Genomic DNA, 48,513 nt, shown 5'->3' with positions numbered 1-48,513 from the left:
GTATTAGGCACGCCGCCAGCGTTCATCCTGAGCCAGGATCAAACTCTCCAATAAAGTTAGTTTGTCTAGCATCTAAAATAAAAATTGACGTTTCACGTTGTTTGTTTCGTTCAGTTTTCAAAGAACTTCTTCATCGCTCAGAAGCGACTTTATTAATATAACATTTTGTTATATTTTCGTCAACAACTTTTTTCAATAAGTTGTTTTTCGTTTGTTTTGTTTGTTACCTTTCGTGGCAACGAATATAAATATACCAGTTTGATTATTAAAATGCAATAGTTTTTCTAATAAAATTTTTAACTTAGTAAAAAAGTATAAAAACAGCACTTTTCTTCTATATAAATATAATTTTTCGCACTATCAAGACTTACTATCTCCAAGCAGTTCATACCCAAATAAAAAAGCTTTGGAGAAATCTCCAAAGCTTAGTCTTGTTTATGGCGCATAGCAGGGAATAATAATACATCACGAATAGATGGTGCATTCGTTAATAACATAACAAGGCGATCAATACCGATTCCTAGTCCACCTGTAGGAGGCATACCATACTCAAGAGCTTCGATATAATCATCATCCATCATGTGAGCTTCGTCATTACCTTGTTCGCGTTCTTTTAATTGCGCTTCAAAACGTTCTTTCTGATCGATTGGATCATTTAATTCAGTGAATGCATTTGCATGTTCACGTGCAACAATAAATAATTCGAAACGATCTGTGAATCGTGGATCTTCGTCGTTCTTTTTCGCAAGTGGCGAAATTTCTACCGGATGACCGTAAATAAATGTTGGTTGGATTAATTTATCTTCTACTTTTTGCTCGAAGAATTCATTAATAATATGACCAACTTCCATTGTATCCTTAATTTCTACATTATGTTCTTTTGCAAGTTCACGCGCTTCTTCTACACTCATCGGATTCCAGAAATCTGCTCCAGAATGTTCTTTAATTGCATCTACCATATGAAGACGTGTCCATTCTGGTTCTAGATTAATTTCATAATCACCATACTGGATTGTTGTTGTACCTAGTACTTGCTTCGCGATATGAGCAACCATATTTTCTGTTAGTTTCATAATATCTTTATAATCAGCATACGCTTCATATAATTCAATCATCGTAAACTCGGGATTATGACGAGTTGATACACCCTCGTTACGGAATACACGGCCGATTTCATAAACTTTTTCTAATCCACCCACAATAAGGCGTTTTAAATGAAGTTCAATTGCGATACGCATATATAATTCCATATCTAACGCATTATGGTGCGTGATAAAAGGACGCGCAGAAGCTCCACCTGCAATTGCGTGCATCATAGGTGTTTCCACTTCAAGATAACCATTGTCATCTAAGTATCTTCTCATTTCACGAATGATTTTACTGCGAGTAACGAATGTTTCACGGCTTTCCATACTTGTAATTAAGTCTAAGTAGCGTTGACGGTAGCGTTGTTCAACATCTTTTAATCCATGATATTTATCCGGTAACGGACGAAGAGATTTCGTTAATAGCGTAAAGCCCGTTGCTTTCACCGAAAGTTCTCCAACGTTCGTTTTGAAAACTTTACCTTCAATACCTACTAAGTCACCTAAATCTGCTGTTTTAAATAATTCGTACTCTTCATCTCCAACAGCATCTTTACGAACGTAAATTTGAACTTGTCCATGTAAATCTTGAATATGTGCAAATCCAGCTTTTCCTTTACCGCGTTTTGTCATAATACGACCAGCGATAGAAACAGAGATTTCTTTCTCCTCTAATTCTTCTTTAGAGAACTCTCCATATAGGCTTAATAATTCATTTGTTGCATTTGTACGTTCAAAACGTTTACCGAACGGATCGATCCCTTGCTCACGTAAGTTATGTAGCTTTTCACGACGAACAAGCAATTGGTCGTTTAATTCTTCGTGGTTCATGTTATCCATGGTATTGATATCACTCCAGCTCTATTAATTTTTACAATATATACAGTATAGCATTTTCTACTCAACTAGAAAAACTGCCAGCAACTAACTGGCAGTTCTTCTTTCTTTCACGTAATTATAGGAAGTGTATAGAAGAATGTCAATCTTCCCTTCCTATTATTAACCAACGTGAATTGTTTGTTGTTTCGCTTCTACTTCTTCTACAAATGTACCTAATACATTTGCAAGGTCTTCACGCGTATTACAAGCATTGATACCATTACGTACAGTTGCATTACCACGAATACCTTTTAAATACCAAGCTGCATGCTTTCTCATCTCTCTTACAGCGACATTTTCGTTCTTTAAATCAATAAGACGATCTAGATGCAACATACATACGTCAATTTTCTCACGCACTGTCGGTTCCGGCATTAACTCACCCGTCTCTAAATACTTTACCGTACGATAAATCATCCATGGATCTCCAAGGGCAGCGCGGCCAATCATAACACCATCTACACCAATTTCATCAAGCATACGCTTTGCATCTTGCGGCGTTGCGACATCACCATTTCCGATAACCGGGATATTTACAGCTTGCTTTACTTGTTTAATAATATCCCAATCCGCTTTTCCTTCATACATTTGTACTCGTGTGCGCCCATGAACTGCTACCGCTTGTCCACCAGCACGCTCAACAGCTTTCGCATTCTCGATTGCGAAAATATGATCCTCATCCCAACCAATACGCATTTTTACTGTAACTGGTTTTTCTACAGCATCTACAACTGCCGCTACCATTTCATATATTTTATTTGGGTCTAAAAGCCACTTTGCTCCTGCATCACACTTAACGATTTTCGGTACTGGGCACCCCATATTAATATCAATGATGTCTGCTGTCGTATATTGATCTACGTATTTCGCAGCATCTACAAGAGTTTCTTTCTCGCCACCAAAAATTTGTAAACTTAATGGCTTTTCTCTCTCATCAATATATAACATATCTAATGTTCTTTTATTGTTCAGTAGTATCGCCTTATCACTTACCATTTCAGCACAAACTAGGCCTGCACCGAATTCTTTTACTGTCAAACGGAATGCAGAGTTACACACTCCCGCCATCGGTGCTAATACAACCGGATTTTTCATCTCAATATTTGCGATTTTTAACACTCGATTTACTCCTTCCTTCATGGTCACTTTGGCATTAGCTCATCTATCGAGACCTTTAATGCTTTAGCAACTTCCACTACAAAGTCTTGGGAAGGCGATCGATTCCCTCGCTCAACTTCACCTAAAACAGATACAGATACCCCTAATTCTTTTGCAAAACCTTCTTGCGTATAACCTTTTAGTTTTCGAAAAGCACGAATGCGTCTTCCCCATTTTTCTGCTTCCATACCGTTACTCCCTCTCGCCTTTTCATTTCTTCTACTTGTGAACGTGAAATGTTTTGTTTTATATCTTGATTAATCTCTAACAACGGAACGATAACAAAAGCTCTTTCGAACATCCGCGGATGCGGAACAATAAGATTCTCTGCTTCAATATTTTCTTGATTATATAGTAAAATGTCAAGGTCGATAGTCCTAGGTCCCCACCTAATTTCCCTTTTTCTTCCTAGATCATTTTCTACTTTTTGCGTTACTTTCAATAATTCTTGCGGTGATAAATTGGTAGAAATTTTTATAACTAAATTTAAAAAGCAACTTTGGTCAGTATAGCCAACCGGTTCCGTCTCATATACAGACGAAACATCCTCAACTTTGATATAAGGATTTTTATTCAGAAACTGAATCGCTTCAGTTAAATACGTATAACGTTCTCCAATATTTGAACCTAATGCAATGTAAGCTATATTATTCATGGACGTTCTCTCGTAATTTCTACCGCTACAGCACGATAATGTCCTGGTATCGGCGGATCTGGTTTAATTACCTTTATCGTACATCTTGAAATACTCTCATATTGTTTCAATATATCTGTAGCAATATTTTCAGCAATACTCTCTACAAGCTTATATGTTCTATCTTCTACAACTTTCCTACATAATTCGAAAAGCTCTCCATAATTAACAGAATGCTCTAAGTCATCACTTTCTCCTGCTTGTTTCAAATCTAATTCCACCGTTAAGTCCACTTTAAATCTCTGGCCCAATTTATTTTCCTCTGGGAATACACCATGATAACCGTAAAACTCCATATCATGAATATAAATTTTATCCAATCACTTTACCCCCTTACCAATCATCGCATCCATCATCTTAGCCATACGTGCCATTTCCTTCACATCATGAACACGAACAAACTCACAACCCTTTTCAATACCAAGACAAACGGTAGCTCCCGTCCCCTCAAGACGTTCTTCTACCGGTAAATCTAGCACATGCCCAATAAAGGACTTTCTTGAAGTACCTAAGAGAACTGGATAACCTAGTACGTTTAACTGTTCTAAATTACGCATCGCTTCTAAATTTTGTTCAGGTGTTTTAGCAAAACCGATGCCTGGGTCTAAAATGATATTCTCATCTCGTACACCAGCATCTTTAGCAATTTTAATACTGTCATATAAATCAGCAACCATATCAGCCATTAAATTACGATAATTCATGTTATCGCGATTATGCATTAAGATAATAGGTACATCGTAATGAGCCGCAACTTCAGCGATTTTCGGTTCCGCCTTCGCTCCCCAAACATCATTAATAATATGAGCACCAGCTTCGATCGCTTGTTTTGCAACTTCCGCTTTATATGTGTCGATAGAAATAGGCAATTTCACCTCTTTTGAGACAGCCTGAATCATTGGAACAACTCGTTTTATTTCTTCTTCCACTGACACTTTAGCAAAGCCCGGACGAGTAGATTCGCCACCAATATCAATAATATGAGCACCTTCATCTTGCATTTCTTTCGCATGGCGCACTGCAGCATCTACCTCGTTGTAACTCCCACCATCAGAAAACGAATCTGGTGTTACATTTAAAATCCCCATAATTAACGTTTTTTCATTTAAGTTCAATGTATATTCGCCGCAGCGCAAATCATAATCCCACTTCAAACTACACATCTCCTCTTCGTAATTCATTTCTGCTCCACAATTTCTCTCTCTGCATTTCATAAAGGTTCATAAATCTTTTTGTAACCATACCTACTTTACCCGGGAAATCTCGTCCCTCTATACGATTAAGCGGAACAATTTCTTGAATCGAGTTTGTTACGAAGACTTCATCGGCTGAAAGTAATTCATCTTTTGTAAAGAAACCTTCTTTTACTTCTATACCAATCTCTTCAGCAACCTTTATAATAAACGCACGAGTGATACCATTTAAAATCCCTGTTTCAAGCGAAGGTGTATATAAAATATCACCTTTCACAAAAAAGAGATTCGAAACAATACCCTCTGCAACATAACCTGCTTCAGTCAGGAAAATCCCTTCCTTATTCACACCATTTCCAATTTCACGTTTCCCCAAAATGTTATTTAAATAATGGTGAGACTTCAAGCGAGATGCACCCTCTGGTGTATTTCTCACTTGATTTAAGACAACCCCTTCTTTTTCCACTACATCTCCCGGGGCCGCTAAAGGTTTTATAAAAACAATAATAGACGGCTCTTCATACATTTCTGTTTGCAATCCAATTTCATCTATACCCGCCGATACATTAAAACGGACATACGCATGCTCTAATTTATTCTTAACGAGTAAATTCTTCAAAATAAGCATTACTTCATCTTTCGTCATCGACCATTTAATTTGCAACGTATCCAGCGCATCTATTAAACGGTCATAATGATCATCCAATAAGAAAGGATGACCATTATAAATACGAAAAGTCTCAAAAACTCCAAGACCATATAAATAACCGTGATCATAAGGAGAAATTCTCGCTTCACTCGATTCTACGTACTGACCATTTACGTAAATTAACATGATGTCACACTCGGACTATATTTACGAATGAAATTCTGCAACAACTCTTTCCCGTGAGAAGTCATAATAGATTCCGGGTGGAACTGCACACCTTCAATCGGTAATGTTGTATGGCGGAGCGCCATAATTTCCCCTTCTTCTGTCCAAGATGTTACCTCTAGGCAATCAGGTAACGTCTCTTTCTTAACAATAAGGGAATGATAGCGCGTCGCGGTAAACGGATTTGGGATATCCGAAAAAATCGTCTTTTCATCATGATGCATAAGCGATGTTTTCCCATGCATTAATCGCTCTGCGCGGACAACCTCTCCACCAAACACTTGCGCAATGGATTGATGCCCAAGACAAACCCCAAAAATCGGAATCTTTCCGGCAAAGTATCGAATAACCTCCATACTAATTCCCGCTTCATTCGGACTGCATGGACCTGGTGAAATCATTAAAAAGTCTGGTTTCATATTCTCAATATCTGAAATAGTCACTTCATCGTTACGTTTAACAACAAGATCTTGTCCAAGTTCTCCAAGAAACTGCACTAAATTAAATGTAAAAGAATCATAATTATCAATCATTAATATCATTTCTCTCACCTAACCGTTTCTTCGCTACGTTCTTTTGCACGCCATAAAGCAATCGCCTTTTTTAACGACTCTTTATATTCATTTTCCGGATTTGAATCAATTACAATTCCCGCCCCCGCTTGTACATGCGCTTTTCCATCTTTAGCAAGAAGTGTCCTAATCACAATATTCAATTCTGTATCTCCAGAATAACCAATCCAACCAATTGAACCTGTATAAATCCCTCGGCGAACAGGTTCTAATTCTTCAATAATTTCCATCGTACGTATTTTCGGGGCACCAGTAATTGTCCCCCCAGGGAATACAGCCTTCACTAACTCAAAAGCGTCTTTATCTTCTTCCACCTCACCACGCACATTAGAAACAATATGCATAACGTGTGAGTATTTCTCAATTACCATAAATTCATCTACTTCTACAGTGCCATATTTACAAACACGCCCTAAATCATTTCGCTCTAAATCTACAAGCATGACATGCTCTGCTCGTTCCTTTTCATTCTCAATTAATTCTCTTGCCAACTCTTCATCCTCTTGCTCATTCGCCCCTCTAGATCTCGTTCCAGCAATTGGCCTTGTACTTACCTCAATTCCTTGTTTCTTAATTAGCAACTCCGGCGATCCACTAACAATTTGAAAATCCCCAAGCTCCAAATAACCCATATATGGAGATGGATTAATTTCGCGAAGACTTGTATAAATTTCTAATGGATGTGTTTGTAACGTTCTTTCTTGTCTTGTTGACAAGTTAACTTGGAACACATCACCAGCACCAATATATTCTTGAATACATTCAACTGCCTTCATAAAACCTTCTTCAGTAAAAGCAACTGCTTCACTTTTCTTTTCAGGGCACGCAAACGGCATAGTCACTTCTGGCGCTTCTGTCGTCCAAAGAACCTTCCATTCATTTAATCGTTCTTTTGCCTCTTCGTGCTTATCTGCATAATGTGTAATAATCCATAATACTTTTTCCTCTTGATCATACACAAACACATCATCAAATAATAAAAAGAATATGTCAGGTATATTAATATCATCCTCGGCAAGAGAAGGAAGTTTTTCAATATAACGGATGCAATCATAACTAAAGTAGCCAATTGCACCACCTTGAAAAGGCGGGTATTCCGGATTATAATCCGTTTTCCATCGCTCCATATATTCCTGCATTAAATCTAATGGGTTTCCTTGCTTTATTGTTTCCTTACCACTTTCACTTATATGTAACGTTTCACCCTTCCCTCGGATTACCGCTACCGGGTTTAACCCCACAATGTTATAACGACCGCCACGCCCACTCTCTAACAAAATATGTTGCGGTTTATCCTTAGAAAGAAATTTATATTGCTTAAAGAAATCTAACTGATATGGAATAGAAAGCGCTAAAGATTTTCTTCGTTGCATATCAACACCCCGTCTTCTTTTATCCCACCCTCTTATATTAACCACTTCAAACTACATTCGTTATGTATATAGAAGAGTTATACTCGAAGGCTAGTGAAAATAAATTAATTATACTACCTCTTATTTTACATGAAGTTTTCTAGTCATTCACTCTTTTCCTATTTCCAATCCAAAAAGAAAAAGCATCCTTTTTCAAGGATGCTTTTTCAATCACATATAATTAAGACTCAAATTGATAAAGTGGTGTACTTAAATAACGTTCACCGTTACTTGGGATAATAACAAGTACCTTTTTCCCTTTACCTAACTTTTTCGCAATTTCTGTTGCTGCATAAATAACTGCTCCAGAAGAGATACCAACTAGAATACCTTCCTCTTTAGCCACTCTTCTTGCATATTCAAACGCTTGCTCCGTTTTCACTTGAACAATTTCATCATATACTTCTACATCCAATGTCTCTGGGATAAATCCAGCCCCAATTCCTTGGATTTTATGCGGGCCTGGTTTCCCACCAGATAATACTGGTGAATCCGCAGGTTCTACTGCATAAATTTTAATATCTTTATACGCTTCCTTCAGCACTTCACCAGCACCAGTAATCGTTCCACCCGTACCAATACCTGCAATAAACGCATCTAATTGGTCGCCCATTTGTTCAACAATTTCTGGACCTGTTGTTAAACGATGAATTTCTGGATTCGATTGGTTTTTGAACTGTTGTGGTATAAAGTAACCATTCTCTTTTGCTAATTCAGTCGCTTTACGAATTGCTCCACCCATTCCTTCAGGCCCTGGAGTCAATACTAATTCCGCACCGTAAGCACGTAATAAATTACGACGTTCAATACTCATTGTTTCTGGCATTACTAAAATTGCCTTATATCCTTTAGCAGCCGCTACCATCGCTAAACCAATTCCCGTGTTACCACTTGTCGGTTCAATGATTGTATCGCCTTCTTTTAATAATCCTTTTTTCTCAGCATCTTCAATCATAGCTAATGCGATACGATCTTTAACGCTGCTCCCCGGATTCATAAATTCTAATTTTAAGTATATATCTGCGCTGTCTGATTCTACGATGCGGTTCAACTTAACGATCGGCGTTTTCCCGATTAATTCTGAAACTGATTGTGCCACTCGCATTCCTGTCACTCCTAACACCGAGTATTTTTATTGGTTTTGTCTATATTTAGATTTTGTCAGAAAATTCCCTGTTTGTCAATGTATTTAGAGGGTAAATTCCCTTATTACAAATTCTCAATTAGATTTGTAATATCTTCTTTAGTGAACTTGTATCGCTCATTACAGAAATGACAATGAACTTCTGTTTCTTCTTCTTCTTCACGAACTTGCTCTAACTCCGTTTTACCTAAACTAATTAACACACTCTCGATACGTTCGCGTGAGCATGTGCAATTAAATTGAACATCCATCGTTTCTAATACTTTTACCTTATCTTCTCCAAGGACTGCATACAGTAACTCTTCTGGAGAAAGCCCTTGTTCGATCAATGTTGATACAGGAGGAATCTTCTGTAAACGCTCTTCAATGAATGAAATTGTCTCTTCCTGTGCACCCGGCATAATTTGAAGGATAAATCCACCTGCCGCTAATATGCTATCGTCTCCATTTACAAGGACACCAACACCTACAGAAGAAGGCGTCTGCTCAGAAACTGCAAAATAATACGTGAAGTCTTCTCCTAATTCTCCTGAAACAATTGGAGATTGACCAATAAACGGCTCACGCATACCAATATCTTTAATTACCGTTACAAATCCTTCAGTACCTACCGCTTGATATACACGTAATTTCCCTTGTTCTGTTCCTTCAAAGTCAACATGTGGATTCGTTACATAACCACGTACATCCCCATTTGCATGAGCATCTACTAAGATAGGACCAATCGGACCATTACCTTCTACTTTAATCGTTAGCTTTTGGTCACCTTTTAACATTGCACCCATCATTGTACCTGCAGTTAAAGAACGACCAAGTGCCGCTGAAGCTGTTCTCCATGTATCATGACGTCTTTGCGCCTCACTTACCGTGTTTGTAGTACGTACACTATACGCACGCACTTCCCCATCAAATGCTAACGCTTTTACTAAATAATCTTTCATACTTATTTATTCACCTTTCTCATGCTGTAAATTTGCATTACGCTCGTATAACATATACAAACCTTTTAATGTTAAGAATGGATCTACAACATCAATTACATTCGATTCTTCTGAAATTAATTTCGCCAATCCACCTGTTGCAATAACTTTCGGTTCTTGTTTAGCTTCCTCTTTCATGCGCTTAACAATACCTTCCACTTGTCCTACATAACCATAAAGAATACCAGATTGCATCGCACTTACCGTATTCTTCCCAACTACACTGCTTGGTTTTGTAATTTCAATACGAGGGAGTTTTGCTGCTCTACTATATAAAGCCTCTGCTGAAATCATAATTCCCGGTGTAATAACTCCACCCATATAATGCTTTTCTTCGTTAATATAACAATATGTAGTAGCCGTACCAAAATCGACAATAATAAGCGGACTTCCATATAAGTGGATTCCTGCTACTGCATTTACGATTCGATCCGCACCTACTTCACGTGGATTTTCATATTTAATATTTAGCCCCGTTTTTATTCCAGGACCTACTACAAGCGGCTTAATTTTAAAATACTTTTCACACATGCGCTCTAAAGCAAACATAATTGGTGGTACGACTGAAGACACGATAATACCTTTCACATCTTCAAACGAAAGACCCTCATGCTCAAGCAACTGCTTCACAAGCATCCCATATTCATCTTCTGTCTTATGACGATCTGTTTCCATGCGCCAATGTTGACGAAGTTCCCCCTCTTCAAACACGCCCAGTACAGCATTTGTGTTCCCTACATCCAATACAAAAATCATATTCTCACCACTTATCTTATTTAATCTATATTTGTGCAGTATGTATAAAACTTATAAAAACATCATATCACACATACTTATATAATCAGCTTTTCTATCCTCATCATTTTACAAAAAGATTACTCCCCATTTCAATTTTTAATACCAGATTTATTTAAATTCTTTTTCTACTTAGTTCCCTTCTACAAATAAAAAAGGAGTGACTATCGTCACTCCTTCATCTCTTACTTATCTTCTGATTCTTCATCGTCCTTCTTCATGTTGATGTTTACTTTCACATCAGTTGAAGATGTTGGACGTTCTGGCAATCTGCCATAATCACATAAATGATTGATTTGCTCTGCATCTAACGTTTCTACTTCAAGTAACGTTTTCGCAATAAGATCTAGTTTATCACGATTGTCAGTAAGAATTTGTTTTGCACGAGCATAACATTCTTTCATAATCGTTTGCATTTCCATATCGATTTCGTGTGCAATCGCATCACTATAGTTTTGTTCTGAATGGAAGTCTCTTCCTAAGAACACTTGACCACCTTGTGAGCTACCAAATTGCATTGGTCCAAGCTTATCACTCATACCAAATTCCGTAACCATACGTCTTGCAATACCAGTCGCACGTTGGAAGTCATTATGAGCACCTGTACTTACTTCACCAAATACAATTTCTTCAGCTACTCGACCACCAAGTAAACCAGTGATTTTATCAAGTAACTCTGGTTTTGTCATGAAGTAACGATCTTCTTTCGGAAGCATTACTGCATATCCACCAGCTTGACCACGAGGGACAATTGTTACTTTATGAACGACATCAGCTTCATCAAGAACAACACCAATTACAGTATGGCCCGCTTCATGGAAAGCAACGATATTACGTTCTTTTTCAGAGATAACACGACTTTTCTTAGCCGGACCTGCAATAACACGATCCGTTGCTTCATCAATGTCACTCATATCAATTTTCTTCTTATCTTGACGCGCAGCTACTAAAGCAGCTTCGTTTAATAAGTTTTCAAGATCGGCACCAGAGAATCCCGGTGTACGAGTTGCAATTGCTCTTAAGTTGATATTCTCATCAAGCGGTTTATTACGAGCATGTACTTTCAGTACAGCTTCACGGCCATTTACATCTGGACGATCTACTGTAATTTGACGGTCAAAACGACCTGGACGTAATAATGCTGGGTCAAGAATATCAGGACGGTTTGTCGCAGCGATGATAATAATACCTTCGTTTGCACCGAATCCATCCATTTCAACAAGCAATTGGTTTAACGTTTGCTCACGCTCATCATGGCCACCACCAAGACCTGCGCCACGTTGACGTCCTACCGCATCAATTTCATCAATGAAAATGATACAAGGAGCATTTTTCTTTGCGTTTTCGAATAAATCACGTACACGTGATGCACCGACACCGACGAACATCTCTACGAAATCAGAACCACTGATAGAGAAGAACGGAACGCCTGCCTCACCTGCAACAGCACGTGCTAGTAAAGTTTTACCTGTACCTGGAGGTCCCACTAATAGAACACCCTTCGGAATACGGGCACCAACTTCAGCAAACTTACGAGGATCTTTCAAGAATTCAACTACCTCAACAAGCTCTTGTTTCTCTTCATCCGCTCCAGCAACATCTCTGAAACGAACTTTTTTCTTTTCGTCATTATATAACTTCGCCTTACTTTTCCCGAAGTTCATAACACGGCTACCGCCGCCTTGAGCTTGGTTTAATAAGAAGAAGAATAAAATGAAGATAATGACAAACGGAATGATAGAAGTAAAGAAGGTTACCCAAGCACTTGTTTCTTCTGCTGGTTGATACTTAACTTCAGCACCTTGCGCTTTATCATTAATTTTCTTTTGTAATTCCTCAGTATTTGGTGCATAAGTAACAAATTGTTCTCCCTGGCTAGAGTTATTAAATTGTCCTTTTACTTCAAACACACCATTTTTCGGTTGAAGTTGCACATTACGAACTTCACCTTTTTCTAGTTTAGTAATGAATTTATCGTAGCTAACTGATGTCGTTTTTTGTGTCGAACCATTAAAATAGCTCACGATTCCAATTACTACTAGGAATATCAGTAAATAAAAGATGGTATTACGGAAGATACGATTCATTCCTAACCTCCTCTCACGGCATAAACACTATAGTAAATCGTAACATAGAAAAACTTTCCTATACAATTGTGACGCCTGTATTTAATTAATTTGAGTAAACGCTTGGTTTTAATACTCCTACATAAGGAAGATTACGGTACTGCTCTTTATAATCTAATCCATATCCTACAACAAATTCATGCGGTACAGTAAATCCAACATAATCCGCTTTCAAATCTACCTTACGGCCTGTTGGTTTATCTAATAACGTAACAATTTTTACAGACTTCGCTTTACGATATTTAAATAGGTCTACTAAGTAACTTAGCGTAAGACCGCTATCAATAATATCTTCAACGATTAAAATATCGCGACCTTCTACAGAAGTATCAAGGTCTTTTAAAATTTTTACTTCGCCTGTTGAAACAGTTGAGTGACCGTAACTAGATACAGCCATAAAGTCCATTTCAAGATATGTATCTGTTCTCTTTAATAAATCTGCCATGAATGGCATTGCACCCTTTAGTACACCAATCGCAAGAGGTACTGTGTTTTTATAATCCTCTGCAATAATCGCGCCTAATTCGAGCACCTTTTCTTGTATTTGCTCTTCAGAAATTAATACTTTTTCGATATCTTGATTCATCATTTCATTATCCTCCCGGAAGACTCCTTGCTTTTGTAGTGAATAATCATATATTTATCCTTCTTTGCTGTCTCTTTCGAGATAGCAAATGCAGATCGCTTCAACAAGGGTAACCAAATAACATTCCCTCTTGCATCACAAACGACCGGCCATTCTTCTCTTTTTTCTCTTGGCACTTTCGCTTCGATAAAAATAGCTTTTATCTTTTTAGTGCCATTCATACCTTGTATTGACATGCGATCTCCATTTTCTCTAGACCGAATACGAAGCGGATATGATATATCATTATACTTAGCAACAAATACTGTTTCATTCATGTCACTTGGTATATCTTCGCTCACCTCTGTTACAAGTTTATCCCCGTTCGATAGCGTAATTGTCCCGGGAACTGATAAATCCTGTAAAAAAGGGGAAACAATTTCTTGTTTAAATCCAAAGCTACACTCCTCGTATGCGCGAACAATTTTTAAATCACCTGGGAAATCAAGTGAACCCGAAGGTTGTGTCCGCTTAAAAAACTCAATCACTTTGTCAATATGTATAGAGGAAAGAGAAGATGGAATCTTATATTCATAAAGATAGTTTAATATTAGTTGAATCCCTCTTCTTTGTAAAGGCATAGACATGGATTCAAAGGCAGGAATTGATATGCTAATTTGTTTATCACTTTTTTTTGTAATTACTTTATTCATTTTCTCAAAAGCTAATTCCTGCAAATACGCCTCATCCTCTTGCATCTGCATGCTAAATTTTTGGAATTTCTCATGCACTTGTGGGTTTTCTTCTTTCAAATGAGGAAGAACATATTTACGTAATCGATTCCTTGTATATACTTCCTTTTTATTACTTGGATCTATACGAGGAATTATTTTCAGCTTATTACAGTAATCAACAATTTCTTCCTTTGTTACTCCAAGTAACGGCCTAATTAAATATCCATTATGAAAAGGACGCTTCACTGCAATTCCTGCATATCCTTTCGGAGTACTCCCTCGTACAAGACGCATTAAAATCGTCTCTACTTGGTCATCACCATGATGTCCAAGGGCTACATATCTCGCATCATATTTCTTCATTATTCTTTCCAAAAATGCATATCTGCATTCTCTAGCAGCAACCTGTGCATTCATCCCGTATTGCTGTTGATATTGCGACACATTAATTCTTATCGTTTCGCAAATAACTCCCAGTCCTTTACAAAGGTCCTGCACAAACTGTAGATCCTCATGAGATTCATCACCTCTAAACATGTGATCCACATGCGCCACTACAATTTCAAACTGTTTTGCTGCTCTTTTTTCTAACAAATAATATAGAAGAGCCAAAGAGTCAGGACCACCAGAAACCCCTACAACAATTGTTGAGCGTTCCTTTAATACATCATGCTGCTTTACAAAGTCATCTACCTTTTCAACAAATGTATCTTTCAACTTCGTAATCACCTTTCATTAAACAAGAACAGCAACGTTAGTTACCTTGTTTATAATGGTACAACTTTTACAAACATTGTGCAAAAAAAAGATATACAAAAATTATATTTTTATCTTACATCATCCGTACATATTCACAAAAATAATAACATTATCTTTTAAAGCAAAAAAACCTAGGTATTCACCTAGGTTTTTAGAAAGAAACATTACACTTCAAGTTTCACTTTATTGCGCTTGCATTCCTACAATTGGAATGGTAGCCCACTTCGGCATATTTTTCTTCACTTTGGCTACTACAATAGTCATATCATCATTTATATAACCATCGCCAGATCGAATCACCTCTTCCATAATGATATCAGCAATTTCTTGCGGATCTTCAGTTTGTAACTCTTTAATTTTCCGCTTCATCCATAACTCGTGATTCTCCACATGCTGCGCGCCCTCAAAAATCCCATCACTCATCATAATAAGAATATCACCTGTTTTTAATTGCTCACCCACTACATCAACTTCAACATCCTCGATAATTCCCATTGGTAAATTACTTGCTTCAATTTTCAAAATATTATTTGCGCGTTTAACAAAACTCGGCGTCGATCCAATCTTTAAAAACTTCGCACTCGCATCCCGCAAATCTACCATAGCTAAGTCTAATGTCGTAAACATCTCTTCTGTTGTTCTTAAAGAGAGAATAGAGTTAATAGATTTAATCGCTATCTCCTCATCAATGCCTGACTGAAGTATTTTTTGTAATAATTTCACTGTTTCTTTACTCTCCATATGAGCTCTTTGCCCATTTCCCATGCCATCACTAATTGCAAGGGCATATTTCCCAACACTTAAATCCATCATCGCATAAGAATCACCCGAAACAAACCCACCGCCTTTCGCGGCTGTGGCCAAGCCGGTATCAAGGGAATACGTTTTTGCTGAACCAAATGATATTAAACTGTGGCCGTTCGGATAAGAAGATTTTTCTTCATGTTTCACAACTATGTTTTCCTTCAGGATATCAGAAAGCATTGGTGCAACTAATTTTTCACACTCTCCATGTTCATTAGATGCAACTGGAATCAACATTTCAATATCAATACTTCCTCTATCTAAACAATAAATATCAACATGCTCTATTTCTACACCAAAATCACGAAACGCTTGCAGAATCTGTTCTTCCTGTACTTGATGATTTTCTCTTTCTCTTTGTATCTCCTTAGCAAAATCCTCCATAACTTTTGATACACCTAACAATTGCTCCGCTACTATTCTACGATTTTCTTTCATTTGTTTTCGTAATTTTTGTCCCTCATAGAAGTGATCTAATTCACCCGCTACTAAATCCGTCACTTTCTTGCCTCTTACGCAATGCTTGTCCCATTCACGAACTAACTTCCGATTATGCTGCAGAGTTCCTTCTTCCGTTTCACTCATTATTTGTTTCATATAATCATACGTTTTATCGAAATTAACTACCCAGCATTGGTCCTTTTTAAAGCATGTTTGACATGTTTTTGCAGTAATTGTACTTAAGAACAAATCTGCCTCCGTCTCTTTATCTTCCTCCTCCACATATCCATATACAGAAAAGCTATTAGATAAAGCAGCAAATACATTGGCAAATTGATTGATTTTATTCGCTGTAACATCACGCATTCTTCTTAAATACTGTTGTTGATCTTGCGAATGCTCCTGTGTGCCTGGCATAAATTTAGCAATACGATCCATAACAAGTTTCGGTGTTAATAAAAAGAAAGCAATCGCCACACCAGATTCAATTAAAGTTGTCACAATGTTTGTTTGCTTGTCTACATATAGCGTAATCAAGCTTGTCCCAATTAATAAACCTAAACTAACACCTAAGCGTTTCCCTTCTTTTAACAAACCACCAAGCAATCCAGAAAAAGCAAGCAGACTAAGTTGGGACAAACTAGAGACATTTGCTAAGCTTAATATTAACCCAGTGACGACCCCTACTGTAGATCCTGTAGCCGCTCCTGCGATAAACGCAAACACAAGCACTAAATACCTAGTAAAAATATGTTGAATAGAAGCGTCATATATGAACCAATCTGTTGTACCAGTTAAAACAGATGCTAGTAATATAATTAAACAAACAATTTCTTCTGTCTCTAACGCTTGTTGTTTCCCTTTTCTTTCTACTAAAAGCGGGACACTTTGTAAAAATATCATAGTTAATACGAAGCTAAGCCCTGCCTCAATCGTACTAACGAGTAAATCGTACATGGTAACAGTTTGTTGTGCAAAATATACGACAACTAAATGTGCAGTTAATGCGGAGATAAATACTTGGAATGGTACAAGTCCAACAGTTTTACGTGTAAACCGACTAAAGAAGATATTATAAATGAAGAAAGTAAAAATAGATGCAAAGGTAAAGAATAAATTATCTATCGAAACTGAAAGTGCGCCCCCCATTAGGGCCAAGAATGCGAGCGGCATTTTATCCCGCTTCATAACATAAACAGCAGCAAAAAACGGTAGTGCAAACGGTAAAATGTTTGTTAATATATATGCTCGTCCCAAAAGAAAACCAATAACAACAATAATGAATCCCCATCTAAAGAAAACTTGCTCAAACTTCATTCGCAACTTACTCGTCCACTTTACTCCTCCAAGCTGACCTTCATTCATTGCCAATGCACTTGTATTCATAGTATTCCTTCCTGCTTTAGGCATATTTTTAACACCACCTGCATAGTTTAATTACTGTCATTATAAAAGATGATTATTGGGATTTTTGTCAAAACAACAGTTTTCACTTTTATAATCGTTCGACTTTTTATTCGAAATAACTCTACATATATACACAGTATGTATTTTATTTTTAATATTTTAATCGAACATTCAGAAAATATAGGGTGATTTTGTAGAAGTGTTGTATGTCTTAATTTATTTAACAAAAAAAGATCATGCACATTTGCATGATCTTTTTAGATGACCCGTACGGGATTCGAACCCGTGTTACCGCCGTGAAAGGGCGGTGTCTTAACCACTTGACCAACGGGCCGTTAAATTAAATATAGCGGCGGAGGGGATCGAACCCCCGACCTCACGGGTATGAACCGTACGCTCTAGCCAGCTGAGCTACACCGCCATGTCGTCTTATTTAACGGACAATTAGTATCTTACCTCAGATATAATTTAAAGTCAACACATCTTGAAAACTTTTTTAAAAATATATTTTCACATATAAAAAAGCACCCTGAGCAATCGCCCTGGGCACCTCTCTATATTCTAAGAATTAAACGTTCTTATTATCCGCGACGTGCGCCACGGCCACCACGTTTAGATTCAGTGTTACGCTTTAAAGAAGTTAAACGATCTTCGCTATCCTTTAAGAAACGTGCCATCTTTTGCTCGAATGTTTCTTTTGGAGCACGGTCGTTACCGCCACCACGGTTATCTCTGTTGAAAGAACGATTACGTTGTGGACGTCCAGAACGTTGTTGATCACCACCGCGTTGGTATTCACCACGTGGACGATCTCCTTCTGTTTTTTCACGCTCTTTCGCTTTTTTAATAGATAGACCAATCTTACCATCTTTTTCAACGTTAATAACTTTTACTTCTACTTGGTCGCCCACTTTTAAGTGATCGTTAATATCTTTCACATAATTATCAGCAACTTCACTAATATGAACAAGACCCGTTAAGCCTTCTGGCAGCTCCACAAAAGCCCCAAAATTTGTAATACCTGTTACTTTACCCTGTAACTTGCTGCCTACCTCGATTGACATAAAAAAAATGCTCCTCCTTAGTGGTTAAAAAGTCAAATTTTACTTTATTATATATAATCCTAAAATATAGTGTCAATAAGACATACTCTACTTAGAAACAGGAAAAATTATCTCCCCTTTTCCAGAGAAGAAATAATCCCTTCTAGCAATCTTTAATACGTACTCTTCATCATTTAACTTTTGAACGTCGTCTTTTAGACTCTTTTCTTTGTTCGTTAATGAATCCAGTTCTTTTTTCATGTCCTTAACTTTTGCTTCTTTTGCTTTAATGGAACTGTTTTGTTGATAAAACGTTACACTAATACTCGCAATAATTGTAAAAGCAAAGACAAGAAAAACCGCTAAACGGCGATAAAGTCGCTTCCTGTTCTCATCCGTTTGTATTATATGCTCTTTAACAGGATTTGGACTCTGTTTTTCGATTGTTCTTTGTCTCAGTTCCCTCATTTCCGAGGTCCCCCTAACTTCTTTTTTATACGCTCCCATAATTGGAAGATATGTCCCTTCAATTTTGCTATATATTGCAGGAACCCTACATGCTTCATTATAAAAAGTTTAACACGATTAGGGAGAAGTTTCCATATGAGCGAAGCAATAAATCGAACAGGCCAGAAAAAAACTTTCCATATGAAAAGTAATATCCAAATCACCATTTTCCATAACACATGTCCAATTGAAAGCAGTATACGAAATAAGAATAATATAAATGCAATAAATAGCTGCGCTATAATAATAACAGGTTTTATCATGAGTAGCTGTATAATTTGAACAAAAAAGTGTGTTGTTTGCACAAAAATATAGATGAGAAAATTTAACAGTCTCATGTATATTGCTTTCAACATGCTTTGATATGCCGCAAAACCACATAACAATGCTAAAAATACATATATCCGTAGTTCAGCTTCATTTACAAGAAGTAATACGTAAAAAACGAATAATGCTTGGACAATCCAAAATAGTATATCATGTATAAATACAATCCAACGCTTACGTTCTTGACGTTTTAAAAATCGTTGGTATGTATCTAAAGACGCTCCAATCCAAGCACCCATTCCGATCATTGAGAGCATCGTATACAACTGAATTGTTAGACTCATTTAAACAACTTACTAAAGAAGCCTTTAGTTTTCTCCCCTTGATTCTCATCAATATACAGCATCTCATGAACTTTCCCTTTAATCGATACAACACCTTTTTCTACATCTAAATTTTTCATTTGCAAATTTTGACCGCGAATTGTTAAAAAGCCCATTACGGTCTCAAGTAAAAACTCTTCGCTATCAAAACTCTCTACCTGCTTTACACCGGTAATATCAATTACACGTCTGCCACGCATAATAATATCATGCTCTACAGAAACATTTTGTTGATTAGAAGACATAGGTGAGTAACCATTATTCACGTAAATCCCCCCATACATTTATACTAGCTAATAGTAATGTATGAAGGGATAATCGATTTTAGAACAAGCCTTCTTCGGCCTTTACTTTTTCTTCACGAACTAAGCTATACATATTTGCTGCATCTTCTTTTTTAGTCGTTTCTTTCAATTCATTTATTTTTACAGTTACTACTTTTTGACCAAAACGAATTGTTAATTCATCAGCTACTTTTACATCTGAACTTGCTTTTGCCACTTGACCATTAATGGATATTCTTCCTTGATCAGCTACTTCTTTCGCCAATGTTCTTCTTTTAATTAAACGTGATACTTTTAAAAACTTATCTAGACGCATATTAAATCCCCCTATTAACGCTCTGTTTGTTTTGCCTCTTCCCAGAAAACATCTAACTGCTCTAATGATAGATCTTGCATCTCTTTCTTCATTTCAGCTACCTTTGCTTCCATGTATAAAAAACGACTGACGAATTTCTCATTTGTTGAACGTAACGCTTCTTCTGGATCTATTTTATAATGACGAGCTATATTAACAAACGCAAATAGTAAATCGCCAAATTCACTTAACATCTTCGCCTCATCCATGTTTGTAACTTCTTGTTGGAACTCTTGCCATTCTTCTAAGGCTTTCTCTATCATCGGCTGTACATCAACCCAATCGAAACCAACCTTACCAGCTTGTTTCTGGATTTCATAAGCGCGTAGTAACTGCGGCAAACTTTTTGGAACCCCATTTAAAACAGATTCTTTTACAAACCCTTTTTCTTGTTTTTTAATTTCTTCCCAATTGGCAATTACTTCATCGGCATTATTTACATCCGTATTCCCAAATACATGTGGATGACGACGAACCATTTTCTCAGATAAAGTTCGAATAATATCATCTATAGAGAACCAACCTTCGTCCTCTCCGATTTGGGCATGAAGCATAACTTGTAATAATACATCACCCAGTTCTTCTACTAAGTGATCATCATCCTCTTCATCAATTGCTTCTAATACTTCATAAGCTTCCTCAATTAAATATTTCTTTAAAGATTGATGTGTTTGCTTTTTATCCCATGGACAGCCATTCGGGCCACGAAGATCTGCAATAATTTCTCTAAGCACATCAAACTGTTGATACAAGGACGCACGTTCCTGAACTGGCGGTACGTACACACTCGTTAAATTATTCAACTCCGTTTCATGATCTAACATGTACAACGGTACCTTTTTAACTTGTTCAAATGAAGTTCCTGCAGCTGTTACGATATACACTTCATAATCATCTGGCAGCATCTCCATTAATGTTAATTTCACATCAGATGCAACGAATGCATCATATACTTGGCAAAAGATTAAATGTTGACGTAATTCTAATTGTCCTCTTTCAAATGATGTAGCGTCAATTAATTGGAATCCTTCAATCGGATCAATCTTAAGACTTGCAAACATAGGATCAAGGAAACTTTGCCCACCTTCAATTCGCACTTCAATATTCGCTACTTCACTTTTTTCCAATAGTAGCTGAACCGTTCTTTCCGCTACAAGTGGATGCCCTGGAACAGCATAGATGATTTCTGCACCTTCAGCTTGTTTTAGCAATGTATTCGCAATTGTTTCATATACAATTTCAAATGTATCATGTGCTTCATATACATTGTCAAAAGCAGTATATTGTATACCTTCTTTCTCCAACTCTTCTATAACGGGATGTTCCTTCGTTCTAACAAACATGTGATCTGCTTCTTTTATTTTTCTATATACACCCATCGTTAACTGATCTAATTCACCAGCACCTAATCCTAAAATAGTAATGATTCCACTCACAACCTGTCACCTCTATCCACTCTTCTTCAATGAACCTTCTTTTTTCTCTTTTTTCATAACGGTTCCTATTTCTGCTTTTGTAAATACACGTAATTTTAAAATGAAAAACATATATGCCAATCCGCCGATGGCTACACCTAACAACGCCTCAAGTGTTGCAACACCTCTATGACTTGTATCCATTACTAATCCAGACATTTGCAATACACGCATAAACATTATTAGTACAAATCCCATACCGATACCACTAATAACTATACCTAACATATTCCGTTTGTCGATAAGCGATTCGGATACAGCTCGCATAAGTAATACACTATTTAGTATAGAAATTACAATTAACGCAACTAGCGTCGCAATTGCAGCTCCCTTCACACTAAAATATGGCATTAATATATAATTTAAAGCTAACTTTAAACAACCGCCAAATATAACGAATATTGCTGGTTTTAATGTTTGTCCTAACCCTTGCAAAATAGAAGCAGTTGTAATCGACAATGAACTAAATAAAATAGATAAAGATAAAATAGATAAAACATCTGACCCATCACTATTTTCAAACAACATAATATTCGTAGGTTGGATAATACAAGTTAATCCAATGGCTGCTGCAAATCCGATAACAAATGTTATTTTCATCGCTAACCTTACCTTTTCTCGAATAAAGGTAAGATCCCCTCTTTCCTTCGCTGCTGTAATAATTGGAATAAGCGACAACGAGAAGGAAGTTGTCACGACAGTACCCAATTGCATAAGCGGGATACTTCTGTCATAAACACCTTTTAACACCTTTGCACTTTCAACTGGCTCTCCCGCTCCAATAAGTAGAGAATAGAAAGAAATAGAATCAGCCATTTGTATAAAAATAAGCACTAAGTTACTAACACAAATCGCTAACCCCTGCCAAAACAGGATTTTTATAATCTTCTTTTTCCCTTTAATCCTCTTTACACTTTTGAAGAATATAGAACGAAAGTCATGACGCATATAAAGTATAAGTACGATAATCCCAATCAATCCACCTGCGATTGAACCGAGCATAGCACCTGCACCAACTGTATATAAATCAAATTCGTGAGCAATTAGGAATAGAGATAAAAATACAATAATAGAAACACGAATCGTTTGTTCTATCACTTGCGAAACAGCTGTTGGCATCATATTATTGAATCCCTGGAAATATCCTCTTGCTACAGATAAAAACGGCATCAATATGAATGAAAAGGAAATAACGCGTAATAGCTTATCTAATTGTATATCGCCCATAGCTATCGCAATTGCTTCGGCACCAAAGAACAATGTAAAAAATCCTATGAAACCAATCCCTAATAAAAACCAAAAAGATACACAAATAATTTCCTCTGCTTCTTGTTTTTTCCCTCGCTCTAATCGTTCCGCAACCATTTTTGAAATTATAATAGGGAACCCATAAGTAGCTAAAATTAAACAAAATCCATAAAATGGATAAATTTGTTGGTAAATATAAAAACCAATGTCACCCGCTATATTTTGATATGGAATACGGTAAAAGGCGCTTAATACCTTTGTAACAAAACTTGCGATTGTTAATATAATAGCCCCACGCCAAAAGGCTTGATACTTCTTCGATTCCATGCAAGAAAACTCCTTTTTCTATTCTCACCCCTCGTATTATATCATAAAGAAAAGGACAAGCTTCCTTACCTACACAAGTAAGAATACGTTCGTGCAACGTTAGAAATATTCAATGAAAAAAGGTAGCAAAGCGCTACCTTCATTCAATATACATATATCTCCAAATAATTGATTTCTCAAGAAGAAATATCATAATTAGGAAAGATTGCTACTTCTAAAATCATACACCTTTACTGTTCCATTTGTTTCGCTAAGAAACTGGCAGCAGTATTGACCGCCTTGTGCTCTATTTCGCTTATAATCGCTTCTTTTGAAAAAATAATGACAGCCCCAATTGGGTCTCCATTTGCAACAATCGGCCCAACTGTATAAGAATGAACCTTTTCTGTTACACCATCAATAATGGAAATATCACTTTCATCCGTCATAATAACAGACTTTCTTTCTTCCATCGTTTTTTCAATTAGATCGCCAACGCTTTTATTTAAGTATTCTTTTTTTGATACACCTGATACTGCGATAATAGAATCTCGATCACATACAAGCACATTATGTCCTAAGCTATCATATAAAGCATCTGCATATTCTTTTGCAAAATCACCTAGCTCGCTAATTGGAGAATATTTCTTTAAAATTACTTCTCCATCGCGATCTACAAATATTTCTAGCGGGTCCCCTTCTCGAATACGTAAAGTTCTACGAATTTCCTTCGGGATTACTACCCTACCTAAATCATCAATTCGACGTACGATTCCAGTTGCTTTCATTCTAATGCTGCCTCACTTTCTACTGATGATCAAAGTGGTGAATTTACCTGTTCATGTAAAAATCACCAACTGTTAGACATAGTATTTTACACATTAGTTCTTCTATGCACGTCGAATTGCATTTTTTTATCTAATATTAGGCATTTATGACTTCTTTTTTTACATCTGGCAAGCCTTTTAATAAATTTTCAGCAATTGTTAACCACTTCGATGTCTCTAAGCCATTTGTTTTCATGACGATTTTCAATTGTGATCCTTCCATTCCTAGACCGATCATTCGTCCAAAACTATTTCCAAGCATGAATAATTTTCCGCCATCAATGTTTTGACTCGCTTGTTCTGAGAACAGAATTGTTACTTCAAATTTATTTTGCTTAATTAATTCAATTTGTTCTTTCATTGCTAATACTTTAATATTTGCGATTTGTAATAAGTAACCAACTTCTTGCGGGTAATCACCAAATCTATCTATCATCTCTTCCTGCAATTCTTCAATATCCTCAATTGCAGAAACACCTCTAAACTGTTTATACATCATAATTTTTTGTTTACTATCAGAAATATAAGCATCCGGTAAATATGCATCTACTTCTAAATCAATTTCAACATTAACTGTATTTTCAACTCCGTCTGTTCCTCTACGCTGTTCAATTGCATCTTTTAACATTTGAGAATATAAATCAAATCCGACAGAATCAATAAATCCATGTTGTTCGGCTCCTAACAAGTTACCAGCACCACGAATTGATAAATCTCGCATCGCAATTTTGAAACCAGATCCAAGCTCTGTGAACTCCTTAATGGCTTGCAGGCGCTTCTCCGCAACTTCCGATAACACTTTATCCCGTTTATATGCAAAGTAAGCATATGCAACACGATTAGAACGTCCAACACGCCCACGAAGCTGATACAACTGCGATAATCCCATACGATCTGCATCAAATACAATTAATGTATTTACATTTGGAATATCTACACCCGTCTCAATAATCGTTGTACTTACAAGAACATCATGCTGTCCTTCTAAAAACGATAGCATAACAGACTCTAATTCACTCTCGTTCATTTTCCCATGTGCATAAGTTACACGCGCATCTGGAACTAACATCGAAATTTCATCTGCTTTTCGTTCGATATCCTCTACACGATTATATAGGAAGTAAACTTGACCACCTCTTGCAAGCTCCCGTTCTATCGCTTCTCGCATTAATGCTGGATTATACTCTACTACATATGTTTGAACTGGGAAACGATTTTCCGGCGGCGTCTCAATAACAGATAAATCACGCACACCAAGCATAGACATATGGAGCGTACGCGGAATCGGAGTTGCCGTTAATGTTAATACGTCAACATTTGCTTTTAATTGTTTAATTTTTTCTTTATGCGTTACACCAAATCTTTGTTCTTCATCAATAATAAGAAGACCTAAATCTTTATAAGTAACATCTTTAGATAAAATACGGTGCGTTCCGATTACAATATCTACTGTGCCATCTTTTAAACCTTTAATTGTTTCATTTTGCTGCTTTCTCGTACGGAATCTACTTAATAATCCTATATTGATTGGATAATCTTGAAAACGCTCTCGAATTGTTTCATAGTGTTGTTGTGCAAGGATCGTTGTCGGCACTAAAATTGCAACTTGTTTTTCATCCATAATTGCTTTAAACGCCGCACGAATAGCTACTTCCGTCTTTCCATATCCTACATCACCACAAAGAAGCCTATCCATCGGACGTCCACGTTCCATATCCTTTTTAATCTCTTCAATAGAACGTAATTGATCCTCTGTCTCTTGATACGGGAAAGAGGACTCGAATTCTTGTTGTTCTGCCGTATCCGGTGTATATGCATAACCCTTTGAAGCTTCGCGCTCAGCATATAGTTTAATTAGGTCATCCGCAATGTCTTGTACAGATTTTTCAACTTTCGTTTTGACCTTCTTCCAATCATTTCCACCCAATTTATAAACTTTCGGATCCTTACCCTCAGATCCTACATATTTTTGCACTTGGTCAATTTGTTCAATTGGAACGTATAACTTATCATTACCTTGATATTTAATATTCAAATAATCTTTATGAACACCGTTAATCTCTAATGTTTCAATACCTAAGAATTTACCTATACCATGATTTACATGAACTACATAATCCCCAACTTTTAATTCCGAATAACTTTTAATACGTTCAGCATTCGATAACTTTTGCTTACGTTGTGATTTTTTAACTTTCTTATGAAAAAGCTCTTTTTCAGTAATGACAACAAGCTTTTGCATCGGCATTTCAAATCCTGCATGTAAATCACCTACAGCAATTTGTAACCTTCCAGGCAATAATATATCTGTGCCTTCTACAATATCTGCCTCAATATCATAATCACTTAAAATATGTTGTAGTTTTTTCACACGTTCATCATCTGTACCTAACACAACAGTCGTAAAATGCCCTTCGTTCCATCTATCAATTTCAGTTTTCAACAACTGCATCTGCCCATGGAAATCCTGCATTGTTTTACATGTCACATTCACAATGTTTTGCGGATGTGTATGTGCTATATGACGTAAGAATAACGTTAAATATACAAAACTTCTTTTTTTATGATGAAGAAATTCTTCAAACGAATGAGAGAAAGATAAATCTTGAATGATTGTTCCCTCACCGAGAAGGGATATATACCATTCCGCCTCTTCCGTTTCAAGATGTGATGCTGTTTCTTGAATACGTGAAATCTCATCTAAAATCACAACACCATCTTCTGGTAAATAATCTATCAGACTAGCAGGTTCGTTATAGAAAATAGATAAATATTTAAACATCTGTTCTATACTTTGCCCGTTTTTTAACATCTCAATTTCATGACTTACCGTCTCAAGCACTGTAGTCTTCAACTTATCATCAGAAAGTTTTTGCATCGTCTTAGTCAGACCTTCTTCAAGATGCTTAATTCCTGATTTCAATTCTTCCTGCGAAAATAAAAACTCTGTTGCTGGACCAAATCTAACACTTTCTTTTTTATCTTGAGAGCGCTGTTCATCCACATCAAATAATCGAATAGAATCGACTTCTGTATCGAAAAATTCAATACGAAATGGTAACTCTTCAGTTAGTGGATATATATCTAATATTCCCCCACGCAAACTAAATTCTCCAGGAGCTTCTACCATAGACTTACGCTCATAGCCAATATGATGTAAAGTATGCAAAAATGTATCTAAATCAATCTCTTGCCCTAGACTGATTTCGATTTGCCTTTGCTTCCACAACTCTTTCATTGGTAAAAATCTGCGTAGCCCTGCAACTGGTGCTACAATAATCCCATGCTCTCCTGCAGCTAAGCGATTTAAGACTTCAATACGTTGCGCCTTCAATTCTGGGCTTGCAACACCAAGTTCTGATGCTATCAATTCATTTACTGGATATAGCCATACATCTTTTTCACCAAGTAACGCCACTAAATCTTCATGTACTTTTTGTGCTTGGTATAAATTATGCGTCACAATAAGTTGTGATTTTTTTGTTTTTTTATATAAGGCCGCCATTAATAACGAACGAGAAGAGGTTGCCATACCTGATACAAGTTGCTCTTTTAAACCATCTTCTAATCCATTAATGACCGATTGGATCTCTTCATTTTTATAAAATTGCTCTAATAAACCTATCATTTTCAAAACCCCTCTCAACATAAAAGAGCAAGCCACTATATTTTATGCAAATATTTCGGAAAAAGAAAACAGAAAAATGCTTTGGACATGCCAAAGCGACAACATTTTATTGCAGAAATTTTTCATATTCATAATACTCAGGATAAGATGCGAGCGTTTCTTGACACAATTCACAAATCGTTTTTATATATATATTTCCATTCTCATGAAAATGAATCATTTCTACTACTTCTTGCTCTGTTAGTTGAAATAAAACGTCGCTATATACTTTTTCTGCGGTAACGGAGCCTACATTACTCCCGCAATGTCTGCAATAATAATACCCTTCCATACTAGCCTCCTAAAAATCCAATTACTGCTAGTATGGGTAAAAATAAAATAAAATATTCCCAATCGTACTCTTAACTATTGAAAGTATTCATAATTTGAAGAAAAGGTTTATTTAACCATTCTTCACATGCATCTGCTGCTTTTTCAATAGAATGATTTACATCAGGAATCTCTTCTGATGTAAAACGTCCTAATACGTAATCTACTACCTTCATTCCATTTTTCGGACGATCGATTCCCATACGGATACGTTGAAACTCTTGTGTTCCTAAATGTGAAATTGTTGATTTCACACCATTATGTCCACCCGCACTGCCTTTCATACGAAGGCGTAATTTACCTACAGGGATGTCTAAATCATCGTACAGAACAACGAAGTCCTCTACATCAATTTTATAGTAATCCATTAACGGACGAATACTTTCCCCAGATAAATTCATATATGTAAGTGGCTTTAATAAGATTACTTTTTCTCCATTAACAAATCCTGCACCAAATACTCCTTTAAACTTTTGTTCGTTCAAAGAAATATTCCAACGCTTTGCAAGTTCATCAATCGCCATAAATCCAATATTATGCCTTGTTAATTCATATTCTCTACCTGGGTTCCCAAGTCCTACTATCAATTTCATTCTTGTACCACTACTTTCTTTTTTCGATACGAAAAGACGTAACCAATCTTGGTTACGTCTCATTCTATCCAATTAATTGAATAATACACTTACAGATTCTTCTTCGTATACACGAATGATTGCTTCTCCGATTAGTGGAGCAACTGAAAGTTCATGTACTTTGTCGATTTTCTTCTCTTCTGGTAATACGATAGAGTTCGTTACAACTAACTCTTTAATATTTGAGTTTTGGATACGCTCAATTGCTGGACCAGATAATACTGGGTGTGTACAGCAAGCATATACTTCAGAAGCACCGTTCTCAACAAGAGCGTTTGCTGCTAATGTAATTGTACCAGCTGTATCAATGATGTCATCAATTAAAATTGCTGTTTTACCTTCAATATTACCGATAATGTTCATTACCTCAGATACGTTCGGACGAGGACGACGCTTATCAATAATAGCGATCGGTGCTTTTAGGCGATCTGCCATTTTTCTAGCACGAGTTACTCCACCGTGGTCAGGTGACACGATTACGATATCTTTAAGACCTTTTGTTTCAAAGTAATCTGAAAGAATTGGTACACCCATTAGGTGGTCGATTGGGATATCAAAGAACCCTTGAATTTGTGGAGCATGTAAATCTAGAGTGATTACACGAGTTGCACCTGCTGTTTCAAGCAAGTTTGCTACAAGTTTCGATGTAATTGGTTCACGAGAACGCGCTTTACGGTCTTGACGCGCATAACCATAGTAAGGAATAACAATATTAATTGTTTTTGCAGATGCACGCTTTAATGCATCGATCATAATAAGTAATTCCATGATATGTTCGTTTACTGGGAAGCTTGTAGATTGAATAATGAATACATCGCAACCACGGATACTTTCTTCAATGTTAATTTGAACTTCTCCATCACTAAAACGATCAACAGAACATTTTCCTAGTCCTACTCCAATATGCTTTGCAATTTGCTCAGCAAGTTCCTTATTAGAGTTTAAAGAGAATACTTTCAAATTAGAATTTAGATATTGAGTCGACATCTAGATTAACCCTCCACATTATGATTTTTTCTTATTCAGCAATTGATCAACATAGTCTTCTTTGTTAACTTGACGTGCACGTGCTACAGATAATGCTTTTGATGGAACATTCTCTGTAATTGTAGAGCCTGCTGCCACATAAGCACCGTCTTCAACTGTTACAGGAGCAACAAGGTTTGAATTACATCCAATAAATACCCCGTTACCAATCACAGTTTTGAATTTATTCTTACCGTCATAGTTCACCGTAATTGAACCACAACCAAGATTCACGTCTTCTCCAACTTGTGCATCCCCGATATAACTTAAGTGTGAAGCTTTACTTCTATTACCAAAAACAGTTTTTTTGATTTCCACGAAGTTTCCAACGCGTACTTCATCTCCAATAACTGAATCTGGGCGAATATGTGCAAATGGGCCAACCGATACTTCTGTACCAAGCTTACTATCATGTACAGTAGATTGACGAATTGTCGTACGATCTCCAATTTCACTATCGCGAATTACTGTATGCGGTCCAATCTCACAATCAGAACCAATTACAGTGTTCCCCTCAATAATTGTTCCTGGATGAAGAACTGTATCACTACCGATAATTGCATCAGCAGAAATATACGTGTTACTTGGATCAATAATAGTAACACCATTTACCATGTTCTTTCGGTTGATACGGTTTTTCATAATAATTTCCGCTTGCGATAGAGCGACTCTGTCGTTAACACCTAACGTTTCATCGAAGTGCTCTGTTTGATAAGCTGATACAATATGACCTTCATTTTTTAAAATTTCAATAACATCTGGCAGGTAATATTCACCTTGTACGTTATCATTTGAAACTTTAGAAAGTGAAGCGAATAAAGCTTTATTATCAAAACAATACGTACCTGTATTGATTTCTTTAATAGCTAATTCTTTCTCATTTGCATCCTTATGCTCAACAATCTTTTCAACATGACCATTCTCATTACGAACGATACGACCATATCCAGCAGGTTCTTCTATGTAAGCTGTTAATACCGTTGCCATTGCCCCTGCTTCTTTATGTTGCTGAAGTAATGCTTCCATCGTTTCAGCAGTTATTAGCGGTGTATCACCACAAATAACTAAAGTTGTTCCTTCTTCGTTTGCAAGTACACTTGCAGCTTGATCTACAGCATGTGCTGTACCAAGTTGTTCTGCTTGTAATGCAAACTCACTTACGTTTCCTAGCTGTTCTTGTACCATTTCAGCACCATGTCCTACGACTGTTACAAGTTTCTGCAATCCTAATTGAGATACTTGATCGACAACATGTTGTACCATAGGTTTTCCACATACAGGATGAAGCACCTTGTATAGCTTAGACTTCATACGTGTGCCTTTACCTGCCGCTAGAATCACTGCAAATCTGTTTGACATATAGACCCTCCATCGCAACCTATTTATCCATTAACGATATTATCCTAAATCATCATATATTTCAAGAAACACATTTTAACTATTAAATTTTACCATAATTCTTATAAGATGTTTTACTCTTTAGTATCTTTTTTAAGAAATAAGCTATACTATTTAAAATGATTTTGAAAAAATTAGAAGTTCCCCTCTTTATTTTATTTAATTCGAAATTTTCTAAACGAAATATATGTATAAACACAAAAAAAACAAACCCCTGTAAATGCTTACAGGAGTTTGTTGCAAAATTATAGGGCTTCCTTTAAAAAGCCCTTTTCATTCGAATTTTACGAAGCGCCCGCTTCTTCAAACTCAACCTCTTCTAACTCGCCTAAACGATGATACTCTGTTAAAACCGCATCTTGAATTTTAGAGCGTGTACCAGAATTAATTGGATGTGCAATGTCACGGAATTCTCCATCTGGAGTACGTTTACTTGGCATTGCTACAAATAATCCATTATTACCATCAATTACACGAATATCATGAACAACAAATTCATGGTCTAGAGTAATAGAGGCAATTGCTCTCATGCGGCCTTCTGTGTTTACGCGGCGTAATCTTACGTCAGTCACTTCCATCTTGTGTTCACCACCCTTTTCTAAATAAGCGATATATTTGTATAAATTCCACAAAATTTCTATTTTCCCTTTAATTTTTTAAAAATTTTTAAGATAAAAATTTTTAATGTAATTGAATATAGAGATTAGTGGAGGTTATCGCTTACAAAGAATTACTTAACTAGGGCAATTACTTCAATTTCAACTGAAACATCTTTCGGTAATTTTGCTACTTGTACGCAAGAACGAGCTGGCTTATGAGCAGAGAAATAAGATCCATATACTTCATTAACAGCATTAAAATCATCCATGTCTTTTAAGAATACTGTTGTTTTTACTACCGTATCAAATGAAGCACCTGCTTCTTCTAATACTGCTTGTAAATTTTGAAATACTTGCTCTGTTTGTACTGTTACGTCTCCTGCTACAAGCTCTCCACTTGCAGTTAACGGAATTTGTCCTGAACTGTAAAACATATTATTTACAATAATCCCTTGTGAATATGGTCCAATCGCTTGTGGTGCATTGTTTGTTTGAACAACTTTCATACTTTTCACCCTTTTATTATTTATTTTTACTCTTTAAAAATAGTGTACGAAAAGCAGTTTGTCCATCTATTTTATAACTTATAAATAGAATAAAAAAAGATAAAGCTATTTGCTTTACCTTTTTACTCAGCCTCTACAAGCCCTTCATCAAATGGTGCCAGTGAATAATTTCCCTTTTCCACTTGAATCGCTTTTTCTTTCACATCAACTTCCGATAGACGAATTAATGATACAAAATTATTAATTAGTCTTTCTTCAATATCCGTAGACTCTACTAATACACCAATACCAACAACATTAGCTTTAAACTCTTCTAACATACTCATCATACCTTGAATGGTTCCGCCAGCTTTCATGAAGTCATCAATAATTAAAACATTGGATCCTTCTGGAAGGCTACGCTTCGCTAACGTCATTGTTTGAATTCGCTTAGAAGAACCTGATACATAGTTAATACTAACAGTTGGTCCTTCTGTTACCTTATTATCTTTTCTTGCAATCACTACCGGTACATCTAAGTAGTTCGCCACTGCATATGCAAGTGGAATCCCCTTCGTTGCCACCGTCATAACTGCATCAATTGGTTGCCTAGCAAAAACAGAAGCAAACAAACGACCTGCGCCATTAATATGACGAGGATTACTTAAAAGATCTGTCATATATAAGTAACCACCAGGCAAAATACGATCTGGATTTTCAAATAAGCTACACAGCTCACCAATAATTAGATCTGCCTCTTCTTCACTTATATATGGTATATATTTCACTCCTCCTGCTGCTCCTGGTATCGTTTGCAATGTGCCGACCCCTTGTTGTTCAAACGTTTGCTTAATAATAACTAAATCTTCACTAATAGAAGACTTAGCTGATTGATACCTTTCAGCAAAAAAAGTGAGAGAAACTAGCTGACGAGGGTTTTGTAACAAGTAATAAGTCATATCGACTAATCTTGTACTTCGTCTAATTTTCATACTCCCACCTCAAATCACGAATATTCTAAACAAATCATAACGTATTATACGTCTTTATTCAAGCGTTTCTCGCTCTCCTAATAAACGTACTGCGTATACTTGTTCACAAAATCCTTTTAATCCGTTATATATACGATGCATTCGCGAATCATGGTGCACAAGACCGAATACAGTTGGACCACTACCACTCATTAATACGGCATCTGCTCCAAATCGCTTCATCTGTGCCTTAATACGTGCAACTTCAGGATGCATCGCAAACGTTACATCTTCTAAAACATTACCGACAGTATCACAAATCCCTTTGTAGTCTCCAGCATTTATGACATCCACCATTTTATCTACATTTGGATGTGTAACTCGATTTAACTTTAAATTTCCATACACATCAGCAGTAGATACACCAATATGGGGTTTTGCTAAAATAACCCAACAAGAAGGTGGAGTTTTTATGTGCTCAATCTGCTCCCCTCTTCCAGTGGCAATTGCTGTCCCACCATATACGCAAAACGATACGTCTGACCCAATTTCTGCGCCAAGCTCTGCTAACTGATCAATTGTAAGCCCTAAATTCCATAATTTATTAAGACCACGTAATGTCGCTGCTGCATCACTACTTCCACCCGCTAATCCAGCTGCTACTGGAATCGTTTTTTCAATAGTAATAGATACACCCTTTTTCACATTAAACTTCTCTTTTAATAATTTCGCTGCTTGATAAGCCAGATTTCTTTGGTCGTCTGGGACATACCGATTATGGGATAAAATTTCAATACGGTCTTCTGCTAATTCCATTAGTTCTAAACGATCCGCTAAATCAATTGTTGTCATAATCATTTTCACTTCATGATATCCGTCTTGTCTTTTTCCCAGTACATCTAACGACAGATTAATCTTTGCTGGTGCTTTCACTAGTAGCTTCAATCTATTCACCCACTCTATGTACTCAATCTTTTATCGTTTATTTTACCATAAATTTATAGTAAGACGATGACACTTCCCTAATTATAACGAAAAGCATTCAGAATGAAACTACTTATGTAAAATGATGGCACCTTTTATAGTACAAAAAGCCGAGGAATCACTCCTCGGCTACCGTAGCATAGAAAGTATCTTACAACTACTGGTTTTGTTTCATTAATTGCTGTTCTGCAATTTCTATAGCACGTTTCACCATGTTACCAGCATCTTTCGCACGAATTCCGCCCCATCCTTCTTTCTGAACAACATCATAAAAGCCCAACTCTTTTGCAAGCTCTTCTTTAAATTGATTCGACATGACACCTCTTCGTCTACTCAATGCAGAGTCCCTCCTTATTTTGCTACGGTATCATTAGTATGCAAAATAATATAGCTTTTCATTTGTGGGAATATATGTAACGATACATGAATTATAAAATCACTTCATTATGAGGTTCACCATAAAATGTTAGCTCTACTGTCTCTGTTAAAACATCCGCATAACTATACGACACACGTTGCAACGTATCTTCTTGTTGATCCAGTTGTACAACAAAAACAGAACGGTACGTTTCTGCAAGTACACCTGATTGTTCTACAGTTTTTCTTCTCCCACTGTTTGCCTTTAACATCAGTCTCTGTCCAAGATGGTGATCTAATTCGCTTTTAATTTCATCTAAACGTTTTGACATATACTTCGTTACACCTCGCTGTAATTTAGATTGAACACTTAAAACACGATATATCTATCCCAATTATTAACCGCAACTCACAGACAATATCATTATAAAAGCATCATGCGTTCGAATAGATAGAAGAAATACTATATTGTAAAAGTATCATTATGTAGTCTGTGCGTTCTTGTCTCTTTTTATCCAAACAGATTTAAATCCTCTCCATACAAAAAAGCAAGATACATATGTACCTTGCTTATTCTTCATAATGTTGAAAAGGTAAGCCAGTTCGTAAAATCCCCCTCGTCTCAATCCCGCCAAGCCCCTTTTCACCAGTAATCGTATTACGTACAACATCCCATACATTAACCCTTTCCATAAATGACGTAAAACTAATTTTACCAACCACATATACAGGATCTAGTGCGTGAATATTAATTCTAGATGGGGAACTAGCAAAATTAGCGCCTGCTCGAATTAATGCTTCAAAGTGTGATTGACATGCCCCAGCAAAAATAACGAGTTGATCCAATGATGGATATTTTTTTCTCACTTCTCGAACAGCCTGTACAAAATGCCTTGAATGCCTATAGGCTGCTAAATCTCCCTTTACGCCTTTTGATTTTGTATACGCATCGTGCCCTGTAATAACTAAAATGTCCGGACGAAAATGGTCTATTAAATCTACTACCTTTTCATGCATCTCCGTTTCTTTACAATGAATACCTTGTACAGGAACACCAATTTTATTATATAAATCTAGGCACTTGCGCAAATATAACGGGTCTCCATCTATATGCAATACACGCCCTGGCATTTGAAAATAATTCACTTCACTTGTATATCCACCAGTTGAAGTGTGTTCATGCCTTTGTTTCATTAATACGTAATCTTGTTGAAACAAACGATACGTCCGCTCCATTGTTTCTTTCTCACGCTTCGCTCTCTTTTTATGTTCTCGTTGATCTATACTAATTAAATCTTCAAGTGGCGCATCTGCCACTAATCTAATTTCCTCTCCAAACAATATAGCTATCTCACCTTTTATTTCTATAATACGAAAAAGGATATCCCTATTATGAGAATATCGTTCCACTAATTCTCCAACATGTAAAGCCATTCTCCTACCTCCAAACTCGTTAGGCCATCTTACCTGTTTTTAAAGTATGAATTTAGGAGGAGAAAGGTGACAAAAGGGACAGTTCAAATTGAACTGTCCCTTTTGTACCCTTATGATAACTTATGAAGAACTAATGCATTACTTAATGTCGCAAACTCTTCGATAGATAGCGTTTCGCCTCTTCGTTTTGGATCAATTCCTACTTCTGTTAAAATCCGATTCAACAGCTCTTTATCTTTCGGGAAACCATTTAAATTATTTGATAAATTATTCATTAAAGTTTTACGACGCTGTGCAAAACTTGCTCGTACTACTTCAAAGAAGAATGTCTCATCTGTTACCTCTACCACTGGTTTAGGACGCTTTAGGAGGCGAATAATTGCAGAATCAACATTCGGTTGTGGCACAAACACTGTACGCGGTACAGTCATAACTGTTTCTACCTCTGTATAATACTGAATAGCAATGGATAAAGAACCATACTCTTTCGTTCCAGGCTTAGCTGCTAAACGATCCCCAACTTCTTTTTGCATCATAACAACGAATCCACGAACCGGTAATTTCTCTTCCAGCAATTTAAATAAAATTGGCGTTGTAATATAGTATGGTAAATTAGCTACTACCATTACATCTTGTCCTTCTTCAAATTGCTCACTAAACACCTCATGTACATCTGCCTTTAGTACATCTTTATTGATAACTGTAACATTGCCATATGGAGCTAACGTCTCATCTAAAATCGGTAATAACCTTTGATCAATTTCAAAAGCCACTACTTTTTTGGCACGCTTCGCTAATTGTTCCGTTAATGCACCGATACCTGGTCCAATTTCAATTGCACCACTTTCTGAACCAATTTCAGCGTGATCAACGATACGATTTAATACATTCGTATCAATTAAAAAATTTTGCCCTAAACTTTTTTTGAATGAAAATCCATACTTTTCAACAATGTCTTTCGTACGATTTGGCGTTGCGATATCCTTCATTTTCTTTCCTCCTGTATGACTTGCTTATAAGCTTCTGCAAATGATTCTTTTGAAACTTGAAACATTTGTAAACGTTTATGTAACTGTTTTGCGTTTGTATAACCAATCTTTAATAGCTTACCCATTCTTTCTCTGCGACTCTTTGCCATTTCTCCGCCCACTAAACCTGCATCGACTAAATCGCTCCAACTAATTTCACTTGTGTAAGCTTCCATTTCTTCATGTATATTCTCTAAAGCACGGCGAATTGATTCATTAGAAGCATGTTCAATTCCGACACCTTTTTTCCTCTTAGCAAGTGCTTCTTCCTTCGGTAAAAAAGCATGTTTACATCCAGGTACCTTATCAGAAATAATTTTTCGAATACGCTCTCCAGGATAATCCGGATCTGTGAAAATAATAACGCCTCGTTTTTGCAGCGCTAATTTAACTTGTTCAATAACATGATCACCGATTGCTGAACCGTTCGTTTCAATTGTATCCGCATCAACAGCACGCTTAATTGCAACTGTATCATCTTTACCTTCTACAACGATAATCTCTTTAATTTTCATGCTTGCCTCCACACTCGTTTCGTCTCTACTTAGTAAAACAAAAAAATGACGACTTTTCCATTATTATTTTCCCCATTGTTACATTTTAAAAAATAGAATATCTAAAACTTTGTTCTCTCTCCTTATTGTAACACTTACTCATTCACCCTCGTTTTCTCTACCACTTCTACTATTCCGTTTCTCAAAAAATAAAAAGAATGGGCTCCCCCATTCTTTTTATTCGACACCAAATAAAGCTTTTGCATTCTTAGTTGTTACTTCCGCTACCTCTTCATAAGAAATTCCTTTTAAGTTTGCAATTTCTTCTGCTACGAGTTTTACATAACTCGGTTCATTTCGTTTTCCTCGAAATGGATGTGGTGTTAAATACGGACAATCCGTCTCTATTAACAATTTCTCTAATGGAATCTCAGTAGCAACTTCTTTCGGTTTCTTAGCGTTTTTAAACGTAACCGGTCCACCTAATGAAATTAAAAAGTTCATATCAACACATCGCTCTGCTACTTCTACACTGCCGCTAAAGCAATGCATAATGCCTCCTACTTCAGCTGCATTCTCTTCTTCTAGAATATCAACAATATCTTGCGTTGCATCGCGGTTATGTATAATAATCGGCAACTTTACCTTTTTCGCTAACGCAATTTGTTTACGGAATACTTCTTTCTGTATTTCTTTTGACGACTTATCCCAGTGATAATCTAAGCCCATCTCTCCAAGTGCAACGACCTTAGGATGAGCAGTAAGTTCTTCTAACCAAGCTAAATGCTCTTCTGTCATGTCAATTGCATCAACTGGATGCCATCCAACCGCAGCGTAAATAAAATCATAGGCTTCAGCTAATTCAATCGCCTTTTTTATCGTTGCTTCATCAAAACCAACAACAACTGTATAAGTAACCCCCGCTTCTTTCATTCGGGCAATCACTTCTTGCAAGTCTTCTTCAAATTGCTCTGCATTCAAATGTGAATGTGTATCAAACAACATAATACATAACTCCTTTTATATTGAAATCCAATTTATTCTACGCAAATAAGCTCTTTCATAACTTAACGATAACAATACTACAATCTTAATGCAAAAATGAGAGTGTAAAAAGAAAAAAGACGCTTCACACATGTTACACGTGAAACATCTCTTTTCTTGTCTTAATTACTTGATTTTTGTACCATTTGGTAGATTTTGGTCAATCGATGCTAATGACAATACGCCATTCTCTTCACCCGCTAAAATCATACCTTGCGATAATTCACCGCGTAATTTTACAGGTTTTAAATTTGTTACACAAATAACCTTTTTACCTTTTAGGTCTTCTGGCGAATAGAATTTTGCAATTCCAGAAACAACTTGACGCTTTTCTGTACCTAAGTCTAGTTGAATTTTTAACAACTTGTCTGCTTTTTTCACAGGTTCCGCAGATAGTACTTCAGCTACACGCAATTCTACTTTAAAGAAATCATCAATTGTAATTTCTTCTGCCTTCGGTTCTTCTTCTTTTTTCTCTTCTACTTTAGGAGCAGAGGCTTTCATTTGTTCTTTAATGTACGCTACCTCTACTTCCATTTCTAAACGAGGGAAAATTGGTTGTCCTTTTTCTACTTTTGTTCCAGCTGGAATACATCCAATTGTAGACAGGCTTTCCCAAGATGTATGTGCTTCATCAGTCAGGCCAAGCTGAGCAAACATCTTGCTTGGTGCTACTGTTAAGAATGGCATAAGCATAATACCCGTTTGACGAAGTACTTCTGCTAAGTGAGCCATTACAGAAGCTAACTTTTCACGATCATTCTCGTCTTTCGCTAATACCCATGGTTGTGTTTCATCAATATATTTATTCGTACGGCTAACCAATTGCCAAATTGAGCTTAGAGCTACAGAGAATTCCATATTCTCCATTGCTTCTTCAACTTTTTTCAATGTATCTTTCGCAAATGTTACTAACGTTTCATCAAATTCCGTTACATTTGCTTTAAATGCAGGGATTTCTCCGTTAAAGTACTTATCAATCATAGCTACTGTACGATTTAATAAGTTACCTAAGTCATTTGCTAAATCGAAATTAATACGCTCCACAAATCCTTCTGGTGTGAATACGCCATCAGATCCGAATGGAACTTCACGAAGTAAGTAATAACGTAATGCATCTAATCCGTAACGATCAATTAATGTAACTGGATCTACTACATTTCCTTTTGACTTACTCATCTTTCCATCCTTCATTAAAATCCAACCGTGAGCAAAGACTTTTTTCGGAAGAGGTAAATCTAATGCCATTAAAATGATTGGCCAATAAATCGTATGGAAACGAACGATTTCTTTTCCAACTAAATGCACATCTGCTGGCCAGAACTTCTTATACATCTCTTCATTTTCTGTTCCATAACCTAATGCTGTAATGTAGTTAGATAATGCGTCAACCCATACGTAAATAACGTGTTTCGGATTACCTGGAACACGAACTCCCCAGTCAAATGAAGTACGGGAAACTGCTAAATCTTCTAAGCCTGGTTTAATGAAGTTATTAATCATTTCATTCTTACGAGACTCTGGCTGAATGAAATGTGGATTCTCTTCATAGAACTTTAATAGTCTGTCAACATATTTACCCATTCTAAAGAAATATGATTCTTCACGAACAAGTTCTACATCATGACCACTGTCTGGACTTTTTCCCCCAACTACTTTGTCACCTTCCATAATTGGATCTACTAATTGATGCTCCGTATAGAATGTCTCATCTTGTACAGAATACCAACCTTCATATTCATCAAGATAAATATCCCCTTGATCTACTAGTTGCTTGAAGATTTTTTCGACAACATCTTTATGACGATCTTCCGTTGTACGGATAAAGTCATCATAGGAGATATCCATCTTCTCCCAAAGTTCTTTAATTCCTGCAACGATGTTATCCACATATGCTTGTGGTGTAACATTTAATTCTTCTGCTTTCTTTTGGATCTTCTGTCCATGCTCATCAGTTCCTGTTAAATAATGAACATTATATCCTTGCATACGCTTATATCGTGCCATCGCATCTCCTGCTACTGTTGTATAAGCATGTCCAATGTGTAATTTTCCACTTGGATAATAAATTGGGGTAGTAATATAAAAGGATTTGTTTTCCTTTGTCATTGTTTTGGACCTCCCGGATAACCTCATATGTATTTATAAATAGTATATCAAAAACTTATATATAAAGTGAAACTTTAATCTGTGAGGGTCTTGTTCATTCCCACGGATTATCAACCCACACCAATCGGACTTTTACGAGCAATCCGACTTCCACTTAACTTCTTTGGCCCAGCCGAATTTAAAATTTAGAATCTTACTACTCGTTAATGCAGGATAAAAACAAGTTCATATTTTTATATTTATCATCTATTACTCATATTTCAAGAAAATATACAGTCATTACCTATAGTTTCTTGATTTTTCCGAAAATAAAGTGAAATAATAGTAGAAATTACTCAAATTCTATTATATATAAGAAGTAAGAAATCTATAAATCTTTTTAAAAAATATAGAATTAAAGAATTGACGGAAATGTAAATGATTGGTATCATATGTCCATAGGGTATTTTGTCGAAAAATGACGAATCTAAAAATAGACTCGAAACTTATAAACTATTTCTTTAGGAGGAAAAGAATTATGAAATCTACTGGTATCGTTCGTAAAGTTGATGAATTAGGTCGTGTAGTAATTCCGATCGAATTACGCCGTACTTTAGGTATTGCAGAAAAGGATGCTCTTGAAATCTATGTTGATGACGAGAAAATCATCTTAAAAAAATATAAGCCAAACATGACTTGCCAAGTAACTGGTGAAGTATCTGATGGTAACCTATCTTTAGCTGAAGGTAAAATTATCTTAAGCAAAGAAGGCGCTGAGCAAATCTTAAACGAGCTTCAAGATTATATCGAAACAGCAAAATAAGCTTCTCAATTATGAGAAGCTTATTTTTTATCGACATGATAGATTTGATATACATCGCGTTTCGACAAATCTCGATCTTTAGCGACTGTTTTTATCGCCTCTTTTGAATTCATACCTTTTTCGTTTATATAATGTTCAATATGATTATATACTGAAATAGATTCCCACCATTTTTCTTCTGGAGCAGGTTCTTCCGTTGAACCAGCTACTAAAATACAAAACTCACCACGAACTTCATTTTGTTTCGTCCACTCAATTGCTTCTTCAACTGTTCCTCGAATAAATTCCTCGAATTTTTTCGTTAACTCTCGGCATAATACGATTTCTCTATTTCCCAATACTTCTTGCATCGAGATTAAAGTATCATCCAGGCGGTGAGGCGCTTCATAAAACATCATTGTAGTTTGTATGTAACGAAGCTTCTCTAACTCCATTTTTCTTTCTTTTTTATTTCTTTGTAAAAACCCATAGAAATAAAACTGTTTTGTTTCAAGTCCTGATGCAATTAATGCTGTAAGGGCTGCATTTGCCCCAGGAAGCGGGATTACATGATATTGCTCAGCTACTGCCTCGACAACAATATCATAGCCTGGATCGGAAATACACGGCATACCAGCGTCACTAACAAGTGCTACAGTCTTTCCTTCATCTAACTTCTCTAATATTTTCTTTCCACTTACTTCTTTATTATGCTCGTGGTAACTCATAACAGGCGTTTCAATTTCAAAATAATTACAAAGTTTTTTCGTTTGTCTCGTATCTTCAGCAGCAATTAAATCCGCTTCTTTTAAAATTCGGATTGCACGAAATGTCATATCTTCTAAATTTCCAATAGGAGTTGGTACTAAATATAAAACTCCCTTTTCACTTTGTTGAAAGCTTTTTTGTTGCCACATAGCGTTCTCCTTTTTGCATATATTCTTCTTTTTGTTTTCTATTTAATTGCTTAAAATAATACTCTGCTTGCATAGCTGTACGTTTATCTTCATGAAATTCTACGTATTTTAAAGCAACAGGAAGTCTAGCACGCGTATACTTAGCCCCTTTTCCGCTATTATGGGTCTCAATCCGCTTCTCTATATGATTTGTATATCCAGCATAGTAACTTCCATCAGAGCACTCCACTACATAAAAACAATGCTTATTCTTCTCCATATAAAATCGAGCGAATCTCCTTTGTATATTCATTATTTTCTTCATATACAAAAAGAGGTGGCAATATTTTCAAATCTGCGTTTCCGTCCTTAATTCCTTCAATTAACAATGTATTCGCTTCTTTCCCTGCCTTAGGATAAACAAATCGTACACGCTTCGGTTCAATTTTGTATTTACGCATTAATGTAACAATATCTAATAAACGACCTGGACGATGTACAAATGCTACTTTCCCGCCTTGCTTTACTAACTGACTACTTGCAGATACAACATCCTCTAGTGTACACATAATTTCATGACGAGCTATCGCTAAATGTTCATTCATATTTTTTTCAGAAGTTGCAGGTGTTTGGAAATAAGGCGGATTACATGTGACAACATCATATTGATGACGCCCAAGTTTCTCCGGCATATCTTTCAAATCCCCGTGTATTAAGTGAATTCTTTCTTCCAACTTATTGTATTGGACACTTCTTATTCCCATATCATATAAGCGTTCTTGAATTTCTACACCAGTAATATTCCCTTTCGTCCTTGTACTTAATAGAAGGGGCACAACTGCATTACCTGTACACAAATCAAGTAAATTACCTTTTTGAATTGGCACCCAAGCAAAGTCTGCAAGTAAAACAGCATCTAACGAGAAATTAAATACTGATGGGCTTTGTATAATCTTCAAATCTTGTGCTAATAAGTAATCTAAACGTTCATCTTCATATAAATTCATATGTTGCTCCTTTTCTTACACTTAACCTACCCTATTTCATCTTCTACTAATAAAAAACATATTCGATTCTACTCTCATGTATAAAAAATTACCTTTCCAATTATTATTGGAAAGGTAATTTCACTTTTTATTTAAAAATGACAGGCAGAATAAACAATCTCCCTCTTTACGTACACTTCCATAATGCAGATTACAAATATGAAAACCTTCTTGATATAGTCTTGCTAAATTATCGTAGCCTTCACCAATATCTGTCTTCGGCTTCACTTCTTTACGTTTTTGAGTTTTTTGTTTTTCTTTAATCTGTACTTCTTCAAAGCGGTGTCGCAAATTTTCATTTTCCATTTTTATATGTTGGTTTTCTTCCAGTAACTCTGCAAGATGTTGTTTTAATTCTCCCAACTGTTTGTATAAATGTCCAATTTGCTCTTCCATACTAGAAACCGATGCAAAAATATCTTTTTTCTCCACAAGCACCCACCTCATTAATCTGTGGTTTGACTCGAAACGACCCCTTTATTCACTAATTCATCTAACGTATATTCTACTATCCGTTCCTTGTCTACTAGTTCCACTTGAATTAATCTTTCTAAAATATTTAATCCGATAACACGGCCAGTACCATGCGGGGTTTGTATACGTTGATCTAAATCAGGAAGTTGTTCCTTTGCTGCCTCATATTCATCATTCTCATATTTTAAGCAACACATTAAGCGACCACATAAACCAGAGATTTTTGCAGGATTTAATGATAAATTTTGATCCTTTGCCATCTTAATGGATACAGGTTCAAAATCCCCTAAAAAAGTAGAACAACAAAGCATACGACCACATGGACCAATACCACCAAGCATTTTCGCTTCATCACGAACACCAATTTGTCTTAGTTCAATTCTTGTCCTAAAAATTGCTGCTAAGTCCTTCACTAGTTCGCGAAAATCAATCCGACCATCCGCAGTAAAGTAGAAAATAATTTTATTGCGATCGAACGTATACTCTACATCTACAAGTTTCATATCAAGATTATGTTCTACTACCTTTTGCTGACAAACTTGATATGCTTCTTTTGCAGCATGTTTGTTCTCTTCAACAATGGTACGATCGTTTTCATTTGCAATGCGAATAACCTTTTTTAGCGGTAATACAACGTCGTTTTCATCAACTTGCTTTTTGGTAATAACTACTTTTCCGTATTCAATACCTCTTACTGTTTCTACAATTACAAACTCATTTTCAGAGATATCGAACTGATTCGGATCAAAGTAATACACCTTTCCGGCCTTCTTAAAGCGAACACCTACTACATCATACAAAACGGTCATCCCTCCTGCAACCGCAACACTAACTGTTCGAACACAAGCTGCGCATTTACATTAGCGTTGATTCTATTTTTTGCCTCTAATATATTAAAGAGAGCTGATACAATGCGCTTCTGAGCGTAGGAGAAAGATTCAAACATCTCTTTCTGCTCATGAAAAACAAGACGATCTTCTTCTCCAAGTTGAACATATAATAAATCCTTATAAATAAGGAGTAACATATCTAAACCTTGCTGTAATTGTTCTTTCTCTCCAAAGTGTTTTCCCCATTTTTCTTGTACAAAAAAAATAGAGGCTTTATCTTTTTCGAGCGCTTCACATAATTTTATCACTAAAGCTCGTGCTTGTGCAAACCATTCATCACTACATAAAGCTAAAGCTTCATCAAAACTATTTGTGAGTTGTGCAGCAAGTGTCGATAAAGATGTCGTAACACCTTCATCCTGTAGTCTCCTAATTAAAGATTCCGTAGGTAACGGTCTAAATGTAACAACTTGACAGCGAGATAAAATCGTATTTAAAATTTGATGACTTTGTTCAGTAAGTAAAATAGCTGTTGTATCACTACTTGGTTCTTCTAAAAATTTCAACAGTGTATTCGCCGCATTTGCTGTCATACGGTCTGCGTGCTCAATAACATATACTTTTTTATTTGCTTCTAATCCTGTTTTTGAAAACTCTTCTTGTAAATCATGAATTTGCTGCTTCTTAATAGATAATCCGTCTGGTTTTACAATATGTAAGTTTGGGTGGTTACCTGAATCAATTCGCTTACAATTTGTACATACATGACAAGGCTCTATCCCATTCCGCTGAGAACAGAGGAAACTCTTTGCCATTTGAATTGCTGTCGCAAACTTTCCTGTTCCTTTCCCTCCCTCTAACAAGTAAGCGTGGGATATACGCTCTTTTGCGATGCTATTCATCAACATTTTTACACCGATGGGTTGTATAGCAGAAAGCTGCTCCCACGTCTTCGTCATAATGCATACCTCACTTATTTCATTCTTTCCTTCTATTATAACAATTTATCTTCTATAACTTGAATAACTTCTTCTATAAGTTTTTCCATTGGTTGATCAGCATTTACTAATACAATACGATCCGAGAAACGTTCTACAACTTGTAAATACCCTTCACGCACACGTTTATGGAAAGTGATATCTTCCATATCTAACCGATTCACTTCACGTCCTGCATCTTTTGCAATTCGAGCTAAACCAACCTCGGGTTCAATGTCTAGATAAATTGTTAAACTAGGCATGCAGTCTTCTGTTGCGAAACGATTGATTTCAAATACTTTATCCATACCTAACCCTCTTGCATAGCCTTGATACGCTAAAGAGCTATCTATAAAACGATCACATAATACAAGGTAATCCTCATCAAGTGCCGGCATAACTTTTTCCACTAAATGTTGTCTACGTGCAGCGGCATATAGAAGTGCCTCTGTACGTGCTTCCATCATCGTATATTCTTGCTTATGTAAAATCGTTCTAATCTCCTCAGAAATTGCAATACCACCTGGTTCTCTCGTCGCCATTACCTTTTGTTCCTTTTGTTCAAAGTATGGCAATAAACCTTGAATTAACGTTGTTTTACCCGAACCTTCTGGCCCCTCAATTGTTACAAATAATCCCTTCATCCTAAAACCTACTTTCTATATCATACACTTTCATATATTTCGTGCTACCTTGAAAACGAGCGCCTGCTCTCTCTAAATGCATAATTTGCTCTTTATGTTCTGAAGTAATTCTTTCTCCATACATAATCAATGGAATACCAGGTGGATATGGAATTACCATTTCCGCCGCTATCATCCCAACTGCTTCTTCTACAGATACTACTTTTGTTTCATATCCTTCCAGTTGTTTATATGTATACGGCAGGGGAGAAATTTCTCCTTTATAAGTATAACGAATAGATTCCGTCTTGTCTTTCACCTCATAAGGTTGCAACGCCGCCCGGATCATCTCTATAGCCTTCATATACTTCTTATTTACTTGCAAAGGCAAAATAAATAAGACATTATATGGATCTGCCATTTCGGTATATATACCAACCTTTTCTAATACAGACTGTAATTCGTATCCTGATAACTGACAACGCGTCTGTATGGTAACTTTTAGCTCGTCTTGTAATGGATATTGTAAAATAGCTAATTGTGGGATAGAAGACAATTCTTCTTTAAATTCCTGTAAAAACTCGACAATTTCATCATGTCCCTTTTCTTTTATACGCGCTATCGTAAAGCGTGCAATATCAAGGGAAGCCATAATTGGATACGATGGACTACTAGATTGTAGCATACTTAAATAAGTAGAAACTTTTTCTTCTTTCACTAAGCGGCTATTTATATGTAAATAGGATCCCATCGTCATCGCAGGTAATGTTTTATGTGCGGAATGAACTACAATATCTGCACCATATGCTAAAGCTGACTTTGGAAATGCCCCACCTAAGCAAAAATGAGCTCCATGCGCTTCATCTACTAACACAGGAATTTTATGTGCATGTGCATAAGCAATGCTTGCCTCTAAATCCATCCCCATACCATAATAATTAGGATGTGTTAAAATAAGTGCTTTCGCATTTGGGTATTTTTCAATTGCTTCCTTAATAATCTCATCATGAATTCCCACGGGTACGTTATAAGCTTCATCAATCCATGGATCTAAAAAAATTGGATTTGCTCCTGCTAATTTTAAACCATTAATAATTGATTTATGACAATTTCTTTGTACAAGAACAATATCATGTTCCCTACAGCAAGACAAAATCATTGCTAAGTTTCCGACTGTTGAACCATTAATTAAAAAATAACTTTTGTTCACTCCATATACATCAGCTAATAATTGTTGTGCCTCATCTATACATTCAAACGGACTATGTAAATCATCTAACCCTGATAACTCAGTTACATCGATAGATAGTATATCTTTAAACTCCTCTACTGCCCCTTGAGGGAAGTTTAAACCATTTTTATGACCTGGAACATGAAAGGATAACGGCCTTCTTTCTTTAAACTCTATTAATGCTTCATATAAAGGTATGCGATTTTGATTCATCTATATCTCTTCCTTATTATTTCATTCTTTCTCTATTATACAGAACAAAAAAAATAATAGGCATATGCCTATTTAAAAATATGATACTTCTAATTTCCGAAGCTGTTTTAAATAATATATATACTTTGGATCATTTGTTTCTGTATTCACCATGTCCTTTTCACATTCATAACATATTAAATTATTATAAACATATATCCCTTCTTTTCTTTCTGTCTCACAAACAATACAAACTTCGTTTTGTGATTTCATATCTTTCCCTCCCTATTTAATTTAAATGGACATATTTTATACTTCTATTCCTTAACAATTTACAGAAAAATATACATCGATTTCTTATATAATATGATTCATCCTTGGGCAACGTGTTTGTATTACCATTACTTCTTTTTGCATACTGTTTGAAAACACAAAAAAACACAAGTCAAAAGACTTGTGTTTTTAGTTGCTTGGCGACGTCCTACTCTCACAGGGACAAGGTCCCAACTACCATCGGCGCTAGAGAGCTTAACTTCCGTGTTCGGTATGGGAACGGGTGTGACCTCTCTGCCATCATCACCAAACTAT

The 48,513-nt window shown here is 36.2% G+C and carries 50 protein-coding genes, 2 tRNA genes and 1 rRNA gene; 1 reads left to right on the top strand and 52 read right to left on the bottom strand.

Annotation, left to right across the window (positions count from 1 at the left end; genetic code table 11):
- Positions 1 to 425 precede the first annotated feature (425 nt).
- The 42 genes from lysS to metG all read right to left on the bottom strand — a co-directional run bounded on the left by lysS (position 426) and on the right by metG (position 40,875).
- Positions 426 to 1,925 carry a lysine--tRNA ligase gene (gene lysS, locus RCJ96_RS26450; protein ID WP_000369678.1) on the bottom strand — a complete coding sequence of 500 codons (1,500 nt, stop codon included), beginning with the start codon at positions 1,923 to 1,925 and terminating at the stop codon, positions 426 to 428.
- 159 nt (positions 1,926 to 2,084) lie between these two features.
- Positions 2,085 to 3,083, bottom strand: coding sequence for a tRNA dihydrouridine synthase DusB (gene dusB / locus RCJ96_RS26445; protein WP_000912258.1), 999 nt, complete (start codon positions 3,081 to 3,083; stop codon positions 2,085 to 2,087).
- A 23-nt stretch (positions 3,084 to 3,106) separates the two neighbouring features.
- The gene (locus RCJ96_RS26440; protein ID WP_000387027.1) at positions 3,107 to 3,310 is read right to left on the bottom strand and encodes a helix-turn-helix domain-containing protein; all 204 of its coding nucleotides are present in this window, start codon (positions 3,308 to 3,310) and stop codon (positions 3,107 to 3,109) included.
- Positions 3,262 to 3,777: a 2-amino-4-hydroxy-6-hydroxymethyldihydropteridine diphosphokinase gene (gene folK / locus RCJ96_RS26435; protein ID WP_001059445.1), complete on the bottom strand. Its 516-nt coding sequence runs from the start codon at positions 3,775 to 3,777 to the stop codon at positions 3,262 to 3,264. The genes RCJ96_RS26440 and folK overlap by 49 nt, the downstream gene beginning before the upstream one ends.
- Positions 3,774 to 4,136, bottom strand: a complete 363-nt coding sequence (gene folB / locus RCJ96_RS26430; protein ID WP_000358059.1) for a dihydroneopterin aldolase — start codon at positions 4,134 to 4,136, stop codon at positions 3,774 to 3,776. Before folB ends, folK begins: the two co-directional genes overlap by 4 nt.
- Positions 4,137 to 4,997 (bottom strand): dihydropteroate synthase, encoded by an 861-nt coding sequence (gene folP, locus RCJ96_RS26425; protein ID WP_074606836.1) that lies wholly within the window; start codon positions 4,995 to 4,997, stop codon positions 4,137 to 4,139.
- Positions 4,972 to 5,844, bottom strand: a complete 873-nt coding sequence (pabC, locus tag RCJ96_RS26420) for an aminodeoxychorismate lyase (RefSeq protein WP_242304865.1) — start codon at positions 5,842 to 5,844, stop codon at positions 4,972 to 4,974. The genes folP and pabC overlap by 26 nt, the downstream gene beginning before the upstream one ends.
- Positions 5,838 to 6,425, bottom strand: a complete 588-nt coding sequence (pabA, locus tag RCJ96_RS26415) for an aminodeoxychorismate/anthranilate synthase component II (protein WP_000602276.1) — start codon at positions 6,423 to 6,425, stop codon at positions 5,838 to 5,840. Before pabA ends, pabC begins: the two co-directional genes overlap by 7 nt.
- A 5-nt stretch (positions 6,426 to 6,430) precedes the next feature.
- Positions 6,431 to 7,828 (bottom strand): aminodeoxychorismate synthase component I, encoded by a 1,398-nt coding sequence (gene pabB, locus RCJ96_RS26410; RefSeq protein WP_416504749.1) that lies wholly within the window; start codon positions 7,826 to 7,828, stop codon positions 6,431 to 6,433.
- A gap of 220 nt (positions 7,829 to 8,048) precedes the next feature.
- A complete protein-coding gene (cysK, locus tag RCJ96_RS26405; protein WP_001261701.1) occupies positions 8,049 to 8,972 on the bottom strand; it encodes a cysteine synthase A in 924 nt (307 codons plus the stop codon).
- Between the two features lie 104 nt (positions 8,973 to 9,076).
- Positions 9,077 to 9,952: a redox-regulated molecular chaperone HslO gene (hslO, locus tag RCJ96_RS26400; protein ID WP_074606830.1), complete on the bottom strand. Its 876-nt coding sequence runs from the start codon at positions 9,950 to 9,952 to the stop codon at positions 9,077 to 9,079.
- A 6-nt stretch (positions 9,953 to 9,958) separates the two neighbouring features.
- Entirely contained in the window at positions 9,959 to 10,747 is a 789-nt protein-coding gene (locus RCJ96_RS26395; RefSeq protein ID WP_000578367.1) for a type III pantothenate kinase, read from the bottom strand.
- 224 nt (positions 10,748 to 10,971) lie between these two features.
- Entirely contained in the window at positions 10,972 to 12,873 is a 1,902-nt protein-coding gene (ftsH, locus tag RCJ96_RS26390; protein ID WP_074606829.1) for an ATP-dependent zinc metalloprotease FtsH, read from the bottom strand.
- A gap of 85 nt (positions 12,874 to 12,958) precedes the next feature.
- Positions 12,959 to 13,501 (bottom strand): hypoxanthine phosphoribosyltransferase, encoded by a 543-nt coding sequence (gene hpt / locus RCJ96_RS26385; RefSeq protein WP_000981838.1) that lies wholly within the window; start codon positions 13,499 to 13,501, stop codon positions 12,959 to 12,961.
- Positions 13,498 to 14,928: a tRNA lysidine(34) synthetase TilS gene (tilS, locus tag RCJ96_RS26380; protein WP_074606827.1), complete on the bottom strand. Its 1,431-nt coding sequence runs from the start codon at positions 14,926 to 14,928 to the stop codon at positions 13,498 to 13,500. Before tilS ends, hpt begins: the two co-directional genes overlap by 4 nt.
- A gap of 225 nt (positions 14,929 to 15,153) precedes the next feature.
- Complete coding sequence (gene spoIIE / locus RCJ96_RS26375) at positions 15,154 to 17,625, bottom strand: stage II sporulation protein E (RefSeq protein WP_001123528.1); 2,472 nt, start codon at positions 17,623 to 17,625, stop codon at positions 15,154 to 15,156.
- A 259-nt stretch (positions 17,626 to 17,884) separates the two neighbouring features.
- A tRNA-Glu gene (locus tag RCJ96_RS26370) sits at positions 17,885 to 17,956 on the bottom strand.
- A 13-nt stretch (positions 17,957 to 17,969) separates the two neighbouring features.
- Positions 17,970 to 18,043 (bottom strand) — tRNA-Met (locus tag RCJ96_RS26365).
- A gap of 160 nt (positions 18,044 to 18,203) precedes the next feature.
- Positions 18,204 to 18,686, bottom strand: coding sequence for a S1 domain-containing RNA-binding protein (locus tag RCJ96_RS26360; RefSeq protein ID WP_000021452.1), 483 nt, complete (start codon positions 18,684 to 18,686; stop codon positions 18,204 to 18,206).
- Positions 18,687 to 18,773: 87 nt separating this feature from the next.
- Entirely contained in the window at positions 18,774 to 19,133 is a 360-nt protein-coding gene (gene divIC, locus RCJ96_RS26355) for a cell division protein DivIC (protein WP_074606825.1), read from the bottom strand.
- Positions 19,130 to 19,783 carry a spore cortex biosynthesis protein YabQ gene (gene yabQ, locus RCJ96_RS26350; protein ID WP_000059762.1) on the bottom strand — a complete coding sequence of 218 codons (654 nt, stop codon included), beginning with the start codon at positions 19,781 to 19,783 and terminating at the stop codon, positions 19,130 to 19,132. Before yabQ ends, divIC begins: the two co-directional genes overlap by 4 nt.
- Positions 19,780 to 20,088 carry a sporulation protein YabP gene (yabP, locus tag RCJ96_RS26345; protein ID WP_001059101.1) on the bottom strand — a complete coding sequence of 103 codons (309 nt, stop codon included), beginning with the start codon at positions 20,086 to 20,088 and terminating at the stop codon, positions 19,780 to 19,782. Before yabP ends, yabQ begins: the two co-directional genes overlap by 4 nt.
- 58 nt (positions 20,089 to 20,146) lie before the next feature.
- The gene (locus RCJ96_RS26340) at positions 20,147 to 20,422 is read right to left on the bottom strand and encodes an RNA-binding S4 domain-containing protein (RefSeq protein ID WP_074606823.1); all 276 of its coding nucleotides are present in this window, start codon (positions 20,420 to 20,422) and stop codon (positions 20,147 to 20,149) included.
- A 14-nt stretch (positions 20,423 to 20,436) separates the two neighbouring features.
- Positions 20,437 to 21,897, bottom strand: a complete 1,461-nt coding sequence (mazG, locus tag RCJ96_RS26335; protein WP_416504748.1) for a nucleoside triphosphate pyrophosphohydrolase — start codon at positions 21,895 to 21,897, stop codon at positions 20,437 to 20,439.
- A 12-nt stretch (positions 21,898 to 21,909) separates the two neighbouring features.
- Complete coding sequence (locus tag RCJ96_RS26330) at positions 21,910 to 23,511, bottom strand: putative polysaccharide biosynthesis protein (RefSeq protein ID WP_270796674.1); 1,602 nt, start codon at positions 23,509 to 23,511, stop codon at positions 21,910 to 21,912.
- A gap of 230 nt (positions 23,512 to 23,741) precedes the next feature.
- Positions 23,742 to 24,278 carry a stage V sporulation protein T gene (gene spoVT / locus RCJ96_RS26325; RefSeq protein WP_000648302.1) on the bottom strand — a complete coding sequence of 179 codons (537 nt, stop codon included), beginning with the start codon at positions 24,276 to 24,278 and terminating at the stop codon, positions 23,742 to 23,744.
- Positions 24,279 to 24,414: 136 nt separating this feature from the next.
- Positions 24,415 to 27,945, bottom strand: coding sequence for a transcription-repair coupling factor (gene mfd / locus RCJ96_RS26320; protein WP_000579716.1), 3,531 nt, complete (start codon positions 27,943 to 27,945; stop codon positions 24,415 to 24,417).
- Between the two features lie 106 nt (positions 27,946 to 28,051).
- Positions 28,052 to 28,276 carry an anti-sigma-F factor Fin gene (locus tag RCJ96_RS26315; protein ID WP_000399440.1) on the bottom strand — a complete coding sequence of 75 codons (225 nt, stop codon included), beginning with the start codon at positions 28,274 to 28,276 and terminating at the stop codon, positions 28,052 to 28,054.
- Positions 28,277 to 28,346: 70 nt separating this feature from the next.
- Complete coding sequence (gene pth, locus RCJ96_RS26310) at positions 28,347 to 28,907, bottom strand: aminoacyl-tRNA hydrolase (protein WP_001979768.1); 561 nt, start codon at positions 28,905 to 28,907, stop codon at positions 28,347 to 28,349.
- A gap of 72 nt (positions 28,908 to 28,979) precedes the next feature.
- Entirely contained in the window at positions 28,980 to 29,933 is a 954-nt protein-coding gene (locus tag RCJ96_RS26305) for a ribose-phosphate diphosphokinase (protein ID WP_000107420.1), read from the bottom strand.
- An 18-nt stretch (positions 29,934 to 29,951) separates the two neighbouring features.
- Entirely contained in the window at positions 29,952 to 31,331 is a 1,380-nt protein-coding gene (gene glmU, locus RCJ96_RS26300) for a bifunctional UDP-N-acetylglucosamine diphosphorylase/glucosamine-1-phosphate N-acetyltransferase GlmU (protein WP_000071036.1), read from the bottom strand.
- Positions 31,332 to 31,654: 323 nt separating this feature from the next.
- Positions 31,655 to 31,948 (bottom strand): septation regulator SpoVG, encoded by a 294-nt coding sequence (gene spoVG, locus RCJ96_RS26295; protein ID WP_000454041.1) that lies wholly within the window; start codon positions 31,946 to 31,948, stop codon positions 31,655 to 31,657.
- A gap of 152 nt (positions 31,949 to 32,100) precedes the next feature.
- A complete protein-coding gene (locus RCJ96_RS26290) occupies positions 32,101 to 32,475 on the bottom strand; it encodes a RidA family protein (RefSeq protein WP_000869808.1) in 375 nt (124 codons plus the stop codon).
- Positions 32,476 to 32,597: 122 nt separating this feature from the next.
- Positions 32,598 to 33,446 carry a pur operon repressor gene (purR, locus tag RCJ96_RS26285; protein ID WP_000702473.1) on the bottom strand — a complete coding sequence of 283 codons (849 nt, stop codon included), beginning with the start codon at positions 33,444 to 33,446 and terminating at the stop codon, positions 32,598 to 32,600.
- A gap of 54 nt (positions 33,447 to 33,500) precedes the next feature.
- The gene (ispE, locus tag RCJ96_RS26280) at positions 33,501 to 34,370 is read right to left on the bottom strand and encodes a 4-(cytidine 5'-diphospho)-2-C-methyl-D-erythritol kinase (RefSeq protein WP_000772094.1); all 870 of its coding nucleotides are present in this window, start codon (positions 34,368 to 34,370) and stop codon (positions 33,501 to 33,503) included.
- Between the two features lie 196 nt (positions 34,371 to 34,566).
- Positions 34,567 to 34,746: an acid-soluble spore protein SspF gene (gene sspF / locus RCJ96_RS26275; protein ID WP_001985066.1), complete on the bottom strand. Its 180-nt coding sequence runs from the start codon at positions 34,744 to 34,746 to the stop codon at positions 34,567 to 34,569.
- Positions 34,747 to 34,837: 91 nt separating this feature from the next.
- The gene (gene veg, locus RCJ96_RS26270; protein WP_000044350.1) at positions 34,838 to 35,098 is read right to left on the bottom strand and encodes a biofilm formation stimulator Veg; all 261 of its coding nucleotides are present in this window, start codon (positions 35,096 to 35,098) and stop codon (positions 34,838 to 34,840) included.
- A 238-nt stretch (positions 35,099 to 35,336) separates the two neighbouring features.
- Positions 35,337 to 36,200, bottom strand: a complete 864-nt coding sequence (gene yabG, locus RCJ96_RS26265; RefSeq protein ID WP_001173738.1) for a sporulation peptidase YabG — start codon at positions 36,198 to 36,200, stop codon at positions 35,337 to 35,339.
- A gap of 110 nt (positions 36,201 to 36,310) precedes the next feature.
- Positions 36,311 to 37,189, bottom strand: coding sequence for a 16S rRNA (adenine(1518)-N(6)/adenine(1519)-N(6))-dimethyltransferase RsmA (rsmA, locus tag RCJ96_RS26260; RefSeq protein ID WP_074606815.1), 879 nt, complete (start codon positions 37,187 to 37,189; stop codon positions 36,311 to 36,313).
- A complete protein-coding gene (gene rnmV / locus RCJ96_RS26255; RefSeq protein WP_000692830.1) occupies positions 37,186 to 37,743 on the bottom strand; it encodes a ribonuclease M5 in 558 nt (185 codons plus the stop codon). Before rnmV ends, rsmA begins: the two co-directional genes overlap by 4 nt.
- A gap of 216 nt (positions 37,744 to 37,959) precedes the next feature.
- A complete protein-coding gene (locus RCJ96_RS26250) occupies positions 37,960 to 38,727 on the bottom strand; it encodes a TatD family hydrolase (protein WP_416504747.1) in 768 nt (255 codons plus the stop codon).
- A 165-nt stretch (positions 38,728 to 38,892) separates the two neighbouring features.
- Complete coding sequence (gene metG / locus RCJ96_RS26245) at positions 38,893 to 40,875, bottom strand: methionine--tRNA ligase (RefSeq protein WP_074606811.1); 1,983 nt, start codon at positions 40,873 to 40,875, stop codon at positions 38,893 to 38,895.
- Between the two features lie 517 nt (positions 40,876 to 41,392).
- Between metG and RCJ96_RS26240 the strand changes: the two genes are divergently transcribed.
- Positions 41,393 to 41,677: an AbrB/MazE/SpoVT family DNA-binding domain-containing protein gene (locus tag RCJ96_RS26240; protein ID WP_000843036.1), complete on the top strand. Its 285-nt coding sequence runs from the start codon at positions 41,393 to 41,395 to the stop codon at positions 41,675 to 41,677.
- Positions 41,678 to 41,697: 20 nt separating this feature from the next.
- Here RCJ96_RS26240 and rsmI read toward each other — a convergent pair whose 3' ends face one another.
- From rsmI to rrf, 10 genes are all read right to left on the bottom strand, one after another.
- Entirely contained in the window at positions 41,698 to 42,573 is an 876-nt protein-coding gene (rsmI, locus tag RCJ96_RS26235; protein ID WP_046199537.1) for a 16S rRNA (cytidine(1402)-2'-O)-methyltransferase, read from the bottom strand.
- Complete coding sequence (locus RCJ96_RS26230; protein ID WP_000414340.1) at positions 42,542 to 42,832, bottom strand: GIY-YIG nuclease family protein; 291 nt, start codon at positions 42,830 to 42,832, stop codon at positions 42,542 to 42,544. The genes rsmI and RCJ96_RS26230 overlap by 32 nt, the downstream gene beginning before the upstream one ends.
- Positions 42,819 to 43,559, bottom strand: a complete 741-nt coding sequence (locus RCJ96_RS26225; RefSeq protein ID WP_001055351.1) for a tRNA1(Val) (adenine(37)-N6)-methyltransferase — start codon at positions 43,557 to 43,559, stop codon at positions 42,819 to 42,821. Before RCJ96_RS26225 ends, RCJ96_RS26230 begins: the two co-directional genes overlap by 14 nt.
- A 120-nt stretch (positions 43,560 to 43,679) precedes the next feature.
- Positions 43,680 to 44,030, bottom strand: coding sequence for a DNA replication initiation control protein YabA (gene yabA, locus RCJ96_RS26220; RefSeq protein ID WP_000412056.1), 351 nt, complete (start codon positions 44,028 to 44,030; stop codon positions 43,680 to 43,682).
- A gap of 14 nt (positions 44,031 to 44,044) precedes the next feature.
- Positions 44,045 to 44,872, bottom strand: a complete 828-nt coding sequence (locus tag RCJ96_RS26215) for a PSP1 domain-containing protein (RefSeq protein ID WP_000272429.1) — start codon at positions 44,870 to 44,872, stop codon at positions 44,045 to 44,047.
- 5 nt (positions 44,873 to 44,877) lie between these two features.
- Positions 44,878 to 45,861, bottom strand: coding sequence for a DNA polymerase III subunit delta' (holB, locus tag RCJ96_RS26210; RefSeq protein WP_074606810.1), 984 nt, complete (start codon positions 45,859 to 45,861; stop codon positions 44,878 to 44,880).
- A gap of 35 nt (positions 45,862 to 45,896) precedes the next feature.
- A complete protein-coding gene (gene tmk / locus RCJ96_RS26205; RefSeq protein WP_000677231.1) occupies positions 45,897 to 46,523 on the bottom strand; it encodes a dTMP kinase in 627 nt (208 codons plus the stop codon).
- Position 46,524: 1 nt separating this feature from the next.
- Entirely contained in the window at positions 46,525 to 47,946 is a 1,422-nt protein-coding gene (locus tag RCJ96_RS26200) for an aminotransferase class I/II-fold pyridoxal phosphate-dependent enzyme (RefSeq protein ID WP_074542408.1), read from the bottom strand.
- 72 nt (positions 47,947 to 48,018) lie between these two features.
- A complete protein-coding gene (locus RCJ96_RS26195) occupies positions 48,019 to 48,198 on the bottom strand; it encodes a sigma factor G inhibitor Gin (RefSeq protein WP_000842028.1) in 180 nt (59 codons plus the stop codon).
- Positions 48,199 to 48,393: 195 nt separating this feature from the next.
- Positions 48,394 to 48,509: ribosomal RNA gene (gene rrf / locus RCJ96_RS26190) — 5S ribosomal RNA — on the bottom strand.
- Between the last annotated feature and the right edge of the window lie 4 nt (positions 48,510 to 48,513).

The sequence above is a fragment of the Bacillus sp. BSL6 genome, assembly GCF_052928345.1.
The sequence above is the reverse complement of the archived record's forward strand: the minus strand, read 5'-3'. Positions and strand labels throughout refer to the sequence as shown.

Excerpts from the sequence above, each read along its gene's own strand:
- lysS (WP_000369678.1), bottom strand. The coding sequence starts at position 1,925 with ATGGATAACATGAACCACGAAGAATTAAACGACCAATTGCTTGTTCGT.
- RCJ96_RS26440 (WP_000387027.1), bottom strand. The coding sequence starts at position 3,310 with ATGGAAGCAGAAAAATGGGGAAGACGCATTCGTGCTTTTCGAAAACTA.
- folK (WP_001059445.1), bottom strand. The coding sequence starts at position 3,777 with ATGAATAATATAGCTTACATTGCATTAGGTTCAAATATTGGAGAACGT.
- folP (WP_074606836.1), bottom strand. The coding sequence starts at position 4,997 with ATGAATTACGAAGAGGAGATGTGTAGTTTGAAGTGGGATTATGATTTG.
- pabC (WP_242304865.1), bottom strand. The coding sequence starts at position 5,844 with ATGTTAATTTACGTAAATGGTCAGTACGTAGAATCGAGTGAAGCGAGA.
- pabA (WP_000602276.1), bottom strand. The coding sequence starts at position 6,425 with ATGATATTAATGATTGATAATTATGATTCTTTTACATTTAATTTAGTG.
- pabB (WP_416504749.1), bottom strand. The coding sequence starts at position 7,828 with ATGCAACGAAGAAAATCTTTAGCGCTTTCTATTCCATATCAGTTAGAT.
- cysK (WP_001261701.1), bottom strand. The coding sequence starts at position 8,972 with ATGCGAGTGGCACAATCAGTTTCAGAATTAATCGGGAAAACGCCGATC.
- hslO (WP_074606830.1), bottom strand. The coding sequence starts at position 9,952 with ATGAAAGATTATTTAGTAAAAGCGTTAGCATTTGATGGGGAAGTGCGT.
- RCJ96_RS26395 (WP_000578367.1), bottom strand. The coding sequence starts at position 10,747 with ATGATTTTTGTATTGGATGTAGGGAACACAAATGCTGTACTGGGCGTG.
- ftsH (WP_074606829.1), bottom strand. The coding sequence starts at position 12,873 with ATGAATCGTATCTTCCGTAATACCATCTTTTATTTACTGATATTCCTA.
- hpt (WP_000981838.1), bottom strand. The coding sequence starts at position 13,501 with ATGATGAATCAAGATATCGAAAAAGTATTAATTTCTGAAGAGCAAATA.
- spoIIE (WP_001123528.1), bottom strand. The coding sequence starts at position 17,625 with ATGCCTAAAGCAGGAAGGAATACTATGAATACAAGTGCATTGGCAATG.
- RCJ96_RS26360 (WP_000021452.1), bottom strand. The coding sequence starts at position 18,686 with ATGTCAATCGAGGTAGGCAGCAAGTTACAGGGTAAAGTAACAGGTATT.
- divIC (WP_074606825.1), bottom strand. The coding sequence starts at position 19,133 with ATGAGGGAACTGAGACAAAGAACAATCGAAAAACAGAGTCCAAATCCT.
- yabQ (WP_000059762.1), bottom strand. The coding sequence starts at position 19,783 with ATGAGTCTAACAATTCAGTTGTATACGATGCTCTCAATGATCGGAATG.
- RCJ96_RS26340 (WP_074606823.1), bottom strand. The coding sequence starts at position 20,422 with ATGCGTCTAGATAAGTTTTTAAAAGTATCACGTTTAATTAAAAGAAGA.
- RCJ96_RS26330 (WP_270796674.1), bottom strand. The coding sequence starts at position 23,511 with ATGGAATCGAAGAAGTATCAAGCCTTTTGGCGTGGGGCTATTATATTA.
- spoVT (WP_000648302.1), bottom strand. The coding sequence starts at position 24,278 with ATGAAAGCAACTGGAATCGTACGTCGAATTGATGATTTAGGTAGGGTA.
- mfd (WP_000579716.1), bottom strand. The coding sequence starts at position 27,945 with ATGATAGGTTTATTAGAGCAATTTTATAAAAATGAAGAGATCCAATCG.
- RCJ96_RS26315 (WP_000399440.1), bottom strand. The coding sequence starts at position 28,276 with ATGGAAGGGTATTATTATTGCAGACATTGCGGGAGTAATGTAGGCTCC.
- pth (WP_001979768.1), bottom strand. The coding sequence starts at position 28,907 with ATGAAATTGATAGTAGGACTTGGGAACCCAGGTAGAGAATATGAATTA.
- RCJ96_RS26305 (WP_000107420.1), bottom strand. The coding sequence starts at position 29,933 with ATGTCGACTCAATATCTAAATTCTAATTTGAAAGTATTCTCTTTAAAC.
- glmU (WP_000071036.1), bottom strand. The coding sequence starts at position 31,331 with ATGTCAAACAGATTTGCAGTGATTCTAGCGGCAGGTAAAGGCACACGT.
- spoVG (WP_000454041.1), bottom strand. The coding sequence starts at position 31,948 with ATGGAAGTGACTGACGTAAGATTACGCCGCGTAAACACAGAAGGCCGC.
- RCJ96_RS26290 (WP_000869808.1), bottom strand. The coding sequence starts at position 32,475 with ATGAAAGTTGTTCAAACAAACAATGCACCACAAGCGATTGGACCATAT.
- purR (WP_000702473.1), bottom strand. The coding sequence starts at position 33,446 with ATGAAAATTAGACGAAGTACAAGATTAGTCGATATGACTTATTACTTG.
- veg (WP_000044350.1), bottom strand. The coding sequence starts at position 35,098 with ATGTCAAAACGTTTAGATGAAATTAAAAGCGAATTAGATCACCATCTT.
- yabG (WP_001173738.1), bottom strand. The coding sequence starts at position 36,200 with ATGGCTTTACATGTTGGAGAATTAGTGGAACGATATTCTCATAATAGG.
- rsmA (WP_074606815.1), bottom strand. The coding sequence starts at position 37,189 with ATGAAGGATATCGCAACGCCAAATCGTACGAAAGACATTGTTGAAAAG.
- rnmV (WP_000692830.1), bottom strand. The coding sequence starts at position 37,743 with ATGAAAATTAAAGAGATTATCGTTGTAGAAGGTAAAGATGATACAGTT.
- RCJ96_RS26250 (WP_416504747.1), bottom strand. The coding sequence starts at position 38,727 with ATGTTGTTTGATACACATTCACATTTGAATGCAGAGCAATTTGAAGAA.
- metG (WP_074606811.1), bottom strand. The coding sequence starts at position 40,875 with ATGACAAAGGAAAACAAATCCTTTTATATTACTACCCCAATTTATTAT.
- RCJ96_RS26240 (WP_000843036.1), top strand. The coding sequence starts at position 41,393 with ATGAAATCTACTGGTATCGTTCGTAAAGTTGATGAATTAGGTCGTGTA.
- rsmI (WP_046199537.1), bottom strand. The coding sequence starts at position 42,573 with ATGTGGCAACAAAAAAGCTTTCAACAAAGTGAAAAGGGAGTTTTATAT.
- RCJ96_RS26230 (WP_000414340.1), bottom strand. The coding sequence starts at position 42,832 with ATGGAGAAGAATAAGCATTGTTTTTATGTAGTGGAGTGCTCTGATGGA.
- RCJ96_RS26225 (WP_001055351.1), bottom strand. The coding sequence starts at position 43,559 with ATGAATTTATATGAAGATGAACGTTTAGATTACTTATTAGCACAAGAT.
- holB (WP_074606810.1), bottom strand. The coding sequence starts at position 45,861 with ATGACGAAGACGTGGGAGCAGCTTTCTGCTATACAACCCATCGGTGTA.
- tmk (WP_000677231.1), bottom strand. The coding sequence starts at position 46,523 with ATGAAGGGATTATTTGTAACAATTGAGGGGCCAGAAGGTTCGGGTAAA.
- RCJ96_RS26200 (WP_074542408.1), bottom strand. The coding sequence starts at position 47,946 with ATGAATCAAAATCGCATACCTTTATATGAAGCATTAATAGAGTTTAAA.
- RCJ96_RS26195 (WP_000842028.1), bottom strand. The coding sequence starts at position 48,198 with ATGAAATCACAAAACGAAGTTTGTATTGTTTGTGAGACAGAAAGAAAA.